The sequence below is a fragment of the Lentzea sp. NPDC092896 genome, assembly GCF_044754905.1.
Taxonomy (GTDB): domain Bacteria; phylum Actinomycetota; class Actinomycetes; order Mycobacteriales; family Pseudonocardiaceae; genus Lentzea.
Map to the genome: position 1 here is coordinate 1 of NZ_JBIVPX010000007.1, position 56349 is coordinate 56349.

The following is a 56349-nucleotide window of genomic DNA, read 5'->3' on the forward strand; positions in this document are numbered from 1 at the left end:
GTTTGACACCCATCCCCAGGTGCAGCAAGAGCTGTGGTGCGACTCGTGACGGGACCCACCGCCCAGCCCGTTTGGAAGGACGGCTCGCCTTCGGCATCGTTTGATCAGGCGGCGGCGGTGTTGTTGGCGGTGGTGGGTGGGAGGACGTTCGTTGTGAAGTGGTTGAGGGTGTTGCCTCGTTCTGCGAAGTTCACCACCACGTAGGTGCCGTTGCGGCCCTGGGTCAGGCCCACGCCTACGCGGGTTGTCGCCTTCCAGACCATCGCGGTGAAGTGGAGGACGCCGTAGTCGATGTTCGACTGCGTCATCTCTTTGCTGTAGTCGTAGCGGCGCGATTCGGCGTACCAGTCTTCCAGGGCTTTCACGATCACTGAATCGATTTCTTTGCGGCCGCCGGTCTCGTAGAGGTTCTCGCCGTAGATGTTGTCCGGGCGGTGTTCGAAACTGTTTGTCGCGTGGAGGTGGTCTGCCCATTCTTGCGCTGTTCTTGACACTTCGGAATCGAGGGAGAGAGGGGGCACGCCGTGCTTTGCGCGGTAGGAGTTCATGAGTTCCACCGCCTTGGAAACAGGGGTGGAGGCCACCGCTGGGGTGGTCGGTAGGAGTAGGGCTGCTGTTGCGGTGATTACGGTGAGCATCCATCGCATGACAGGTTTTGTCCCCCGAATGGGGTATGGAAGGCAATAGTTGTTGGGAAAACTGTTGTCTTGATAGGCGGTGTGTAGTCATGCTGTAGCCTTGGTGTGTGACGCGGGTCACGGGTGGGCTAGGTGTCGGGGGACACCCCTACGACCCCCTTGGGTTACCGCCGACTACCCCGGTTGCGATGCAAATTCACTCCACAGGACGCGGCTGAGGCTCTACGGTTTGTGATGTCGAACACCAACGTTAGGAGCTGGACATGGATGGCTACGAAATTCTCGCCGACGAGGATGGCCACGTTCGCGGGTACGACTAGAGCTCACTCCACTGGCCGCGTGAGGGAGTCACCCCGAAGCGACTCCCTCACGGCCTGAGTGGGGTGGTGGGCTGTTGTTCGTTTATGACGAGGAATGTGCTCTCGCGGTGCTTGCGCGGACTACCAGCGTCGTCGGGAGTTCCCGGTGCTCGGCCTGTCCGCCGTCCAGCAGGGTGGCCAGTAGGTCCACGGCTACCTCGCCTGCGGCCTCGGTCGGCATGTGGACTGTCGTCAGCGCGGGCGAGCACATGGTCGCGTACAGGATGTCGTCGAAGCCGGTCACGCTGATCTGCTCCGGCACCCTGACGTCGTGCTCCGCGAGGTAGGCGAGTGCGCCTAGTGCGATCAGGTCGTTGTAGGCGATGAACGCCGTCGCGCCGGTTTTGAGCGCTTGTTCGGCGGCTGTGTAGCCGCCGTCGAAGTTCGGGTCGAACGAGCCGAGCAGTTGGGCGCGGCCGTCGAGGCCCTGCATCCTGCGGTTGTTCGACCAGGCTGCGGCTGGGCCGCCCAGGTAGACGTAGTGCTTGTGGCCCAGTGATTCCAGGTGTGTCACCACCTGTTCCATGCCGTTGGCGCTGTCCATCAGGACCGACGAGACGCCCGGCACTATGCGGTTGATCAGCACCAGTGGTGTCACCGCGGCCAGGTCGATGATCGTTTCGTCGGACAGCAGAGACGCGCACAGGACGACGCCGTCCACCTGGGATGCCATCGTTCGCACGAGTTCGGCCTCGGTCTCGGGGTCCTCTCTGCTGTCGCAGAAGAACACCGAGGTGCCCGCCTCGCCCGCCTTCGTCTGCACGCCCCGCAGGACGGACGGGAAGAACGGGTTGAGGAGGTCGGGCACCACCACGGCGAGGTTGCCGGTGCGGCCCGTGATCAGGCTTCTCGCCGCCCGGTTCGGCTGGTAGCCGAGCCCGGCGACGACGTCCAGGACCCGTTGCCGGGTCGCGTCCTTGACCAGGCCCGGTGCGCTCAGCGCACGGGAGACGGTCGAGACGGAGACCTGAGCCTGGCGAGCGACATCCCTGATCGTGACGGCCACGCGCAAATCATCGCAGTCAAGGTCAAGAGCGACCGGTCGTCGCCGGTCACAGCTCCAGGCCGGTCAGGACGAGGACGCGCTGTTCGGTGAGGTCGTCCATGGCCGCGCGCAGGCCCTCGCGCCCGATGCCGGACTCCTTCACACCGCCGTACGGCATCTGGTCCGCGCGGTAGCTCGGCACGTCGCCGACGATCACGCCGCCGACCTGGAGCCGTTGCGCGGCACGGAAAGCCAGTCGCACGTCGGTGGTGAACAGGCCCGCCTGCAGGCCGTACCGGGAACTGTTGACGCGGTCGAAGGCCTCCTCGACGCTGTCCACCCGCGTCAGCGTCACGACCGGGCCGAACACCTCCTCGGCGTTGACCTTCGAGTCCTCCGGCACGTCCGTCAGCACGGTCGGCGCGTAGGTGCGGCCGTCGCGGGTGCCGCCGGTCAGGACCGTGGCGCCGGCCTCCTGGACCCACGACTCCACGCGGTCGGCGGCGGCGTCGTTGATCAACGGGCCTACGTCGCCGGCCACGTCGAGCTTGTTCACGTGCTGCACCACGGCTTCCGAGACTGCGTCGTACACGTCGGTGTGCACGTAGACGCGTTGCACCGAGATGCACGACTGGCCCGCCTGGTACATCGCGAACGTGGCGATGCGCTGCGCCGCGAACTCGACGTCCTGCCAGTCCGGCGCGACGATCGCGGCCGCGTTGCCGCCGAGTTCCAGCGTCACGTGCTTGCGCGGCACGCGTTCCTTGATGCCCCAGCCGACCGGGCCCGAACCGGTGAACGAGACGACCGGCAGGCGCGGGTCCTCGACGAGTCGGGCGGTGTCCTCATTGGACAGGTGCAGGATCGCGAAGGCGCCGTCGGGCAGGTCGGTCTCGGCCAGCAACTCGCCGAGCAGGAACGCGACCTTCGGGGTGGCGGGTGCCGGCTTCAGCACGATCGGCGCGCCCACGGCGATCGCGGGAGCGACCTTGTGCGCCACCAGGTTCAGCGGGAAGTTGAACGGCGCGATGCCCAGCACCGGGCCGCGCGGCACCCGGCGGACCAGCGCGAGGCGGCCTTCGGCGGACGGGTCGGTGTCGAGGCGCTGCAGCTCACCGGAGAACCGGCGGGCCTCCTCCGAAGCCCAGCGGAACGTGGAGATCGCGCGGGTCACCTCGACGCGTGCCCACTTCAGCGGCTTGCCGGAGTCGTCGTTGATGGCCTGCGCGAACTCCTCGGCGCGTTCGGCGAGGCGCCGGGACACGTGGTCCAGCGCGGACGCACGGCGGTGCGCGGGCAGTGCGGCCAGTTCGGGGGCGACGGCGGCGGCCTTGGCGACCGCGGTCTCGACGTCGGCGGGAGTGTGAAATTCGATCATGCGAGCAGGGCTCCTTCGAGCACGTCGAGTCCTTCGGCGAGCAGGTCGTCCGGGATGACCAGCGGGGGCAGCAGGCGGATCACGTTGCCGTAAGTGCCGCACGTCAGCACGACGACACCCTGTTCGTGGCACGCCTTCGCGACGCGAGCGGCGACGTCGGGCGTGCGTTCGGTGAACTCGATGGCGAGCATCGCGCCACGGCCGCGGATGTCCGCGATGACGTCGGTCTTCTCCGCGATCGCGCGGAGCCTGGTCAGCACGGTCTCCTCGATGCGGCGGGCGGCCGCGTTCAGGTCGCGCTCGCGCATCGTGCGGATGGCGCCCAGGGCCGCCGCGCACGCCACCGGGTTGCCGCCGTAGGTGCCGCCGAGGCCGCCGACGTGCACGGCGTCCATGATCTCGGCGCGTCCCGTGACGGCGGCGAGCGGCAGGCCGCCCGCGATGCCCTTGGCCGTGGTGATCAGGTCCGGCACCACGCCCTCGTGGTCGAGCGCGAACCACGAACCGGTGCGGCAGAAACCGGTCTGGATCTCGTCGGCGACGAACAGCACGCCGCGCTCGCGGCACCACTCGGCGATCGCGGGCAGGAAGCCTTCCGCGGGGGCGATGAAGCCGCCCTCGCCCTGGATCGGTTCGATCACGAGTGCGGCGGTGTTGTCCGCGCCGACCTGCTTCTCGATGGCGGAGATGGCCCTCTGAGCCGCTTCGGGACCCGTCAGGCCGTCGTGCAGCGGGTAGGACGCCGGCACGCGGTAGACCTCGGGCGCGAACGGGCCGAACCGGTGCTTGTACGGCATGTTCTTGGCGGTCAACGCCATCGTGAGGTTCGTGCGGCCGTGGTAGCCGTGGTCGAACACCACGACGGCCTGCCTGCCGGTGACGTGCCGGGCGATCTTGACCGCGTTCTCGACGGCCTCGGCGCCGGAGTTGAACAGCACCGACCGCTTCTCGTGGTCGCCGGGCGTGAGCTCGTTCAGCGCCTCGCAGACGTCGAGGTAGCTCTCGTACGGCGTGATCATGAAGCAGGTGTGGCTGAACCGGTCGATCTGCGCGTGCACCGCCTCGGCGACGGCGGGCGCCGGGTTGCCGGCGTTCGTGACGGCGATGCCGGAGCCGAGGTCGATGAGCTGGTTGCCGTCGACGTCGATCAGCAGGCCGTCGTCGGCGGAGTCGATGTAGGCGGGCAGCGTCGAGCCCACCCCGGCGGCGACGGCGCCCTTGCGCCGCGCCTGGAGTTCCAGCGATTTGGGGCCTGGGATCGCGGTGCGCAGTCGGGTCATGTTCCCCAGCATGGCCCTGGTCAGCGCCCTGCGCAGTGGCTGAAATGGCGATCTGTGGGCGTTGAGATGTACAAAGTGGCACATGCCCATCACGCTGCGGGAACTGGCGGGGAAGCTGGCGTTGCCGGTGCTGGCCGGGAACGTGTCGAGGCCGGTCGGGTGGGTGCACGGCACGGAACTGGAGGATCCGACGCCGTTCCTGGAGGGCGGCGAGCTGTTGCTGACGACGGGCCTGCACGCGTTGCGGGACGGCTACGTCGAACGGCTCGTGCGCGCGGGGGTCGTCGGGCTCGGCTTCGGCACCGGGCTGAGCCACGACGTCGTGCCGTCCTCGCTGGTGGAAGCCGCGGCGAAGGCGGACCTGGGCTTGGTCGAGGTGCCCCGCGAGGTGCCGTTCATCGCTATCAGCAAGGCGGTGTCGAAGGCGCTCGCCGCCGACGAGTACGCGGCGCTGACCAGGACCAGCGAGGCACAGCGGGCGTTGACGCGTGCGGCCGTGCGGGGTGGTGTCGGGGGAGTGGTGCGCAGGCTCGGCCAGTGGATCGACGGCTGGGCCGTGCTCCTCGACGCGGCCGGCGAGCCCGTGCACGCCCACAACCCGCGTCTCGTCCCGGACCTGACCGCCGAGCTCGCCCGGCTGAAGACCGCGGGCGGCCTGGCCAGCGCCGCGTTCGAGCTCGACGGCGTGCACGTGTTCCTCCAGGTCCTCGGCAGCCGCGCCCGAGGCGTTCTGGCGGTCGGCACCGCCAGACCGGATCCGGGCATCGTCAACACGGCGGCGTCGTTGCTCGTCCTCGCGCTCGCCCAGCACGACTCCGTCGACGCGGCCCGGAGGGAGCTGCGCGCCGGCGAGTTCCGGATGCTGCTGGCCGGGCTGCCGATCGACGGACTGCCCGAACGGTTCCGGGTGTTCCTCGCCGACGAACCTCCGGACGACACCGTGTTCTGGGCCGAAGTGGACGGTGACGTCGTCGTGCTCACCGACGAGTTCGACGGCGTCGCATCGTCCGAAGTGGACGTCACCGAGGTCGCGCGTGGGTATCGCGAGGCCCAGCAGGCACGTCGAGCGGGGGTGCGGACGTTCGAGGACCTCGCCGGGCACCTGAAGGTCCCGGACGGGTTCGCGGACGCGTTGCTCAGGCCGCTCGACGCCGAGACCCGCGAGACGTTGCGGGTCTGGCTGACCCACCACGGCGCCTGGGACCCGGCGGCGGCGGAGCTGGGCGTGCACCGGCACACGTTGCGCAACCGGGTGCGCAGGGCCGAGCAGGCTCTCGGCCGCTCGCTCGACTCTCCCGGCCTGCGCGCGGAGCTGTGGCTAGCCCTCCACCGCGAAGGTCAGTGAGGCCGTGTAGCCGGACCCGGCGTCGCCCGACATGGTCGCCATCTGGTGGTCGACACCGTCGCGGAACACCATGTCCTGCTTCAGGGACGTCCGCGCCATGTTCTGCACGCTCTGCGTGTAGCCGGTCGTGCCGTAGACCTCCTTGCACGTCGTCTCAGGCAACGCGAGCTGTGAGGTCGTGATCTTGTTGCCGGCCTTGGTCGCCTCGGCGAGGCTCGGGTAGACCTCGAAGTGGATGTGCGGCCAGCGCCCCGAGTACGCGCCGGGGAAGACGCTGACGAACTTCAGCTTGCCGGACGCGTCGGCCTCCTGGACGCCACGCAGGAAGTTCTCGTTCTTCACGCGGTCCGAGTACATCGAGTAGTCGCCGTTGATGTCGCAGTGCCACAGGTAGACCGCGGCGCCCGCGAACGGCTTGCCGTCGTCGTTCTGAACGGTCAGGTCGATCGTGAGCTGCACGCCCTCGGCCGTGCGGGTCGAGGAACCGAAGCTGGACCGGATGTCCGACCGCACGATTCCGCTCTGCGTCAACGCGTTGGGGCCGTTGGAGCCGTCGCCGGGGTACGGGCCGGCGGTCTCCTCGGGGATCGGTTCCAGCGGCGAACCGTCCGCCGTCGTGGACGAGCCCGCCGTCGTGGTGGTCGAGGTAGCGGTGGTGGTCGACGGGGCGCAGGCCACGAGCGTGAGGCCTGCGCCGCCGAGCAGCGTCAACGCCCGCCGGCGCCCGATGAGCGTGGCGAGGTCGAACTGGAGGCCGCGGTCGTGGTTGTCCGTCATGCGACCCAGATTGCGGCCGTTTCCTGTGAGCCGCCTGTGGAAGAGCTGTCACGGAGATAGCAGCGGGAACTCCGGCAGGGTCAGCGCGGAGTGCTCCGGCCGGGCGGGTGCGGCGGGGATCGTCGCGCGGGTGCGCAGGGCGGCGTTGCGCGCGGCCAGTGCCTCGGGCGTGCCGGGGAACAGCTCCGCGTTGCCCACGTCGACCAGGTCCTGGTTCGCCTCGACGAACGGCCTGATCGTGCGCTCGTACGCGTCGAAGTTGCTCATGTTGCCCGCCAGCACGTACGCGCCGACGAGCGCGAGGCTCGACCCCTGGCCCGTGAGGAACGACGGGGCGTACGCGGCGTCACCTACGAGAGCGACGCGGCCGGACGACCAGCGCGGCATGCGGATCTGGCTGACCGTGTCGAAGAACAGGTCGTCGGCCTCGCGCATCGCCTTGACCATGCCCGGTACCTCCCAGCCGTCCTCGGCGAACACCGATGCCACGAGGTCGCGCTGGGCCTGCGGGTCGCGGAACGCGCCGAAGGGGGCTTCAGGGCGCGCGAAGCTCAGGAAGCCGTGCACGCTCTCGTTCGACCCCACCGCGTACAGGGTCGCGGCGCGGCCGGGTTCGTTCCACATCACGGCCTCCTGCCGGAGACCCAGGTGGTTGGGCAGCGTGAAGCCCGCGAAGCAGTAGCCGAGGTAGCGGTGGAACTGCTCCTCCGGGCCGAACGTCAGCGCCCGCACCGTCGAGTGGAGCCCATCAGCGCCGATGACGTGGTCGTAGGTGCGCTGCAAGCCGCTGCGGAACGTCACGTCGACGCCGCCCGAGTGCTCGTTCATCGTGACGATGGTGTTGTCGAACAGGAACTCCACGTCGTCGCGCACGGTTTCGTAGAGGATCTCGGCGAGGTCGCCGCGCCGGACCTCCAGATCGGTGCCGTCGCCACCGATGAGCGACTCCGGGTGGAGCGACGCGACGTGGCCGCCGTCGGCGTCGAGGAACGTGATCTGCCGAGTGTCCACGTGGGCCTCGCGCAGGCGGGGGAGCAGGCCCATCCGGTCGACCACTCCCAACGCGGTGCCGCGGATGTCGATCGGGTAGCCGCCGCCGCGCAGGGCGTGGGACTTCTCCACGACGGTGACGTCGAAGCCGTTCCGCCGCAGCCAGAACGCGAGCGCGGGACCGGCGATGCTGGCGCCGGAGATCAGGACTGAGCTCATGGTTCCTCCAGTTACCTAACTTAGGTATCATTTTTCAGGTCGCAATGATCGCTACGGTTGCGAGCGACTGAGGCAAGCATATACCTAAGTTAGGTAAGTAAGGTGTGAGATGAGCGAGGGCCTGGACCTTGCGGCACTGCTGCCGCGCCTGATGCAACTGGGCACCGTGCTCAACCGCAGCCAGCTGGTCGAGCGGGGGATGGAGCACGTCGGCCTCCCGCTGGACCGCCCCGGCCTGACCGTGCTCATCACCCTGCGCATGGCTGGCCAGCCACTGCGGGTGGGGGAGATCGCCGCACGGATGCAGGTCGTTGGCCCGCACGTCACGAGGCACCTGCACGACCTGGAGCGCGCCGACCTGGTGCGCCGCGTCGTCGACCCGGACGACCAGCGTGCGCGGCTCGTCGAGCTGACGGACGCCGGCGCGGCGGCGGCCGGGCGGTACCTGGAGGCCGTCATCGGCTGGTTCACCGGCGCGATCGCCGACTGGTCCGAGGAGGACCAGCGGACGCTCGGGCGGCTGCTCAGCCGGTTCGCGGACGACCTCCAGGCGCACCTCAGCCGAGAGTGAGCAGCACGGTGCTGGAGCCGTGTCGGGGCTGAAGCTTCAGCACCGTGCCACCGAACGTGCCGGGCGTCGAGGAGGCAGCCGCCCAGCCCGCCGCTGTGCCGCGCAGTTCCTCGACGGTCGAGGAACTCACGGGTTTGCCGTCGATCACCACGCGTTTCACGTCCGCGGGCACCATCAGCTGCGACTCGCCCGGCGCGCCGCGCAGGGTCACGAGGACGTGCTTGCCGAACGAGTCGACCTGGAGGTTGCCGAACCGGCCGTTCGCCGTGGGCGACACGAGCCAGCCCGCGCGGTCGCGCCGGTCCAGGTCGTTGACGTCCCACGCCTTCGACCAGATGTCCGGCGTGCGGAAGTTGAACGGCATGGCCGCGGAAGCCCGCAGGTACAGCGGGAACTCGTCCAAAGTGGACTCCCGCGTGATCGTCCTGCCGCCGCTCACCCGTGCTCCGGAGAACAGGTCGATCCACTCACCGCGGGGCAGCCAGACGTCGACCGGCGTCGGTGCGCCCGCCACCCCGTCGGTTTCGGCGCGGTCGGCGGTCACCGGAGCCGCGAGCAGGTCCGGCCCGACCATGAACTGCTGGTCGGCCTTCCACGCGGCCTCCTCGCCGGGGTAGCGGAACGCCATCGGCTGCGTGATCGGCGTGCCGTCCCGGGAAGCGCGAACGGCCTGCGCGTACAGGTACGGGAACAGCTCGTAGTGCAGGACGGCCGCCCGCCTGAAACGCTCGAACGTCGCCGCGTCGTACAGCCACGGCGTCGAGTTGCGGCCGGAGCTGCCGACCTGGAACACCGGCGTCACCGCGGACTGCTGCGCCCATCGCACGAACAACGACTCCGACGGGCCGCCGCCGAGGTTGCGGTAGCCGCCGATGTCCGAGCCGTGCACGGGGTGGCCGGAGATCCACGAGTTGAGGCCGCGCCGGGTCGTGAGCCGCAGGCCGTCGAAGCTCATGTCCGCGTCGGCCTGCCAGAACCCGTGCAGCAGCGTGGGCATCCCGTCGCCACCGGCGCGGAACAACGTCGTGTAGTTGTCGCCGTGCACCTTCCGCAGCATCTTCACCACGGATTCCGCGTACAACAACGGATACTCGTTGTGGATCAACGTGCCGGGCCCGCCGGCGAACGTCGTCTCCTCGAAGTTGTGCTCCTCGCCGCGGTCGCCCTTCACGAAGTTCACGCCCATGCGGAACACGGCTTCCAACCGAGCCTCGTAGTGAGCGCGCGCGACGGGGTTCGTGAGGTCGATGTCCCACACGTTCGTGCGATCCGACTGGGCGAAGGAACCCTTGGGATAGTCGTGCGGGCACGTCTTTCCGTCCGAGGCCTTGCTCAGGAACGGCGCCACCCACACGCCCATGTTCACGCCACGCGACCGCATCCAGTCGATCGTGCCCTGCGCGTCCGGGTACATGGTCCTGTCGAACTTCAGCGCGCCGATGCACGCGTAGGTCGGCCGGGCGCCCTCCGGACCCTGCTCCCACGGGTTGTCGACCCACAGCGTGTCCAGCGGGACGCCGCGCGCCTGGAACTGCGTGACGTCCTCCACCACCTCGTCGGAATGGTTGTACTTGTCCCGCCACTTGGTCAGCGCGAACTGCCGGGCGGGCGGCAGCGTGGGCGTGCCGACGCGCTGGAAGTAGGCGCTGTTGACCTGCTGCGGTGAGCCTGAGTAGACCTCGTAGTCGAGCCGGGAGGTCTTGAAGCACAACTGGATCCGGTCCGGTACGCCGAACGTCACCGGGCACGGCGCCGGCTTGTCCGCGCAGTGGTCGTCGGCCAGGGCGCCGGGGAACGCCGTCCTGCCGATCGCTTTCGTGTCCGCGTAGACGCCGTAACCCGCGCTGGACATGAAGAACGTCGAAGGCGCGCCGTTCTTGTTGCACTTGCCGAACGTCGAGGCGCCGACGAACACGGCCTTGTTCAGCAGCACACGTCGTTGCAGGTCGACGAACATCGTGTGCGCGCCGCCGCCGAGGAAGTGCTCCTCCAGCGAGCCGGTCAGGTTCGCCGACACCTGTGCCACGCCGGTCGCGGGCTCCAGCGTCCAGCCGACTCGCAGTCCCCGCTCGGTTCGCGTGACCACGACATCCGCTGTCCGTGCGGCCTCCGTGGTCGCCACGACGTACCGCACGCCGCCCGGAACCCGTTTCTGGGCAACGACCTTCGTCAAAGAGTGCTGGGTGCCGTCGGCGAGCCGGTAGAACGTCTCGCGCTGGCCGGTCAGCGCGCGCCGGCCGTCCTGGAAGTCCAGTGCGAACGGGCTGTTCACGGCCTTCCACGTCAGTCCGGTGCCGGCCACGGCGATCGGTGCGCCGGCCGAGAGCCCGGCGGCGAGCAGGAGAAGTGCGAGCAGGTGTCTCATGCCGGCACCACCCCGTTGATCGTGGTGTTGCGGAACACCAGGTCGTCCGTGTGCTCGATCAGGTTCGGCTCGGTGATCCCGGTGAAGGTCGAGTTGGTGATCCGGACGTTCCTGATGTGCTGCTGCGGGAAACCGCGGAAGGTCGCCGCGACCCGGCCGCCGTTGATCCGCATCCGGTCGATCGTGAGGTTGTCGATCCGCGGGAAGAAGCCTTTGGTGCCGCCGTTCTGGTAGTACATCGACACGAACAGGATCTCGCGCTCGACGTTCTGCCCGAAGACGTTGCGCAGGTGCACGCCGTCGATCACGCCGCCGCGGTCCTGGTTGGTCTTGACGTAGAGCGCGTGCTTGATCGGGTAACGGCCGGGGAAGTCCGGTGCGTTGATCTCGCAGTCGCGGCAGAAGACCTTGCGCACACCACCGGACATCTCGCTGCCGATCGTGATTCCACCCCAGCGGCCCGAGAACTTGCAGCGTTCGACCACGACGTGGGTGGACGGGATGCCGACCCGCCGTCCGTCGGCATCCCGCCCGCTCTTCACCACGACGCAGTCGTCGTTGGTGTTGAACTTCGAGTCGTGCACGTGCGCGTAGGACGACGAGTCGAGGTCGACGCCGTCACCCTGCGAGTTCGTGGAGTAGATCTCGATCCGGCGCACGGTGATGTTGCGGGAGAACACGAAGTGCAGCGACCACATGGCCGGGTTGCGGATCAGCACGTCCTCGACCAGCAGGTTCCGGCAGCGGAAGAACTGGATCATGTTCGGCCGCATGTTCCTCCCCGGCCCCATGATCCGCTGCTCGACCGGGACGCCGTCCTCGCCCCACTGCCGCAGCAACGGCGTCGAGCCCGCACCCCAGCTCGCCCACCTGCCGTTCACCGCGTCGCCGTCGAGGGTGCCGCGACCGGTGATGGCGATGTTCTTCTGCTCGAACGTGTAGATGAACGGCTGGTAGTTGTGGCACAGCGTGCCCTCCCAGCGGGTGAGCACGAGCGGCAGGTAGTCCTCGGGGTCGGTGGAGAACCTGACGGTGGCGCCCTCGCGGACGTGCAACTCCACATTGGACAGCAGCCGGATGCCGCCGGTGAGGAACGTGCCGGCGGGCACCACGACACGTCCGCCACCGGAGCGGTGGCACGCGGTGATCGCGCGCCGGAACGCCTCGGTGTTCTTGGTGAGGCCGTCCCCCTTCGCGCCGAACGCGGTGACGTCGTAGTCCTTTCTGCGGAAACGCGGCGGGCAGACGCGCGCCAGGATCATCGGCACCTCGCGCCAAGGATCTGCGGCCGCGGCGGCCACACCAGTGGGCAGCAGGAGACCGGCGGCGGTCAGGCCGGAGACACGTGCGAAATCACGACGTGACAGGGACACGGGATCAGACCTTCTTGCCGTTGATGGTCACGTTCGTGAACGTGGTGCCGTCCGCGTTCTTGACGCTGGGCTTCGCGGTGGTCACGTTCGTGAAGGTGCTGTTGGAGATCGCGACGTTCCTGATGTGCGACTCGCCCAGGCCGTCCAGGGTGACGGCGGTCTTATTGACCCCGTTGACGGTGAAGCCGTCGGCGGTGATGTTCTGCACCCTGGGGTTCACGATCGGGCCGTAGCCGGGGCCGGTGAGGCTGTAGTTCAGCGTCACCACGATCGCCTCGCGGTCGACGTCGGTGGCCTTGATCCGCCGGGCGTGGATGTTCTCGACCGTGCCGCCGCGCCGCTTGTTCGTCTTGATGTACAGGACGTGGAAGGGCTTGTACGACGAACCCTTCTTCACCGTGCAGTCCTGGAAGAAGACGTTGCGCACGCCGCCGGACATCTCACTGCCGACCGTCAGTGCGCCCCAGCGGCCCTCGAACGAGCAGTTCTCGATCACGATGTTCTCGCTGGCCACCCCGACCCGGCGGCCGTCGGTGTCGCGACCGGCCTTGATCGCGATGCCGTCGTCGCCGCAGTCGAACCGGCACCCGGTGATGTGGACGTACTGGGAGGCCTCTGGATCGCAGCCGTCGACCATGCCACCGCGGCTGTACACGAAGATGTCGCGGATCGTCACGTTGCTGCACAGCACGGGATGCACGTTCCACATCGCGGAGTTGCGCAGCTGAACGCCCTCGACGAGGACGTTGCGGCACTCGTAGAGCGTGATCATGTTCGGCTTCAGGTAGTGCCCCATGCCGAACTTCCGGTCGGTCACCGGCCGGTTGTCGACGGCCCACTTCTGCAGCTGTTCCCAGTCGGGCTGGCGCTTGCCGTCGTAGTCGAACCACGGACCGGACGGGCCCTGGCCGTCGATCAGGCCCGGTCCGGTGATCGCGATGTTCTCGGCCTTGCGGGCGTAGATGAACGACGAGAAGTTCATGCACTCGATGCCCTGCCACCGCGTGTAGACCAGCGGGAAGTCCTTGGGATCGGTGGAGAAGCGGAGGGTGGCGCCTTCCGAGACGTGCAGGTTCACGTTGCTCAGCAAGGTGATCGCGCCGGTCAGGAAGGTGCCCTTGGGCACGACGACCTGGCCGCCACCCGCCGCGGAACAGGCCTCGACGGCCTTCCTGAACGCCTCGGTGTTCTTCGTCTTGCCGTCACCCTTGGCGCCGTAGGCCGTGACGTCGAACCTCGCGCTGGGGAACGTGGGCGGCACGATCTTCGCGAGGATGGCCGGCACCTGGTCCCACGGCGACTCGGCCATCGGTATCGCGGTGTGCTCCTGTGCCGAAGCGACCGGCGCCGGCAGGAACGAGCCGGACAACATCGTGACACCCGCGGTGGCACCGGCGACTTTGAGGAAGTCGCGGCGATTGGTCTCCATCGGCCGTCCTTTCGCACGCATGCGTTGGCACAACTGCGAGCGGCGGCGATGAGAAGGTCTTGAAAACCTTTTCACCCGATGTCTACACCCGTTTCCGGCCCCGCGTCAACGGCTGCCCGAAGTCGGCATACTGCTTGCGTGCTCGGATTGCGTCCGACGGAACTCGCGGTCTACGAGGCGCTCGTGGACTCGTACCAGCTGGGGCTGGCGGAGCTGTGTCCCGCGGCGGGACTGGCCGAGCGGGTGGTGCGGGCCGCGCTGAGGTCGTTGACCGAGCTCGGTTTCGTCCACCAGGTCGACGGGCTGCACACGGCCGTCGCCCCGGACGTCGCGCTGGCGGCGTACTTCCTGCGCCGCGAGGACGACCTGCGGCGCGAGCGGCTGCTGGCGGGCGCGCTGCAGGTCCGCTACGAACGGGCGGCGGGCATGCGCGCTCCCGCGGACCTCGTCGAGGTGGTGCACGGGGCCGAGGCGATCTCGCAGCGTGCGGACCAGGTGATGCGCACGGCCCGGCACGAGGTGCGGTTCGTGGACAAGCCGCCGTACGCCAAAGCGCCCACGTCGTTGCACCCGGTGGAGGAGGAGCTGCTGCGCCGCGGCGTCCGGTTCCGGGGCATCTACGAACGTCAGGCACTGGAGCTGCACGACCTGCGCGCCGACCTGGAGATGGGGCTCTCGCTGGGGGAGGAGGCGCGGGTCGTCGCGGTCGCGCCGACGAAGATGATCCTCGCGGACGCCCATCTCGGGCTCATTCCGCTGTACAGCACCGAGACGACGCTGGAGAGCGCGGTGATCGTGCACCGGTCGGCGTTGCTCGACTCGCTCGGGGCGTTGTTCGGCAAGCTCTGGGACGACGCGGTGCCGCTGTCGCTACCAGGTCAGCCGGCGAGCTCCGATGTCTCGATCGCGGACGCGCGGCTGCTGGCGTTGCTGGCCACCGGGTTGCCGGACCGCAGCATCGCCAAGCAGCTCGGGCTGAGCTACCGGACCTACCAGCGGCGCCTGCACCGGCTGATGGACGAGCTGGGCGCGCAGACCCGGTTCCAGGCGGGTCTGCGCGCGGCTTCTCGGGGTGCGGGTTCCCTCCTGCCGCCTCAGTGAGTGCGGAACGCCTTCTGCATGGTCTGCGTGACGGTGTTCCCGGCGCCGTCCCTGGCCTCGGTGCGCAGCCACACGTCACCGCCCGGCTTGTCGATCGTGACCTGCCAGCGGCCGCCGTCGGGCTGGACCCGCGCCGGCCGCCAGGTCACGCCGTCCGCGGACCACTGCACCTTCACCGCGGTCACGGGCGCGCTGCTGGACGCCGTGAGGTGGTGGACGAACGGCGTGTTCGCCGGTGCGGAGTTCGTCAGGTCGAGCGGCAGGTCGTAGTGCAGCTGGATCAGCGGCTGGAACTGGCAGCTCGTCGCCTGGGCGTGACAGGAGTAGCCGCGCGGTGGCGGGTTGAGCGACCGGCGTGACTGGAACGTCCACGTCGTCTCGGTGCGCGGGGCGAGGGTGAACAGGACGGGGTTGACCGCGCCCGCGACGGCTCCGGGTGCGTGGCTTTCGACCTTCTCCAGGCGGTAGGTGGCCTGGTCCGGTGACAGCGGGAAGGTCGGGTAGAACGCCAGCGGGTCCTGGTTCTGCCCGATCTCGCGGTCGCCCTGGAAGAGGCGGACCTTGGTCGTCGTGAAGAACTTGCTGTTCTGGTAAGGGTTCGTGTAATGACCGGGGGTGCCGTCCGTCCACTGCAGAGCGGGAACGAACGTGTCGCCGGTGCGGCAGTCCGAGCAGAGCTGGCGCCACGCGTCGCCCGCGGCGGGATAGCGGGCGGGGTGGTCGGACTGGAGATCGATCGCGGTGCTGTGCATCGGTCCGGCGAACCAGCGCTCGACGGCGGGCGCCTGGCCTTCGCGGAACACGTTCTCCTGGTACATCGCCATCGCCGCGCGAGCACCCTTGTCGTCCGTGCCGCTCAACGTGACCGAGCGCTTCCAGACGATCCGGTCGTCGCCGGGACCGATGTACTCGTTCCACGCGGCGGGCGGGGTGAACGTGGTGCCGCGCATGATCTGCGTCTGCCACAGCCCGGTCGGGAACGGGTACCACGTCTTCTGCACGGTGAGTCCGGGTTTGTCGGCGTGGTAGGAGGTCCTGCGCAGCACGAGCTTCGCCGGGTCGACCGTCTGCCGGTGGGCGGCGGGGATGCCGTTGGCGTCGAGGTAGCTGAGGTTGAACACGGACTCCGGACCGGGCTTGACGCTCAGCTTGATCGCCGGCTGCTTCCCGAGGAACTCGCCGTCGGCGTTGCTGACGCTGAGCGAGGGCAGCGCGGCGCTGGCGAGCCCGGTGAGCGGAAGCGCACCCGGCTGGTCCACATAGGACACCAGGGCCTTCCTGCCTTCCTGGGCGGCGGTTGCCGCGGCGGCGTTGGCGGCCCTGACCATGACGGCCGGGGTGTCCGGCTTGATCTTCACGACCTTGACGTCCGTTCGTTCGCCGGACCACTTCGCGGACAGCACGGCGACGTCGCCGTCGGCCTTCAGCGCGCGGCCACCGGAGGTCAGCGTGACCGTGGCGGTCTGCAGGGTCACGTTGTCCTGCAACGAGATCGCGCCCTTGCCCGCGGCGGGGGACGGGGTGGCGCGGATCTCCCACGGCGCGGTGCCGAGCGCGGCCGAGGTCTCGGTGATCAGCGGCAGGTTGCCGCCCTCGGCGGGCAGGACGCGGCGCATCGTGACGGTGCGGTCGCGTTGCTCGGCCGGGCCCGGCGGCACGACCTCGATCGGCACGGTCCGCTGCGCGTCGAGCGAGACGTCCTGAGCGCCGCCGACAGTCAGTTCCGGTGCGGCCAGCGCGGACCAGCGGCGCACTCCCGCCGTGTTCTCGGTCGCCCAGCTCACCGCGGAGTAGCGGCCGCTCGGCACGTTCGCGACGCCCTCGCCGTTCACCACGTCGAAGACGTAGCTGAGGGTGTCGTCGAACGGGTCGTTGACGTCGTCCTGGCCGTTGGAGTCGTCGATGAGCTGGCCGAAGGCGGGCGCGGGCGCCTTGCCCGCGGTGTCGCGGACGTGCACCGACACCGGGAACGTCCGCGGTGCCTCGTAGACGCTCACCGCCGTGCGGAGACTGGTGCCCGCGCCGGTGGCCGTGACGACGCCGCCGTACACGCCCGCCGGACCGGCGTCGGGGTCGAGGGTGAGGATCGCGGTGGCCTGAGCGCGGGCCGGGACGGTGAGACGTGAGGTGCTGAGCCCGAACGCGGTCGTGGACGTGCCGTCCCAGCCCTTCAAGGACGAGGCCAGATCGAGGGTGAGCGGGGAGTCGGAGTCGTTGGTGTAGACGAGTTCCCGGGTGAGCGTGTCGCCGGATCCCTTCTCCTGCCGCCCGAAGCTCACCGACGCCGGTCCCGTCACCTTGCTCGCCACCGCGCGCGCCACGTCCAGCCGGCCCGCGCCCTGCTCGTACCAGGGCATGGCGACGTCGGCCGCGCTGGTCACAAGTGCGTTCTTCAGTTGCCGCGCGGTCCAGCCGGGGTGTTGCTGGGCGAGCAACGCGGCCGCGCCCGAGACGTGCGGGGTGGCCATCGAGGTGCCGGACGACGCGGTGTGCAGGTCCGAGACCGGCGCGCCCATCGACGTGTCCGCGGCGCGCGCGGCGACCACGCCGACACCCGGCGCGGTGATCTCGGGCTTCACGAGCGCGTCGCCGATGCGCGGACCGGTGCTGCTGAACGGTGCGCGCTTGTTCTGCCGGTCGACCGCGCCGACCGTGAGCGCCGAAGCCGCGGCGCCGGGGGAGGTGACCGAACGCCCGGCAGGGCCGTTGTTGCCCGCCGCCACCACGAACAGCACACCGGTCTCGGCGGAGAGCTGGTCGACCAGCGCGCTGAGGTCGTCGGAGCCGTCCGTCACGTCGCCGCCGAGACTGAGGTTGACGATCTTCGCACCGGACCGGGCCGCCCACTCGATGCCCGCCATCACCTGCGAGGTGTCGCCTTCGCCCGCGCCGTTGAACACCTTCGCGATCATCAGCTTCGCCGCCGGGGCGACGCCGGAGTACTTCGCGCCGGTGCCCGCGATGATCGAGGCGACGTGCGTGCCGTGGCCGTGGTGGTCGGTCACGTCGGGCTCGTCGGAGAAGTTCGCCGTCTCGGTGATCTTCGCGGCGACGTCGGGGTGGTGCTGGTCGATGCCGGTGTCCACGACGGCGACCGTCACGCCGGCGCCGTTCAGTCCGGCCGCCCACGCCGCGGGGGCACCGATCTGCTTCGTGGTCTGGTCGAGCGTGACCCGGATCGGCCGGTCGTACTTCACCCGCACGCCGGACTTCACGCTCATGTCCAGGGAACGCCAGAACTCCTGCGCCCTGGCCTTCTCCACGTGCACGCCGGCCGCGTTCAGGGTGGTGATCCTGGTGTGCGCGCTCGCGCTGATGCCGCCGATCGTGAGCACCGGGACGGTGGTCGTGCGGTCGTCGGACTGGCCGGTGCGGACGAGCTCGGTGACGTTGAAGAGGGTGTCGTCGACGGTGCCGGACGTGACCGCGCCGATCGCGTCCGAGGGGTAGACGTGCAGACCTTTGGCCGTCGTCATCGTGTGGAAGACCGGTGGCTCGCCTTCCCGTGGTGCGGCGTGGATCTGGGCGTATTTCCGGCCGTCCGAACGTTCGGTGTAGTCGACGACGTCTCCGGTGATCAGCGTGATCCGGTGGGACGCCTCGGACGTCTGGGCAGGCGGGGGTGCCGGGGCGCCCCCGTGTGCCGGTGGTGCGACGAGCGTGGCCGCGGCGATGGCCAGTGCCAGTACGTGTCGGAACACGGCGCCTCCTCGTGATCAGTTCACAGCAGGATGAGGGGCCGGAATTCCTTGCGGAACACTGGAAAGCGGCGGTTGGTCGCCGTTGGCGACTTCGCGCCACGCGGCGGAGCCCGGACCGTCGGTGACGGCCCGGGCTCCTGGGGTTGCTCGGTCAGAAGGTGCGTTCCTGCAGCGAGAAGTCACGCTGGTTGTTGTTCGTGTCCTGGCTGAGGATGTTGCGGGTGTTCGAGCCGTTCAACGCGGCGGTCTGCGCGGTTTCCGGAGCGGCGTTGACGCTCTCCTTCGGCGTGACCGCGCTCGCCGAGAACGCGACGCCGTCGATCTTGAAAGCGGTCGGCGCGTTGCTGCCGAAGATCGCGACACCGCCGTACACCGGAATGCCCTCGACACCGAGGAAGTTCACCGGGAGCACGTGTTGCGTGCTCGTGGTGCCGGAGAACTCGGCGCCCGTCAGCACCAGCGTGGAGCCGACGTTGTTCTTGGGCGCCAGCACGATCGGCTGGCTGAGGGAGTCCATCAGCGGGATCGTCTGGATGACCTGGTTCTGCTGGTTGTAGATCTTCAGCACCCAGTTGGTGAGGTCGAGCTGCTGGTCCGTGGTGTTGGCGATCTCGATCGCCTCGTCGAGCGGTCCGTTCGGGCCCATCGTCGAGACCTCGTTGACGAGCACAGCCGGCACGGCCATGACCTCGGGAGCACCGGGCTCCTCGGCCGCGGTCGCCATTCCCGCGAACGCGATGGTGCTCGCGAATGCGAGAGCCGTGGCTCCGCTCAGCAGTCGACGCATTGTCTCGGTCCTTTCGAGAAGTGAATTGTGGGCATTTCTCGTGGCGGCCTGCCTGGTCTCGTTAAATGACCTGTCTTGCCGCCGGGACCGACTTTGCTCTGATTTCCGGTAAGTCGTAAGGGGCCATTGAAGGGCGGTTACGGATTGATTTCTCCGGGAGTGGGAATGTGGCAGGTGAAGTCAGTGGAGTTGTGGTCGGTGTCGCGCGAGGTGCTGTCGCGGCCGAGTGAGGAGCCCTCGCCGGAATTCGGGCACGGCGTGGCGGGACCGTCTTCGCGGCACGGCGAGGACGAGGTCAGGCCCACGCTGTCGGTGTGCGCACCGTGCCGGTTTCGAGCGATAACACCCGAGCCGTCCACCGTGCTCACGACGATCCCGTTGGGCACCGTTCCGCTGAACGCGCTGCCGACTATCAGGAAGTATTCACCCGGAGGTAGCACGGTGGCCGGAGGGATGGTGGCGAGGATTCGCGGAGTGCTGCCGGCGCAGGCCTGGACCGACCATCCTCCGATGTCTGCCTCGGTGGAGCCGGTGTTGCGCAGCTCTACGAATCCGCTCGATCCGAGCGCGATCTCGTTCACCTTGACCGGGGAGACCCCCGGTGCGCCGCCGAGCGCGGCACCGGCGAGCAGCAGGTACGTTGCGACGGTGTTTCCTGGGGGTGTCACGATCGCAGTCTGGCCCGGCCCGGTGGTCGTCACAGGGGGCCAAAGACCTGCTCTGCCTGGGACTTGCGGGAAGACGGTGGCCGCGGGGGCCTGGCGGTGCACCGCTTCCCGGACGGGGCAGGCTTCCTCCGGCCTGCCCGCGCTCCGTCAACCGGAGTGGTCTTCGGAAGTTGCCCTGCGTGTCTCGCGTGCGATCGTCGCCGCCTTGTCGACCGCGGCGTGCGGCACGTGCAGCGCCGCGCTGAGGAAGGCACGCCAGTAGGGGCCGGGAATGCGTTTGCCGCGTTCCCATCTCGACACTTCTTCACGGGTGACGCTGTCGTTTTGTGAGATCTCGCACAACAGGTCCGCGAGTTCGCGCTGGGTGAGGCCCTGCTCTCGCCTAGCCTGCGGAATCAGCGCGGTAATGGGCGGCACGTCCTGGTGCTCTGGGGCTGGTAGGGCTGCCTTGAGCACGGTTCTGCTCCGTTTCGGTGTGATGGGTGGGTGTGTCGACCACCATGCCGCAAAGTCTGGATCATGGGGCCCTGCATTGCGGTGATACCGCCGGTCGTTGAAAGTTCGCGTACCTCCGGAATGCGTCGCTCGGATGTTCGGGTGAAAGTGAGCTGGGCCAACGGGGTGCGCGATCTCGCATTGTGGTGCTTTGACTAGTGTGACCGCGCCAGGACCGTTGCTACAGCAATGACCGGGATGAGAAGGTGGAGAAAATGCTCTCGACGGTCGAAGTGGTGCAGGTGTTTCTCGCGCGGCTCGCCGCGCAGGACGCGGCAGGCATCGCGCGGTTGTGCGCACCGACCGTGGAATGGGAGGCGCCCGACCCCGGTGGCGCCCGGTGGACGACCGGCCAGCGCACCCGCCGGGAGGTCGAGTCCCAGTTCCTCACCCTGTTCGCCACGTTCGGCCTGGAGCGGCTCTCGGCCCGCCAGGTGATCGTCGACGGAGGAGACGCGGCCGTGGTCGGTTCGGCACGCTGGCGGGTCCTGACCACGGCCGAGCGGGTGGACGTGCGCTTCGCGGCCGTCGTGTCCGTGCACCTGGGGGAGATCGAGCAGTACTGGCAGATGCCGGACACGCTGGCCGCCGCCGTCGCCACAGGGGCCGCGCGGACCGAGGCATGAGCGTCAACCGCGAGAGATCGGTCCGCACGAGGGCCAAGCTGCTGCACGCCGCCGCGGAGGTGTTCGACCGCGACGGGTTCGCCGGATCCAGCCTCACCGCCGTCTGCGCGCGAGCGGACGTGTCGAAAGGTGCGCTGTATTGCCACTTCCGCTCCAAGGAGGCCCTCGGCGTCGCGATCATCGAGGAGCAGTCGCTGCTGTGGCACCGGTTGCGCGACGAGCAGCTCGCGATCGAGCAGTCGCCGATCCAGGCGCTGATCGCGATGTCGTTCGAGTTCACCCGCAGGCTGGACACCGACCTCACCGTGCGGGTCAGCGCGAAGCTGTTGCGGGAGGCGGTGTTCTTCGACGTCGTGGCCGCCGCGCAGGTCGTCGGCTGGGTCGCCGTCGTGCGGGAGCTGCTCTCGCTCGCGCGGGAACGAGGTGAGCTGCTGCCGGAGGTGAACGTCCGGCACACGGCCGAGCAGATCGTCGCGGAGCTGCTCGGACTTCAGTTCGTGGCCCAGGCCCTGAGCGGCGGCACCGATCTCCGCACGCGGCTCGCACGGGTGTGGCGGGCGTCTTCTGGCTGTCTGGTGACAAGACCTGTCTACGAGACGTTGCGTTTCGAGTGACGGTCGTCTCGACCCAATCGAGACAGGAATGCCCGCTCGCGCCAGGGCCGTTGTGCTCCTCGTTCGTCAGGTGTCCTAACGAAGGAGCAAGGGTGAGCAGCATCGTGGTCGTGGATCCGTATTCGGCGGGCAAGGGCATCGCCCCCGCGTTCGTGGCACGTGGTGTCGACGCGATCGCCGTGCTGACGACGGAGAAGCCGCCGGCGGGGCTGAACTGGTTCCCGGACGACTTCGCGGAGGTCCACCTGCTGCACGACCTCGACGAGCTCGCCGCCAAGCTGGCCGTGCGCGACCCGATCGCCGTCGTACCGGGCACCGAGACCGGCGTCGAGGCCGCGGAGGCGTTGTCGGAGCTCATCGCGCCCGGCCGGTCGAACGTCCTGACGCTGTCCTCCGCCCGCCGCGACAAGTGGCAGATGGCCGTGGCACTGCGCACCGCCGAGGTGCCGCACCTGCGCCAGATCAGCTCCGACTGCGTCGACGAGGTCGCCGCGTGGCTGCGGCGCGAGGGCCTGGAGGACTCGCCGATCGTGTTGAAACCGCAGGAAAGCGGCGGTACGGACGACGTGTTCGTGGCGATGCCCGGCGACGACTGGCGCGCCAAGTTCAACCGGATTCTCGGTTGCGTTAACAAGCTGAACATCCGCAACGACAAGGTGCTCGTGCAGGAACTCGCGGTGGGCACGGAGTACGAGGTCGACACCTACTCGATCGACGGCGAGCACGGCCTTGTCGCGGTCTGGCGCTATGCCAAGCAACGGCGCGGCGACCGGCTCGGCATCTACCTGTCCAACACGCTGGTCGCGGAGGACGAGCCCGTGGTCGACGTGCTGTTCGGCTACGTGTGCCAGGTGCTCGAGGCGACCGGTGTCCGCAACGGGCCGGCGCACGTGGAGGTCATGATCACCCCCGACGGGCCGCGGCTGATCGAGATCGGCGCGCGGCTGGCTGGCGCGGAACAGCAGGAGCTCACCGTGCTCGGCACCGGGGAAAGCCAGATCACCCGGATGGTGCGGCACCGCGTCGACGGTGACACGTCGGTCGGCCGGTACTCGCGGCGGCGGCACGTGAAGTCGGTGTACCTGTCCTCGCCCGCCGCCGGTGAGCTCGGCAACTCGGTGCGATTTGACGAGCTGGCCTCACTTTTGCCCAGTTACCAGAGCGACGCACTGGCCTATCGCGAAGGTTCGATGGTGCCGCGTACCGATGACCTGTGGACGTCGTTGGGTTCGGTAGTGCTGGCGACGACCGACGCCGACCAGCTGGAACGTGATGTGGCGGTCGTCAGGGAGATCGAAGCCGGGCTGATCGTAGTTTGATCGTCAGGTGTGGCCGGGTAGCCGTGATTCCACGCGACCCGTTAGGTTTGCTTTGCGACGGAGCGGAGGCCCATGAGCGAGCGCTGGGACGGTGACCTGACGGGCGCGGTGGTCGACGACCGCTACGTGATCGGGTCGCTGCTCGGCTCGGGTGGCATGGCGGAGGTCTACCGCGCGCTGGACCGCGAGACCACGTCGCCGGTCGCGATCAAGATCTTCACGGGCCCCGGCCTGCCCGACGACGAACTGCGGCTGCAGCGCGAGGCCTCGATGCTGGTCTCGCTGGAGTGCCCCGGCATCATCCCCGTCTACGCGTCGGGTTCGTTGTCGCGCCGCCCGTACTTCGTGATGCGCGAGATCACCGGCGGCACCCTGCGTCAGCGCATGCGCGAGCCGCTGCCGCCCCGGTTCGTGGCGCGGATCGGCAGTCAGATCGCCGTGGTCCTGGACCACGTGCACGGACTCGGCGTCGTGCACCGCGACATCAAGCCGTCCAACATCCTGATCGACGACGAGGAGAAGCAGGCGTACCTCGCGGACTTCGGTCTCGCGCTGGTGGCCGAGGTGACGCGGGTGACGACGTCCGGCGTGCTGGTCGGCACCGCCGGCTACCTGTCGCCGGAACAGGTGCGCGGCTCGGACGTCGGGCCCGCCGCCGACGTCTACGCGCTGGGCCTCGTCCTGCTGGAGTGCCTGACCGGCCGCAGCGAGTACCCCGGTGGCGACGCCGAGGCCGCGCTGGCCAGGCTCGCCCGGTCGCCGCGGATTCCCCTCGACCTGCCGCCCGCCTGGGAGTCGCTGCTGTCCGCGATGACGGACATGGACCCGTCGCGCCGGCCGACCGCCGCCCAGTGCGCACGCTCGCTGACCGCCGCTTTCGAGGCCAGCCGCGGACTGCCGGCGTTGCTGCCCGACGCGGCCGTCGCCCCGGACGCGCCCACGGGTCCGGTCGTGCCCGAGCCCCGGTCTGGGCGGAGCAAGCGCTTGGCGATCTCGGCCGCGGCGGTGGCCGTCACCGCGGTGGCCGTGGTGGTGGCGAACTTCGCCGGTGGCGGGAGCGAGGCCCCGGCGGCGGACAAGCCGGTGGCGCCGGACGCGCGCACCCACGTCGTGACGGTGACGCAGTCCACGGTGACCGTGGTGCAGACGCCGGACGGTTCGGAAGCGCCTGGGGTGCCCGGTGCGCCGCAGCCCGGGGCGAGCGGGGTGGACCCGTCGACCTCGGCCGTCGAGACGACCGAGGACGAACCGGTCGACGAGACGGCGAAGAAGAACAAGGAGAAGAAGAAGGACCGCAAGAAGTCCTCGGAAGTGCCGACTCCGTCGCAGGAGCCGTTGCCCTAGGCGTTCGGCTCGCTCACCACGGCGAACGGCAGGTCGGCCAGTTCCGCCCGCAGCGTGTCGAGGTCCGCGTACACCGCCGAGGCTCCGCGATCGACCAGCTCGTTCTCGCCGAACCCGCCGGTCAGCAGGCCGATCGACGGCAGCCCGACCCGCTTGGCGGCCTCGCAGTCCCACACCGAGTCGCCCACGACGACCGCGCGTTCGCCCTCGACCCCGCGCAGCGCCACCTCGATCAGGTCCGGCGCGGGCTTGCTGTCCTCGACGTCGTCGGAGGTCGTCCACGCGACGTCGCCGGGGTCGAGCAGCTTCAGGTAGTGCTCGACGTGCTTGCGCTTGCCCGAGCTCGCGAGCACGACGGCCAGGCCCAGGTCGGTCGCGGCCCGGATCAGGCGGTGTGCGCCCTCCAGCGGCTGGATCTCGTCGATCATGGAGTCGAAGTGGCGTTCCCAGGCGGCGCGCAGGTCGTCGCCGTGGTCCTGTTCGACCTTGTCGCCGGCTACGGCAGCGACCAGCTTGTCGCCGCCCATGCCGATCGCGCGGTGCACTCGCCAGCCGGGCACGGTGACGTCGATCTCGCGGAACGCGCGCAGCCACGCCACCGTGTGGTGGTAGTTGGTGTCGACCAGGGTGCCGTCCACGTCGAGGACCACGGTGTTGCTCATGAAACCAGGTTTGCCCGTGCTTCTACCTCGGCAAACCCACCAGCTCGCGGGTCTCCTGCAACGCGACGAGCTCTCGGCGCAGCACTCCGTCGAGCCATTGGGCGTCCGACATCCACGACTGGTTCGTGTTCAGGCAGACGTGCACGGAGTTGCGGTACACCGACAGCGCGATGCCGACGGCGTGGCCGGGTGCGACCGGCGCCACCGGGTACATCTCGCACAACGCGGCGCCGTCCAGGGCGAGCGGTACGGACGGCAGCGGCACCGAGGTGACCAGTGTGTCGAACAGCAGGGGAGCGCAGCGGCCCATCACCGGCGCGGCCAGGCGGTGCACCAGCGGCGGCACCTTGTCGGCGAGCAACGGCAGCGCGCCGGCGCCTCGGTCCGGACCGGCGGCCTTCGCCGACTCCATCTGCGCGCGGATGTTCCTGAGGCGTTCCGCCGGGTCCGCCTCGCCGACCGGCAGCGCGACCAGGAAACCGGAGATCTGGTTGCCCGAGGCGCCGTCGCCGGAGCGTGAGCGCTGGTTAACCGGGATCAGGGCGCGCACGACCGAGTCGGGGCCGGCGCTGCCGTGCGCGGAAAGCCAGTGCCGCAACGCACCCGTGACCAGGGCGAGCAGCACGTCGTTCACCGTGCCGCCGTGCGCGCGCCGGATTCGGTGCACGTCCGCGAGATCCAGGCGCGACATCACCACGCGGCGTGGCCGGGTGGACGCGGTGAGCACCGGCGAGTTCAGCGTCGGCGGGCGCGTGTTCATCAGCACCGAGGAGGCGATGTCGAACGTGTCCTTGATCCCGCGCAGCGACGGGATGGACGGGATGATCGACTTCACCACGGGCTCCGGAGCGTCCGGAATGGACAGCCGGGACGGGTCGAAGAGCTGAATTCCCAGGCCAACGGCCTTCATGCCGTCGCACAGCGAGTGGTGCAGCTTCGCGACGACGGCGAACCTGCCGCCCGCGAGGCCGGTGATGACGTGCAGCTCCCACGGCGGGCGCGCGAGGTCGAGCGGCTGCGCCATGAGGTGCGACACCAAGGTGGCGAACCGATCGCGGCCGCGCACGTGGTGCGTGAAGACGTGGTCCTCCGGCGCGAAGCCGGGGTCCTCCACCCAGCGCGCGCCGCCGAACATCGAGGTGCGGGCGCGCTGGCGCAGGCGCGGAATCTCTTGCGCCCGTTCGCACAGCACGGCGGCGATGCGGGCCGGATGCACCGGAGTGGACGGTGCGAAGCTCGCCACCGCGCCGAGGTGCAACGGGTTGCTGTCGCCTTCCATTGCGAGGAAAGCGATGTCAAGGGGGGAGAGGTGGTCTGTCATATCCGTGCAAGGAAAACAGGTCCTCGTGTCGTGCGCATTGCGATGAGATGGCGGTGACTCTCTACCGGCCCAAGTACACTCGAACGGTGGTACCGCTGTGACTCGTGTGGGTGCGAACCAGGTCACACAACAGGTTCACCATCACGATTCCGAAGCCGGACAGGCCGGTGAACGACGGCGGGAAGCCGGCACCTTCGTCGCTCACCTCGCACACCGCGGTGTCGCCCTCGCGCCACATCCGCAGCACCCCGCGCCCGGACGCGTGCAGGATGCTGTTCGTCGCGAGTTCGTTCACCGCCAGCATCAGGTCCTCGACCTGTTCGCGGCGCAGCCAGTGCGCGTAGGCCGACACGACCTTGCGCATGTGCGCGAGCGTGCCGACGGTGAACGGGTGCTGCTCGGCGTCGGCAGGCGGCGGTGGCAGCGGCACGTTGTAGATGTCGGCCAGGCCCGTCGGGTCGGTGTACCACTCACTCGCCATCCGCCGCTCGCCGTCGATCACCACGGGATGGGTGCGCCGCGCGTCCTCCAGCACGCGGCCGGGCAACGCCGCCGCGTCGTACGGGCACAGGATGACGCCCTGCCTGCCCTCGAACGCCGTGTTGATCAGTGCCTCGTGCTGCACGCACGCCGGGTACTCGAGTTCGGTGCGGCCGGGCCACATCGGTTCGCCGACCATCCGGAAGCGGCCCTGCGTGCTCGCGCTGAACGCCATCAGCACGCCGGGGATGATCCGGCCGGGGTTGCGGCCGGCCTCGGTCATGTCGATGAAGTGGACCTGGTCCGCCGCCTCGCCCAGGCGTGCGCGCAGCAGGGCGATGCGCGCCTCCGGCACCGCCACCAGCACCGGTTCGCCCCTGTCGGCACCCTCCGTCACGAATCTGGCCGTACCGGAGAGGAAGGTGTCCTCGTCTCGGTAGAACAGGGCCTCGTGTGCGAACGGAGCAACGGAGTTCATCGGCTTCCCGGTGAGGTCGGTGGCGGCGGCAGGTCACCATTCTGCTCCCCGTAACAGTGTTTCGGCGGGGGCCAGGCCGGTGGTTGTCGGTACGTGTGCCGCCGTCCGCCGGATTCGTCGTGCGGACGGGCAAAAGCCCAGGCAGACTCGCGATGTCGGGGCACAGCGAGGAGGTGACGCCGTGTTGCACCACACGCTGACCGGGCCGCAGGACGCGCCGGTGCTCGTGCTCGGCAACGCGCTCGGCACGACGACCGGACTGTGGCGCGAGTTCTCGCTGCCCTTCCGCCTGCTGCGCTTCGACCACCGCGGCCACGGCGGCAGTGCGCCCGTCGAAGGCCCGTGCACGATCGAAGACCTGGCACACGACGTCGTGGAACTGTTGGACCACTTGGGATTGCGCCAGGTGTACTACTGCGGCGTGTCCCTCGGCGGCATGGTCGGCATGTGGCTGGCCGCGCACACCGACCGGATCTCCCGGCTGGCCCTGGTGTGCACCACCGCGTGGGTGCCGGACAAGGCCAGGCTGGACGAACGCATCGCACTGCTGCGCTCACACGGGATGGAATCCGTCGCGGACTCGGTGGTCTCCCGGTGGTTCACGCCGACCTGCGCTCCCGCCGTCGTCGAGCACTACCGCGCCGAGCTGCTCAGGGCACACCTGCCGTCGTACCTCGCCTGCGTCGAGGCCGTCCGGGACATGGACCTGCGGCCGGACCTGCCGAAGATCGACGTGCCGACCGTCGTGATCGCGGCGGCGCAGGACCACGCGACGCCCACGGAACTCGTCCGGCACATCGCGGACGACCTGCCGGACTCGGAGCTCTACGTCGTCGGGGACGCCGCGCATCTCGCGGTCGTCGAGGCGCCGAGAACGATCTCGGTGATCCTCGACGACCACTTCGGCAACGACTAGACCTTCTCCAGCGGGCGGTGCGGCTGCGCGGGCAGCTCGACGCGGATCTCGTCACCTGGCCGGACGACGCCGCCCACGAGCACGACCGACATGATCCCCGCGCGCCGGATCAGCTCGCCGTCGGGACCCTTGCCCACGACCTCCTTGAGCAGCCCCTTGGAGAACCCGTCGATCTGCAGGCACGGGTTGCGCAGCCCGGTCACCTCGACCACGGCCTCGGAACCCAGGTGCAGCAACGTTCCCGTGGGCAGGCCGAGCAGGTCGATGCCCCGCGTGGTGACGTTCTCGCCGATCTGGCCGGGCTCCACGGCGTGGCCCTTGTCCCGCAGCTCGTCGAAGAGCTCGGCGTGCATCAGGTGCACCTGGCGCAGGTTCGGCTGGGTCGGGTCCTGCGCCATCCGCGACCGGTGTTTGACCGTGACGCCCTGGTGGACGTCGCCCTCGACGCCGAGACCGGCGAGCAGGGTAATGCTCTCCCGTGTCGGCTTTGTGAACGTGTACTCCTCGTTGCGGCTGACCGCTGTCACAACCCCCATGCACCTGATTGTGCACGATCAGCCGAGACGCGACGAATACTCCGTTCGGTGCAACGAAACACGGAACCTGGTATCGATCAAGGTGTCTCATTTCAGGTCGCCCGACAGTGTTCTACCTGCGTCGATGCACCGGGCTGTGGAAACGCTCTCACGAACTTCCGGCAAGAGTCTTGACTAATACTCACGTCAGGCTGTTGACTCCGTCACACCTCGTCGGAACCGGTACCGAAACCGGTTTCAGGAGGCGGCGGAAGGAAGTTCGGCATGCGTGTCACGATCGCAGAGGTCGCCCAACGCGCCCAGGTGTCCAAAGCGACCGTGTCACGTGTGCTGAACGGTAAGCCGGACGTGGACGCCTCTACCGCGCAACGAGTTCGCAAGGTCATCGACGAGATCGGCTACGTGCCGAGCGCCCGTGCCGTGGGTCTGGCGCGGGGTCGCACGAGGACTGTCGCCATGCTCGCGCCGTCGCTCACCTGGCCGTGGATGGGCGAGGTGCTGCAGGGCATCGTCGACACGCTCGAAGCCGACGGCTACGGCCTCCTGCTCTACACGCTGAACCGCGGACCCGAGTCGCTGAACCAGTTCGCGAACCACGTGTCCGCCAACGCTTTCGACGGCCTGCTGGTCGTCGAGCCCCCGGACGCCCTGCACTACATCTCCACGCTCTACCGGGCGGGCCTGCCGGTCGTCATGATCGACGACCGCGGCTCGCACCCGGAGTTCCCTTCGGTGACGACGACGAACCGGCAGGGAGGCGCGGATGTCGCGAGGCATCTCGTCGCGGCAGGCCGCCGCAGGTTCGCCGTCGTCACCGGACCACCGCACTTCGGGTGCACTCAGGCGAGGCTGGACGGGTTCCGGCTCGCTTTGGCGGAAGCGGGCCTGACGCTGCACCCGGACCTCGTGGTCGACGGCGACTTCACCACGGAAGGTGGTGAAGTCGCCGTGGACAAGCTCGTCGCGAGTGGAATCCCGTTCGACGCCGTGTTCGCGCAGAACGACCTCTCGGCGGTCGGTGTGCTGCGAGCACTGCGGGAAGCCGGCCGCGTCGTCCCCGACGACGTGTCCGTGGTCGGCTTCGACGACGTCCCGGTCGCGGGACACACCGAACCCCGGCTGACGACGATCCGCCAGCCGCTGCAGGAGATGGGTGCCGCCGCCGCGCGGATGCTGCTCTCCACGCTCGAGGGACAGCCGATGCCCGACCACCCGCTGGTGCTGCCGACCTCGTTGATCGTGCGCGAATCCGCGCCCTGACTCACCCTGCTCCACCACAACTGAAACGAACACGCCGGGCCTGCCAAAGGTCTGGCGAGTTCGCCGTACGCATGAGAGAGCGCTCTCATGCTCCGTCGTATCGGGAGATTCCCCCATGCGCAGAACAGTCATCGTCGCGCTAGCACTGGCGCTCGCGGCGACCGGTTGCTCCTCTGGTGGCGCCACCAAGGCTGCCGGAGTGCTGACCGTGGGCATGCCCAACGGGCCGCTGACCGAGAACCACAACCCGTTCCTGCCCACGTCGGCGGCGGGGTCGCTCGGCTACCGCTACCAGATCTACGAGCCGCTCGCGTTCGTGAACAACACGCGCCCGGCTCAGGACCCGGTGCCGTGGCTCGCCACCAAGTGGGACTGGACGCCTGACTACAAGAAGGTCACCTTCACGATCCGGGAGAACGTGAAGTGGTCCGACGGCAAGCCGCTCACGGCCGCTGACGTCGCCTTCTCGTACGAGATCCTGAAGAAGTGGCCGGCGCTCAACAACCGCGACTCGCTCAAGGTCGAGACCGCCACGGCGACCTCGGACGGCAAGGTCGAGGTGTCGTTCGCGAGCCCGCAGTTCGTGAACCGCAACAAGGTCATCTCCGCGATGGTGATCCCGCAGCACGTCTGGAGCACCGTCCCCGACCCGACGACCTACACGAACCCGAAGCCCGTCGGCACCGGTCCGTACGAGCTGAAGTCGTTCACCTCGCAGACCGTCACGATCGCGCGGCGCGCCGAGTACTGGCAGGAACTCCCCAAGGTTCCGGAGATCCAGTACACCTCGTACAACGACAACACGGCGCAGACCACCGCGCTGGCGTCGGGCGCGAGCCAGTGGTCGTACGTCTTCATCCCGGACTACCAGAAGCTCTACGTCGACAAGGACCCGGCGAACCACAAGCTCTGGTTCCCGGCCGGTCTCGGCATCCACGGTCTGTGGCTGAACACGACGGTCGCGCCGTTCGACAACGCCGCGCTGCGCTCCGCGATGAGCGACGTGATCGACCGCGAGGCGATCTTCGTCAAGGGTGAGGCCAAGCTCTTCCCGAAGCTCGAGTCGAAGACCGGCATGCCGTTGCCCGCCGGTGACTCGTTCCTCGCGCCGGAGTACAAGGACGCGAAGTTCAAGATCGACGTCGACGGGGCGAAGCAGAAGCTCACCGCCGCCGGCTTCAAGCTCGAGGGCGACGTGCTCAAGGCTCCGGACGGCAAGGCCGTCACCATCGAGCTCACGAACCCGTCCGGCTGGTCCGACTACCTGACGGTGCTCGACATCATCAAGGGCGACCTGAAGAAGATCGGCATCGAGGCGACCGTGCGCACGCAGACCGCGGACGCGTGGACGACCGACTTCGCCAACGGCGCGTTCCAGGGCTCGCTGCGCTGGACCAACACCGGCGCGACGCCGTACGAGATGTACCAGAACATCATGGACGGCGCGGAGATCAAGCCGGCCGGGCAGACCGCGGCGGTGAACTTCGGGCGCTACAACAACCCCGAGGCGACCACCGCGCTGGCCGAGTACGCGAACGCGGCGGACGACGCGGCGCGGGCCAAGGCCCTCGCGGTGCTGCAGAAGATCATGGTCGAACAGGTGCCGATGATCCCGACCTCCGCCGGCCCGATCGGCGCGGAGTACAGCACGAAGAACTGGGTCGGCTGGCCCTCCGAGGAGGACCCGTACGGTCCGCCGCAGGCCACCCTGCCCAACGCCCTGCAGATCGTCATGAAGCTGAAGCCCGCGGGATCTTAAATGAATGAAGTCGCGCTTGAAGCGAAGGGTCTGGTCAAGACCTACAAGCGCGTGCGCGCGGTGCAGGACGTTTCCATCGTCCTGCGCCGCGGGCGCGTGACCGCCCTCGTCGGCGAATCCGGATCGGGCAAGTCGACGGTGGCGAAGCTGCTCGCGCGGCTCGTGGAACCCACCTCCGGCGAGATCCTGCTGGACGGCGAGAAGGTGCGAAGGGTCCGGGAGTACCGGCGCAAGGTCCAGATGGTGTTCCAGGACCCCTTCGCGTCCCTCAACCCCATCCACACGATCCGCTACCACCTGACCCGGCCGCTGAAGATCCACAAGCGGTCGGAGACGGTGGAGGAGCTGCTGGAACGGGTGAACCTGCCCACCGACTTCGCCGCGCGGTACCCGCACGAGCTGTCGGGCGGTCAGCGGCAGCGCGTCGCGATCGCACGGGCGCTCGCGGCCAACCCCGAGGTGCTGCTCGCCGACGAGCCGGTGTCCATGTTGGACGTCTCCATCCGGCTCGGCGTGCTGAACCTGTTGCTGGACCTGAAGGAACGGCTCAAGCTCGCGGTCCTCTACATCACGCACGACATCGCGTCGGCGCGCTACTTCGCGGACGAGACGTTCGTGATGTACGGCGGGCAGATCGTCGAGGGCGGCGAGAGCGAGTCCGTGACGCAGCGGCCCGCCCACCCGTACACGCAGCTGCTGATCGAGTCCGCGCCCGACCCGGAACGGTCGGTGCTCGCGCTGGACGCGCCGCTGGAGGAGGTCGCGCAGATCTCCACCGGCTGCCAGTTCGCCGCGCGCTGCCCGAAGGTGCAGGAGCGGTGCTGGACCCAGGCACCACCGCGCACCGAGGTCGACTCCTACGGGCACTGGGCGGCGTGCTGGTTGTACGCGGAGGCGGCGGCATGACCTTCCTGCTACGTCGTGCGCTGTTCTACTTGGTCACCCTGTGGGCGGCGATCACGGCGAACTTCCTGCTGCCGCGCTTTCTGCCCGGCGACCCGGTGCAGGCGATGATCACCAAGCTCGGCGGGCGGTTGAACAGCGACGCGATGGCGTCGCTGTACATCCTCTTCGGGCTGGACGACGACAAGTCGATCTGGGAGCAGTACGTCGACTACTGGGGTTCCCTGCTGCAGGGCGATCTCGGGCTGTCGTTCACCTTCTTCCCGACCCCGGTCGCCGACGTGCTCTCGCAGTCGATGCCGTGGACGCTCGGGCTGGTCGGTGTCACCACGGTCATCGCGTTCCTGCTCGGCACCCTGCTGGGCGTCTACGCGGGGTGGAAGCGCGGGTCGTGGATGGACAACCTGATCCCGGTCACGACGTTCCTGTCGTCGATCCCGTACTTCTGGCTCGGGCTGATCGCGATCTCGCTGTTCTCCGTGACGTGGCCACTGCTCCCGGCGTCCGGCGGCTACGCGCCGGGGCTGGTGCCGGAGTTCTCCGGCGAGTTCATCGGCAGCATGCTGGAGCACGCGGTGCTGCCCGGCATCACGATCATCGTGAGCTCGGTGGCCGGCTGGATCCTGGGCATGCGCAACATGATGGTGACCGTGACGGCGGAGGACTACGTGCTCGTCGCACGGGCCAAGGGACTCACGCAGAAGCGGATCATGTTCGCCTACGCCGCACGCAACGCCGTGCTGCCGTCGATCTCCGGTTTCGCGCTGTCGCTGGGTTTCATCGTCGGCGGCGCCCTGCTGGTCGAGATGGTGTTCTCCTACCCGGGCCTCGGTTACGTGCTGTTCCAGGGCATCGGCGCGAAGGACTACCCGTTGATGCAGGGAGTGTTCCTGGTGATCACACTGGCGGTGCTGGTGGCGAACCTGCTCGCGGACATCGGCTACCTGCTGCTGGACCCGCGCACGCGGCGGGAGGGCTGAGACTCCGATGAACTTCAAGACCAAGCTGGGCCTCGGCATTCTGGCCTTCTTCACGCTGATCGCGGTGATCGGCGAGTGGATCGCGCCGTACGACCCGTCCGCGATGAGCGACGACCTGCTGTCGCCGCCCTCGGGCGCGCACTGGTTCGGCACGACCATGACCGGGCAGGACATCTTCTCCCAGGTGCTCGTGGGCACCAGGGGAGTGATGGTCGTCGGGCTGGTCTGCGGTGTGCTGGCGACGTTCCTGTCGATCCTGGTCGGGGTGACCGCCGGGTTCCTCGGCGGCGCGGCCGACGAGGCGTTGTCCATGCTGTCCAACGTCTTCCTGGTGATCCCGGCGCTGCCGCTGATCATCATCGTGGCCTCGATGCTGCCGTCGGCGGACACGGTCCTGATCGCCGGGGTGATCAGCCTGACGGCGTGGGCGTGGGGCGCCCGGATCCTGCGGGCTCAGACGATGTCGTTGCGGCGCAGGGACTTCGTGGAGGCCGCGCGGGCGTCCGGTGAACGGACCTGGCGCATCATCGTGTTCGAGGTGCTCCCGAACCTGCTGGCCGTCATCGGCTCCGGCTTCGTCGGCACGGTGATCTTCGCGGTCATGCTGCAGATCACCCTGTCGTTCGTCGGCGTGATCTCGCTGTCGACCTGGAACTGGGGCACGATCCTGTTCTGGGCGCAGAGCAACCAGGCGCTCGGCCTGGGCGCGTGGTGGTGGTTCGTCCCCGCCGGGCTGTGCATCGCGTTGCTGGGCACGGCACTGGCTCTGATCAACTTCGGGATCGACGAGTACGCGAATCCCCGCCTGCGGAAGGTGCGCGCATGAGCCCGGTGCTGGAGATCCGCGATCTCTCGGTGGACTACGGCAACCTGCGAGCCGTGCACAACGTCTCGCTGACGCTGAACGCGGGCGAGGTGCTCGGGCTCGCGGGGGAGAGCGGCAGCGGCAAGTCCACTTTGGCCTACGCCGCCACCCGGCTGCTCCAGGTGCCGGGCAAGGTGCCGTCCGGCGAGGTGCTGTTCAAGGGCCAGGACCTGCTGTCGCTCACCGACAAGCAGTTGCAGGTGCTGCGCTGGAACGAGATCGCGATCGTGTTCCAGGGCGCGATGAACGCCCTGAACCCGGTCATCTCGGTCGGCACGCAGATCGACGACGTGCTGCGTACGCACCGGCCGCAGATGAAGCGCCCGGAACGGACCGCGCGCGGCCGTGAGCTCCTGTCGCTCGTCGGCATCCCGGTCGACCGGCTGGGCTCGTACCCGCACCAGCTCTCCGGCGGCATGCGGCAGCGCGTGATGATCGCGATGGCGCTCGCGCTGGAACCCGAGATCGTGATCATGGACGAGCCGACGACCGCGCTGGACGTGGTGGTGCAGCGGCAGATCCTCGGTCAGATGATGCGGCTGCGCGAGACGCTCGGCTTCTCGGTCATCTTCATCACCCACGACATCTCGCTGCTGGTCGAGTTCTCCGACCGCATCGCGATCATGTACGGCGGGCGCGTCGTCGAGGAGGCGCCGGCGGGCGAGATCTACCGCGCCGCCAAGCACCCGTACAGCCAGGGCCTGCTGGGGTCGTTCCCGGCGTTGCGCGGCCCGCGCCGTGAGCTGAAGGGCATTCCGGGCTCGCCGCCGGACCTGCGGTCGATGCCTTCGGGCTGCCCGTTCCACCCGCGCTGCCCGTCCGCGATGGACGTCTGCGGGGAGCGGATGCCGTCGCTGGAGGTCGTCGAGGAACGCCGTCGCGTGGCGTGCTGGCTGGAGGGCGTTCATGTCTGACATCACCTCAGGCCTGCCCGCGGACTTCTTCTGGGGCGTCGCCACCTCGGCGTACCAGATCGAGGGCGCGTACGACGAGGACGGCCGGACACTGTCCATTTGGGACACCTTCTCCCGCCGCCCCGGTGCTGTCTTCAACGGCGAGAACGGTGACGTCGCCTGCGACCACTACCACCGCATGCCGTCCGACGTGGCGATGATCGCGCGCCTGGGCGTGGACAAGTACCGCTTCTCCGTGTCGTGGCCGCGCATCCAGCCCGGCGGCCGCGGTCCGGTGAACGCCAAGGGCGTCGACTTCTACTCCCGGCTCGTGGACGAGCTGCTGGAGAAGGGCGTCGATCCGTGGCTGACGCTCTACCACTGGGACCTGCCGCAGGAACTGGAGGACGCGGGCGGCTGGCCGCACCGCGACACCGCCTACCGCTTCGCCGAGTTCGCGGGCCTGGTGCACGACGCGCTGGGCGACCGGGTGCCGACGTGGACGACGCTGAACGAGCCGTGGTGCTCGGCGATGCTCGGCTACGACACCGGCAGGCACGCGCCGGGCCGCACGAACTTCGCCGAGGCCATGCGCGCGACCCACCACCTCCTGCTGGCGCACGGCCTGGCCGCGCAGGAGCTGAGGACGCGTGGCGTGGCGTCGTTGGGCATCACGCTGAACATGGGCACCCACACGGCCGCGTCGGACGACCCGCGCGACGTGGACGCGGCCCGTCGTGCGGACGGCCTGGGCACGCGGATCTACATGGATCCGTTGGTGCACGGGCGGTATCCGGAGGACGTGCTGGTCGACATCGCCGCACGCGGTGCCGAGATCCCGGTCCGCCCCGGCGACCTGGAGATCATCTCGACGCCGCTGGACGTCTTCGGCGTGAACTACTACACCTCGCACGTCCACAAGGCGACCGACGACCCGGCCGTGTCCGAGGTGGTGCCCCAGGGCCGTCCGGTCACGGCGATGGACTGGGAGATCGTTCCCGAGGGCTTCACGGCACTGCTGGTCCGCCTGCACCAGGACTACGGCGTGCCGATGGTGATCACCGAGAACGGCGCGGCCTTCGACGACCTCGACGTCGAGGACGGCTACGTCGCCGACACCGACCGCGTCGAGTACCTGAAGTCGCACATCGGCGCCGTGGCGGAGGCCGTGCGCGCAGGTGCGGACGTGCGCGGCTACCTCGCGTGGTCGCTCATGGACAACTTCGAGTGGGGCTACGGCTATGCCAAGCGGTTCGGCATCGTCCGCGTCGACTACGAGACGCAGGAGCGCACTTTGAAGCAGAGCGCGCAGTGGTTCCGCGACCTGATCACCCGATCGCGGACGTAATCCCAGCTCAACCCAGTCTCCGGCCCGGTCGTTGTGGAATCTCTGCGCCCCCACAGCGACCGGGCCGGTTCCATGTCGCGGCTTGAACACCGATCCAGCGGCGTAGATCACGTCCGAATGCACTAGCTAAGGCATGCCTTAGTTAAGTTAGGGTTACTTTACGCCAAGGAGTGCCAGGAGAGGATCGCGATGGAACCGGTGTTAGACCTGGCCGGAATAGGCTTCGGGCCGTCCAACCTCGCTCTCGCGATCGCCGTGGAGGAACACGAGCTGCCTGTCAGGGCTCGCTTCTTCGAGAGGCAGCAGCGGTTCGGCTGGCACCGGGGGATGCTCCTCGAGGACGCCACCATGCAGGTGTCCTTCCTCAAGGATCTGGTCACGCTGCGCAACCCCACCAGCGAGTTCAGCTTCCTGTGCTACCTGCGCGACCGCGGGCGGTTGATCGACTTCGTCAACCACAAGAACCTCTTCCCGCTGCGCAAGGAGTTCCACGACTACTTCGAGTGGGCCGCCGAACGGGTCGGGCACCACGTCTCCTACGGCGCCGAGGTCTCGCAGGTGCGGACCTGTGCCGAGGGCTTCGAGTTCGCCGTCGGCGACCAGCAGGTCAGGGCCCGCAACCTGGTGCTCGCGACCGGTCTCGAGGCCAACCTGCCGGACGGTGTCGAGACGGGCGACCGGATCTGGCACAACAAGGACCTGCTCACCCGCGTCGACACCCTGAAGGACCCGCGCCAGGTCGTCGTGGTCGGCGCCGGCCAGAGCGCGGCCGAGGCGGTGGCGTTCTTCCACGACCGCTTCCCGCAGGCCGAGGTGCACGGCGTCTTCGCGCGGTACGGCTACAGCCCCGCCGACGACAGCTCGTTCGCGAACCGGATCTTCGACCCCGCCGCGGTGGACGACTTCTACTCCGCGCCGGAGGAGGTCAAGCAGAGGCTGATGGGCTACCACGCCAACACGAACTACGGCGTGGTCGACGGCGACCTGATCGAGGAGCTGTACCGGCGGGTGTACCGGGAGAAGGTCGTCGGCCGGCAGAGGTTGCTGCTGCACAACACCTCCAAGCTCACCGACGTGACCGCCGACGGCAAGTGCGTGGTCGAGTCGCTCGCCGACGGCGGGCAGTTGCCGATCGACGCCGACGTGATCGTCTACGCGACGGGCTACCGTCCGGCGAACCCGGTGAGGCTGCTCGGCGACCTCGCCGGCCACTGCGAACGCGACGAGCGCGGCCGGTTGAAGGTGACCCGCGACTACCGCGTCGTCACGGACGACGGCCTGCGCGGCGGCATCTACCTGCAGGGCGGCACCGAACACACGCACGGCATCACGTCGTCGCTGCTGTCGAACACGGCGGTGCGCGTCGGCGAGATCCTTGACTCGGTGCTGCGCCGGGTCGCCCAGCAGCAGGCAGAACCGAAGCTCCAGGCAGTCAAGTAGTTCCATCCAGGAAGGACTCGTCATGACCAACCCGTTCGAGGACCCGGAAGGCCGTTTCTTCGTGCTGGTCAACGAAGAGCAGCAGCACTCGCTGTGGCCGGTGTTCGCGGAGGTGCCCGCCGGGTGGACCAAGGTCTTCGGCGAGGAGAGCCGCGAGGCGTGCCTGGCCTACGTCGAGGAGAACTGGACCGACCTCAGGCCGGCCTCTATCCGTGCTTGACGGCCGCTGCTCCGCAGACGGCGGTGAGTTCGCCTTCAAGTCGGTCGTTCGGCCGACGCGAACTCACGTGAGGTAGTCCTCGAACGTTCGCTCGCCCACCGCGCGGCCGGGAGCCAGGTTCCCGCCCGCGCGGTAGGCGCGATACGTCGCTCCGGGCACCTTCAACGGCACGAGCCTGCGCTGCTTTCCCGTTGCGGCCAGGTACGTCCGCGCGAAGTCGACGGCTTCGCGGATCTCCGGCCCGCCCATCTCGGGTGCCTTGCCTGCCGGTGGCGCCTGGGCCAGCGAGGCCAGTTCCAGGCCGACCTCGGCCTCGTCGACCGGCTGGAAGCGGAACCCCGGCACGACCATCAGCGGCAGCTTCGAGGCGCCGTCGAACATCTTGCGCAGCAACGAGTGGAACTGCGTCGCCCGCAGAATCGTGTGCGGCACACCGGAATCGATGATCACCCGTTCGGCGGCGAGCTTCTGCCTGTAATAGGGGAGCGGCACCTCGTGGCAGCCGACGATCGAGATGTACACCAGGTGCGCGGGCTTCGCGGCCAGCACCGCCCGCGCCATCTGGACCTCGTGCCGGAACGACGTCGCGCAGTGCACCACCACGTCCGCGCGCAGAGCGTTCAACCCCGTGCCGCGCAACAGATCCGTTCCGGTGGACCGGGAAACGGAGTGAGCCCCCGGCAACGCGGCGACGACGTGCCTGCCCAGCGATCCACTGCCACCCGTGACGACGAAGGTCATGCCGTCACTCTGGCACGGTGGTAGTAGGCCAGCACGATGGTGCCGGACACCGCGACGACCGCGCTGATCACCAGGCCGGCCTGCGTCAGCGCGCTCATGCCGGTGCCCTCGCCGAGCAGCTTGATGCCGATCCACGCGGCGACGATCGGGTTCACGACGGTCTGCCCGGCCACGACGAGGTCCGGCGGCCCGGCGGCGTACCCGAGCTGGATGAACCACGCCCCGGTCAGGAAGGCGACGACCAACCCGCCGAGCGAGAACCATTCGATCAGCGGCAGAGCGGTCGTCACGTCTCTGACCAGCACGGCGACCAGTCCGTACGCGATCCCGGCGCCCACGGCGAGCGCCAGCGCCCGTACGGCGTCCGCGGTGAACGTCGCCGCCACGACGCACACCAGCACGCCCGCGACGACCAGTTGTCCTGCCTGCAGCGCCACCTTCGGCGACACCTCGGTCGGCACCGCCGCGCCTGCCGTGATGGACACGAACACCACGATCCCGGCCGTCGTCACCAGCACCGCCACGGCGAGCAGTCCGGTCAGCCGCCGCGCCCGCGTCACCGCGATGATCGGGATGGCCAGCGCGTTCAGCGGCGCGACCACCGACACCGGGGCCAGTGCCAGCGCGACGATCTGCAGAACAGCGCACGCGAAGAGCACCAGGAACCCGTAGACCCAGCGGCGTGACCGCACGAGCTGGAGCGCCGAGGTCAGCTTCAGATCGGTCGTCTCCCGCACCCCGGCGTGCTGCCACATCGCACCGAGCGCGCTGCACCCGGCCGCGAGCACCGCGCACAGAATCGCGACCCCGACCACCTGGTCGATGCTACGCCGTCACTGCTATGGTTCATTACATGAGTAACGAACCAAGGAACTAAGGCCGTGTTCGACGACCGGAGCCCGATCTACCGGCAGATCGCCGACCGGATCAAGGCGGACGTGCTCAGCGGGGCGTTGAAGGCGGACGAGCAGGTCATGTCGACCAACCAGTACGCCGCCTACTACCGGATCAACCCGGCGACGGCCGCGAAGGCCTTTCAGCAGCTCGTGGACGAGCAGGTGCTCTACAAGAAGAGGGGGATCGGGATGTTCGTGAGCACGATGGCTCGCGACATGCTGCGGGCACAGGGGCGGGAGAGCTTCTTCGGCGAGGTCGTGGACCCGATGGTCGCGGAGGCGCGCGCCATCGGCATTCCGCTCGCCGAGGTCATCCGCCGGATCGAACAGCACGAGAACAACGGGGGCGTGTGATGCGGGTCGACGTGCAGGGCCTATCAGTGCGCTACGGCAACATGACGGCCGTCGACGACATGAGCTTCTCGTTGTCCGGCAACAAGATCTACGGACTGCTCGGCCGCAACGGCTCCGGCAAGACCAGCCTGATGTCGGCGCTCGCCGGCTACCGCAAGGCTTCAGGATCCGTTCAGCTCGACGGCCTGCCGGTCTTCGAGAACGCCGCCGCGATGCGTCAGGTGTGCCTGGTCCGGCACTCCGCCGACGCCGCGGACAAGGGCGACAAGGTCTCGCACGTCCTGGAGTACGGCGCGGCCTGGCGTGACACGTGGGACGACGAGTACGCGCTGGAGCTCGCCGAGCTGTTCGGGATCGGCCTGAAGACCAAGGTCGGCGCACTGTCGCTGGGCAAGCGGTCCGCGCTCGGCGTCGTGATCGGGCTCGCCAGCCGCTCACCGCTGACGATGCTGGACGAGTCGCACCTCGGCATGGACACGCCGACCCGCTACGCGTTCTACGACGCGCTGCTCAACGACTTCATGGAGCACCCGCGCACGATCATCATCTCCACCCATCTCATCGAGGAACTCGCCTCGCTGCTGGAGGAGGTCCTGATCATCGACAGCGGCCGGCTGGTGCTGCAGGAGGAGGCCGACGTGCTGCGCTCGCGCGGTACCGAGGTCACCGGGAACGCCTCCGACGTCGACGAGTTCACCGCGGCGTTGACCGTGCTCAGCGAGAAGTCGCTGGGGCGCACCAAGGCCGCGATGGTCTACGGCGCCCTTGACGACGACCAGCTGATCCGCGCCCGCGGGCTCGGCCTGGAGCTCGGCCCGATCGCGTTGCAGGACATGTTCGTCCACCTCACCGACCCGGTCGGAGGCAAGCGGTGAAGATCTTCCGGCACCTGACGACCTCGGTCGGCGTGTTCTGCCTGCTGATCGCGGCCGGGGCCTTCGCGCTGGCCGTCGTGACGCCGTTCGCGGTCGACGCCTTCACCCGCGTCGAGCTCAGCGCGTGGAACGTGGTGATGTCGCAGATCGCGCGCTGGTTCCTGTTCTGGGTGGGCATCTACCTGATCCACAACCTGCTGCCGATCGCCGTCGCGCACGGCCGCACGCGCCGGGAGTTCCTGGCCGCAGCTTCCGCGTTCGCCTTCGCGCTCGCGCTCGGGATGGCGGTGTTCGGCTGGCTCGGGTTCCTCGTCGAGAGTGGGATCTACTCGCTGATGGACTGGCGGTCCGACGAGCACGCCGCACCGGTCGCGTACTTCCTGATGTTCCTGGTGTGGTCTGCGGCCGGCATGTTCTGCGCGGCGGCGTTCGACCGGTTCGGCGCGGGCGGGGTCTTCTCGATCCCGATCGTCCTGCCGCTGGTGGCCGTCACGACCGCGGGGATCCCCGGATCGGGCAACCTGCCGTTCATCCCGAACCTGCCGGTGTTGCTGGGCTCCGGGTGGCACCTGGTGTCCGTGGCGGCGTTCCTGGTCGCGCTGGCCGGGACGTGGGCGATCGCCAGGACCATGCCGGTGCGCGTGCGCACCACGTGATCAGCCGCTGTCCCGCACCACCAGGGACGGTTCGAAGACCACCGACGTGACGGGGGTGCGCGGCTCGCTGATCTGGCGCAGCAGCTGACGTGCCATCTCCGCGGCCATCTCGCTGATCGGCTGGCGCACGGTCGTGAGCTCGGGTTCGGACGTCAGCGCGGCGCTGCTGTCGTCGAACCCGACGATCGCCACGTCGCCGGGAACCTTGCGGCCGCTGCGGTGCAGCACGGGGATCGCGCCGTTCGCCATCAGGTCCGAGGCGATGAACACGCCGTCGACGTCGGGGCAGCACGCGATCAGCCTTTCCATCGCGGCCACGCCGGACTGCCGGGTGAAGTCGCCGTGCACCACCACGGCGTCCGGCACCTCGGCGAGGAACCCGGCGAGCCGGTCCTGGCCCGCCGGGGTGTCCTGCGGGCCGGTGATCGTCGCGATCCTGTTGCACTGCAACGACCTGAGCCTTCGGCCGGCCAGTGCGGCGCCGGCCGTCTGGTTCACGTCGACGTAGGTGATCGGCATCGGCTTGAGCGGGCGGCCTGCCAGCACGACGGGCAATCCGGCCGCGATCAGCTGACCGGGCACCGGATCCGCCGGATCGGTGTGCACGAGGATCACGCCGTCCAGCCGTCCGCACCGCAGGTCGCTCATCGCCTGCTCGCGGGTGCCCGGCCCGGTCATCATCAGCACGAGGTGGACGCCGAGCGGCCGCACGACCCTGGTGACGCCGCTGACGACGCTCGCGAGGTGCGGGTCGCCGTCCATCCGGCGTTCGTCGGGCAGCAGCAGCCCGATCGCGTCCGCCCGGCGCGTGACGAGCGACCGCGCGGCGATGTTCGGCAGATAACCGGTGCTGGAGATGGCTTTCTGCACGGCGTGCCGGAGCGACTCGTCGACGCTGGAGGCGCCGTTGACCACTCTCGACGCGGTCGCGCGCGACACTCCGGCCACGCGGGCCACCTCCTCCAGCGTCACGCGCTTCACCCGGCCGCCAGTTCCGCGGTGCGGTGGCGTTCCATCAGCTTGACCACCTCGGCGGTCGGCGGGTGGGTGATCGCGGAACCGGCCGAGCGCACGACCTCCAGCGACTCGGTGAGGTGCGTGCGGACGAACTGCTTCAAGGCGTCCGGACTGGTCGAGGCGAGCTGGATCTCGGCATCCGTCGGCATGCCGGGCATGTCGTGCCCGGCATGGTTGTTCACGTACGGCGCGTCGAGCAGCTTCCTCAGCTCGGTGAGCTCGATGTTCCGGTTCTCCTTGAGCGAGGCGTTCTCCGTCAGGTCGAGCAGCTTGAGCGCCTGCTCGTCGGTGGCGATGGCGAGCTCGACGAACGCCCGTTCCGTTGCGCCGTAACCGTTCTGGGGAGTCGAGGGTGGTGGTGGCTGCGGTGGTGGAGCCTGCTGGCAGGCCGCGAGAAGGCCTGCCAGCAGGAGAACCGTCAACCGTGGTTGCCGGCGTGGTCGCACTTGATCACCACGTTGATGCAGTTGCGGACGCGGCGCTCCATCTCGGCGCGCGGCCACACGTTGAAGAAGTCACCGTGCATCGTTTGCCCTGTACCGGAAGCGAGTCGCAGTCCGGCGGTGCTGCCGCTGACCGGATACCTGAGCACCATCCGGAGCTTGGGCACGGACACGGGGTGGCTCGACGGGCAGCCGCCCGCGACCGGGTAGGACATGTGGGACTTGTGGTCGGCCGAGTCGAGGTTGCGGCCGTCCCAGCACTGCGGGAAGTCCAGGTAGGTCTCGAGCATCGTGCCCGCCGGGCAGGTCACGAAGTTCTTGGACGGGTTGACGTGTCCGGCGTGCAGGCAGGACCAGCGCGCGATGCTGTCGGCATCGCCCGTGGCCTTCGCGTTGCCCGCGACGATCTTCAACCCGTACGGCGTCGGCTGGATCGCCGCCGGGTTGTTCACGCCTTCGCCGAGGTAGTAGAAGGTGACCCCGGTCGGTGCGATCGCCGTGTTGTCGCGGTACAGCGTCGGCACCCAGTAGGACGAGATGTCCGCGGCCGGGTTGCAGTTGCCCGTCTGGCCCTCCAGTGACTGTTGGGTGGACCGGGCGTTCGTCGAGTGGTTGCCGAAGAAGTCGTGGAAGTGCGAGGCACCGGCCAGGTTCGGCAGCACGATCGGGTCGTCCGCCAGCCGGTGGCTGATCGGGCACTCCGCGAGGAACTCGGCCACGCGGACAGGTTCTCCTTGTGCCGCAACGGGAATGCTGAGAGCCGTGGCTATCAGCCCGATGACGGCGGCGATGTGGAACAAAGGCTTCCTCATTGAAGCTTTCCTCTCCGCAGCAGGATTGGGAGAGCGCTCTCACGCCCATCGAGCATGGCGCAGCCCGTAATCAGGCGTCAATCCGCAAGTAATGTTCAGAAGTACCGGTTTTCTTGACACGGCACGCCCGCTGCCCTGACTCTCGGCTCTGAACTCCTGTCCCAGAGAGCGCTCTCTCGCGCCGCCGTCCCGTTCTCCGGCCTCAGGAGCATTCATGTCAGGAAGGCTTCAACGCGGAAGACTCCCTCTGTTCGTCGCGGCGATGGTCGCGACCGCTCTGCTCGTCCCGGTACCGGCCTCCGCCGCCGGTCCGCTGATCTCGCAGAACCGTCCCGTCACCGCGTCCAGCAGCGAGAACGTCGCGTTCGCCGCGACGGCCGCGGTCGACGGTGACGCCGGAACCCGCTGGTCCAGCACGTTCAGCGACCCGCAGTGGATCCAGATCGACCTCGGCTCGTCCGCGAGGGTCGACCAGGTCGTGCTGGCCTGGGAGGCCGCGAGCGCGCGGGCGTACACGCTCAGCATCTCCGCCGACGGCACCAGCTGGCAGGAACTTCGTCGAACGACGACCGGACCGGGTGGGACTGAAACGCTTCCGGTCACCGGTACCGGCCGGTACGTGCGACTCGACCTCACCCAACGGGCCACGCAATGGGGTTACTCGTTGTGGGAGTTCCAGGTGTTCGGCACCAGGGACGGTGGCAACGGCGGGGAAACCCTGCTGTCCTACGGGAAGACCGGTGCCGCGTCGACGTTCCAGGACGACGGGAACTGCTGGCAGTGCTCGCCGGCCAGGGCGTTCGACCGCGATCCCGCCTCGCGCTGGGCGACGAGCCCGGTGAACGGCTGGGTCGACCCCGGCTGGATCTCCGTCGACCTCGGTGCCACCGCCCAGATCTCGAAGGTCGTGCTGCAGTGGGATCCGGCGTTCGCCACCGCCTACCGACTCGAGGTGTCCGACGACAACACGAACTGGCGCCAGATCTACTCGACCACCGCGAGTCGCGGGTTCAAGGAGACGCTGACGGTCAGCGGCACCGGCCGGTACGTGCGGATGTACGGCACGGCCAGGTCGAACGGCTACGGCTACTCGCTGTGGGAGTTCCAGGTCTACGGCACGGGCGGCGCGCCGATCACGCCACCGCCGTTGCCGCCGAACCCGTCGTTCCCCGGCCGTCTGGTGTGGGCGGACGAGTTCAACGCGCCCGCGGGCACCGGACCGGACGCCTCGAAGTGGACGCCGGAGGTCGGTCCGGGCGTGAACAACGAGCTGCAGTACTACACGAACAACAACAACGCCCGGCACGACGGCAACGGCAACCTGGTGTTGCAGGCCCGTCGTGAGGTGACGCCGGGCAGCGCGTGCCCCGTCGATCCGGTGAGCGGCAGCGGGACCTGCCAGTACACGTCCGCGCGGCTCAACACCTACGGCAAGTTCAAGTTCACCTACGGCCGCGTCGAAGCGCGGATCAAGGTGTCGTCGACGCAGGGGCTGTGGCCGGCGTTCTGGATGCTGGGCGCGGACTTCTTCGACCAGGGCAGGCCGTGGCCCTACACCGGCGAGATCGACATCATGGAACACGTCGGCAAGGAACCGAACACCGTCTACTCGACCCTGCACGCTCCCGCCTACTTCGGCGCGGGCGGCTACGGGTCACCGCTCGCGCTCGGCCAGCCGGCGTCGTCGGCGTTCCGGACCTTCGCGGTGGAGTGGGACTCCAGCCACATGACGTTCTCCGTGGACGGCAACAGGTTCTTCACGGTCGACCGGAACGTGCTGGAAACCACGCGCGGCCCGTGGGTCTACGACCACCCGTTCTTCATCATCATCAACAACGCGGTGGGCGGCGACTGGCCCGGCCCGCCGGGGGCCGGGACGCAGCTGCCGCAGGACATGGTGCTGGACTACGTCAGGGTGTACCAGTGATCGAGATCGTGGCCGGTGAGGAGACGTCGAACGCCTCGCTGACCGCTTCGACCTCGATCTGCGCGGTCTCGCCCGAGTTGAGCGGGATCGCCGGCACGAAGTACGCGTCGTTCGTCGTGCCGCCGAGGAAGATCCGTTCGGAACCGGTCCACTTGTAGACCCGGTACTGCCTGATCGTGCCGGGCGAACGAGTCCAGGTGAGCCGTGCCGATGCCGTCGTGGCGTTGGTGCGGCTCACCTGCTCGACCTGGACGTTGGTCGGCGCGACCGGTGGCGTCATGACCGGGTTCGTCACGCCGATCCGGCCGATCAGCGCGGTGATGGCCGCGCCGGGCAGGACCCGCAGCGAGATCTCCGTGAGCGTCGCGCCGGAGTGCTCGCCGAGCGGGAAGACGCTGCGCCGCCACGCCCCGCTGACCCCGCCGAGGTCGAGGACCTGTTCCGTGGTGCCGAACCGGAGGACCGCCTGCAGTCGCGACGGGCCGGTGCCGGTGCGGTGGACGATCTCGAACTGGCTGTTGCCGGTCACCTGCAACGACGTCGCGAACAACCGGACGTCGTTGGCGGACTGCGGGGTCCCGGTGATCTTCAGCGCGGTGCCGCCGTCGTACGGGTCGTCCCAGTCGAGCGACGGCGTGACCTTCGTGCCGGTGCCGGTGACGCTCCACCGCCACGTCGGCAGGACGTCCTGCAGCGACAGGTTGTTCCAGGCCTGGGTCGACCGGACCGTGCCGCCGACCGCGAACTTCCTGCCGTGGCCGGTGTTGAAGTTCGTGACGAACGGCAGGCTCGTGATCGGCGTCAGTTCGGTGATGTAGTGGGCGATGCCCTTCCAGTTCGACGTCGTCGTGGTGTTCGCCGGGTCGCCGTTCTGGCCGACCCAGAACCTGTTGTCCCGGCTGTAGAAGTCGGCGGGGCCGCTCGCCGACTTGAACGTCCACTCCGGACGGTAGAAGCCGAGCGACGTGACGTGCGGCTTGTTCTCGGGGAAGACCGAAGCCCAGCCGACGCTGGTGTTGTAGCCGTTGGCCTCGACGTCCACACCGGACGCCAGGTCGTACGGGCTGCGGCCCATCTGCTGGGCCAGCGCGGCCGAACTCGCGAGACCCTGCGTGCTCCACCAGAAGTTCATGAACATCTCGTCGGACGGCTCGAAGAACATCCGGTTGCGCGCGGTCAGGGCGTTCTGCCAGCTGACGCTGCCGCTGTCGGTCATCGCGTCGTACCAGATGATCCGCAGCCCGGACTTCTTCAAGTAGACGATGAAGTCGCGCATGTCGGTGGCGAGCTGGGTGTTGCCGCCGGCGGTCTCCTGGTTGAGGAACCAGCCGTCGAACCCGTAGTGGCGTGCGACCTGGATCATCTTGTCCGCCACCGGGAACCGGTCGCCGTCGCGTTTGACGAAGTCGCGGACCCACTGGATCTGGCCGCCGTATGCGGTCGGCGGGAGGAACACGTTGCCGATCACCCTGACCCCGTTGCGGTGCGCGGCGTCGGTGACGGTCGGGTTCGGAGCGAGGATCAGGCCCTCGGACGCGGATCCACCCCAGAACACCAGTTCGTCGATGTACTGCCAGTAGTTCGTGGCGTAGTAGTTCATGTCGAGCGCGCCCTGTGCGGGGTTGTTGCTCGTCGGCGCGTACGCCACGAGCGCCTGCACCCGAGCCTCGCCTGGACGGGCGTGCGCGTTGGCCGGTCTGGCCGGAGCGACGCGTCTCGCGAGCGGCACCGTGCTGCGGTTGTACTTCGCGTCCCGGTCGGTCGACGGATCCCAGTTCAGGATCGTCGCCGGGTGCCAGTAGGACGCATAGGGCTGCGCGGTTTCGGCTGCGGACGCGGGAGTCTCGGACAGCAGACTGGTGAGTGCTGCTGTGGAGCTCAGAACGAGGAACTGTCTCCGAGTGGGCACGTGATCACCCTTGTGCGCCATCTGATTCGCCGCATACCGCTTCTACGGTGACTGGACCGGACGACAATGTCCCGGTCCGCTGCGCTGGGTGACGAACCCCGTTCGACGACAAGTTGTCGAACATAGTCGAAACGTCCCCGTAACCATCCATGTGGCCGAATCCGTCCGGTGCTACCGGGCGGTAGCGTGAGCCTCGCCGTCGGTTTTTGGTTCCCCTGCAACCAATCGAGGTGTCATCGTCGTGCGCATCAAAGTCGTGCTTGCGGCACTCACCCTGGCGCTGATCCCGGTCGCCACCCCCGCCGTCGCCACAGCGGCGGCCAACCCCTACGAACGCGGCCCCGCACCCACGGCCGCAACGGTCGAGGCGGCTCGCGGCACCTTCGCCGTGACGTCCGTCGCCGTCGCCCGCCAGTCGAACTTCGGCGGCGGCACCGTCTACACCCCGACCAGTGATCTCACGTTCGGCGCCGTCGCCGTCTCACCCGGCTTCACCGCCACCCAGTCGTCCGTCGCGCACTTCGGCCCGCGGCTGGCGTCCTACGGGTTCGTCGTGATCACCATCAACACCCTGTCCGGCTTCGACGACCCCGACAGCCGGGGCCGCCAGTTGCTGGCAGCGCTGGACTACGTGGTCCGCACCAACCCGCGCGTCGACGCCTCGCGGCTCGCCGTGATGGGCCACTCCATGGGCGGCGGCGGAGCGTTGCGCGCCGCGGCCACCCGCCCCGCCCTGCAGGCCTCGATCCCGATGGCCGGCTGGCACACCACCAAGAGCTGGCCGACGATCGCGGTGCCGACCATGGTGCTCGGCGGCCAGAACGACCCCACCGCCCCGAACTCGCAGCACTCCACGCCGTTCTACAACTCGATGACCGCCGCCCCCGACAAGGCGTTCCTCGAACTGCGCGGCGGCGACCACTCGGCACCTCGCAGCGACAACGTGACGGTGCGCAAGTTCACGCTGTCCTGGCTCAAGCGGTTCGTCGACGACGACCTGCGCTACGACCAGTTCCTGTGCCCGGCACCGGCCGCGAACACGCTCATCTCGGCGTACCGCGACACCTGTCCTCACGCATGAACAGCGTTGTGAACGAGTAACCAGTACAGGCAGGGAGTCGCCCAAGCGACCGCGAGGGCGGCTTCACGGGCTGATCGAAGCGCTGTGCCAGTGTGCGACGGCCTGGCGCCGCGCTTCGATCACGTCTCTCTCACCATCAGCCCGGCGCCCTCCGGGATCTCCAGCGGCACCGTGTAGAAGCGGACGTCGTACCCGTCCGGGTCGGTGACGCCGGACAGCAGCCAGCCGACCTGCGTCCGCATCACGCCCGCGTGCGCGACACCCTGTGCGGCGAGGTGCGCCGCGAGCGCGTTGATCGCCTCCTCGCCCGGCACACCGATGGCGAAGTAGTCGAACCCGGCCGCCGCGACGGCCTTCTCCGGGTAGAGCCGGATCGCGAAGCCCGGCCCGCCGTTGGGATGTGCCAGGGCGACACCCATCAGGACGCCCTCCTCGACGAAGTGCATGACGGGCAGGTAGCCGAGGTGGTCCTGGTACCAGGCCAGTGACTTCTCCAGGTCGGAGACCGGCAGTTTGACGTGGTGGATGCCCTCCAGCAGTGGCGCGGTGCTCATCTCGTGACCTCCTGGTTGCAGTGAGACTGCACTTATGCAGTTAGACTGCAACACGTGGCAGAGGACGTCAACAGGGATTTGCGAGCGGCGCGCCGGGCGGACACCGAGGTCCGGATCATCGAGGCGGCGACCGAGCTGTTCACCGGACGCGGCTACGTCGCCACGACGCTCGCCGACGTGGCCAAGCACGCCGGCGTGGGCGCTCGCACGGTGTACGTGCGGTTCGAGGGCAAGGCCGCGTTGTTGCAGCGCTGCATGGACGTGGCGATCGCGGGGGACTACCACCGCGTGGCCGTGCCGGACCGCGACTGGTTCCAGCAGGCGATGAACGCGCCGACGGCGGGGGAGCGGATCGCGCGGATGGCCAGGATCGGCGCGCGGCTCATGGAGCGCACCGGGGCGTTGCTGAACGTGGCGCAGCAGGCCGAGGCGATCGAGCCCGAGATCGCCGAACGCGCGCAGGCGGCCCGGACGCAGACACATCAGGCCATCGGCGGCTTCTTCCGGAAGCTGGCCGCCGATGGCCTGATGTCGGACGAGAACGTGGACCGGGTCGCGGAGACGGGTGCGGTGCTCGGCCAGGCCGAGACCTACCTGCTGCTCACCAGAACCACGGACATGTCAGTTGAGCGGTACGAGTCTTGGCTGGTCGAGACCTGGACAGAACTCGTACGACCTCACTCGTAGGCGATGGCGTCCAGCACGTTCAGCCGAGCCGCGCGGATCGCCGGCAGGATCGCCGCGACCACGCCGACGAACGCCGCCACCACCAGGTACTGGACCATGGTGGCCCAGGGGAGCCCGATCTCCGAGATGCCCTGGTCCTTCAACGCCTGCACGGTCGCGATGCCCAGGGCGAGACCGACCGCGAGGCCGAGCACCGCGCCGAACACCGAGATCACCACCGACTCGACGGTGATCATCCGCATCACCTGCGACCGCCGCATGCCGATGGCGCGCAGCAGACCCAGTTCGCGGGTCCGTTCGATCACCGACAGCGCCAGGGTGTTGATGACGCCGAGCACGGCGATCAGGATCGCCAGCGCCAGCAGGATCTGGATCATCAGCAGGACCGTGTCGAACTGCGAGGTCGTCTGTTTCACGAACGCGCTGCGGTCCTGGACGGTGATCTCCGGGTTGTCCGCGAACAGCGGTTCGACGCGCTTCTGCACGTCCGCCGCGGACACACCGGGCCCTACCTGGACGAACGCCTGGGCGATCTGGTCAGACCGGAACTGCGCGGAGGCCGACTCCGGCAGCACCAGCGCGCCCTGCAGCACCTGCGACTTGGCCCAGATGAAGGCGACCGTGTAGTTCTGCGGCGCCGCGGCCTTGGCCAGTTGCAGCGAGACCGTGCTGCCGACCGTCCAGCCCTTCTCGGCCGCCATCTCCTCCGGCAGCGCGACCTGGCCGTCCTTCAACGGCGTGATGTCACCGGACTTCGGCTTCAGCGCGAACATCGTCGCCATCGCGGGCATGTCGGTGACGCCGACCGCGAACATCTGGCTCTCGCCCTGCAGCACGCCGTCCTGCGACCAGCCGACCGCCGACTTGACGCCGTCGGTCTTCTCGATCTTCGTGAGGACGTCCCGCTTGAACGTCGCGGGCTGGCCCTCCATCTGGCCCTCGCCGGAGATGATCAGGTCGGTCTGCAGCTGACCGGAGGCCAGCTTCTCGATCGACTTGGTCGCCGACGTCAGCACGACGCTCACGCCGGTGATCAGCGAGATGCCGACCATCAGCGCGGCCGCGGTGATCGCGGTGCGGCGCGGGTTGCGCGCGGAGTTGCGGCGCCCCAGCAGGCCTGGCATCGACCACGACAGCAGGCGGCTGATCAGCGACACCATCGGCTTGGACAGGATCGGCGTCAGCAGTGCGACGCCGACGAACGCCACCAGGATGCCGCCGAAGATCAACGGCAGCGAGGCCTGGTTGAAGCCGAACGCCAGCGACGTGCCACCCGCGGCGGCCACCAGAGCACCGGTGATCGTGATCTTCGTCAGCGGACGGTCCGGCGTGGCCGCCTCGCGCATCGCCGCGACCGGCGCGATCCGCGACGCCCGCAGCGCCGGCATGACCGCCGCGATCACGGTGACGATCATGCCCACCGCGAACGACGAGATGATCGCCGACATCGGCACGCCGATGCCCGCGAGGTGGAGGTTGCCGCCGCCGACCGTGCTGAAGATGGTGGCCAGCAACGCCCCGACGCCGACCCCTGCCCCGAGACCGACGATCGACGCGATCAGGCCGATCACCAACGCCTCCAGCACCACGGACCCGATGACCTGGCCGCGCGAGGCGCCCATCGACCGCAGCAGCGCCAGTTCCCGCGTGCGCTGGGCGACGATGATGGAGAACGTGTTGAGGATGATGAAGATGCCGACGAACAACGCGATGCCGGCGAACCCGAGCAGCACGTAGTTGAAGAACTTCAGGCCCTCGTTGATCTGGTCGGCCTGCTCCTTCGCGAGCGTCGCACCGGTCTTGACGTCGTAGCCGGAGCCCATCTTCGCCGCGACGGCGTCCCGCAGCGCGTCGTCCGACGTGCCCTGGGCCGCGGTGACGGTGACGCCGGAGAACACGTCCTTCTTGCCCAGCAACAACTGCTGCGCGACCGGCTCCGTGAACGCCACCGACAGCTCGCCGCCCAGCGAGTCGCGGCCACCCGCGTACTCGAACACACCGGAGATCCTGAAGACCTTCTTGGGCTCCTGGGTGAGCAGCGAGATCTCGTCGCCCACCTTGAACTGCCCGGTCGTCGCCAGGTACGCGCCGACCGCGACCTCGTTCTCCGACTGCGGCGCGCGACCGTCGCGGATCTTCTCCTGGCCGGTGCCCGTCCAGTTGAAACCGAGCCGGGGCGCGCCCGACGTGGTCATGACCTTGCCGTTCTTGCCGATCGGCCGCGCGGACCCCTGCACGTCACCGACGGCCGACGCCACGCCCGGCACCGACTTCACGTCGGAGATCGCCTGCGGCGTCAGCGGTTCCGGCTGCTTGCCCTTCTCCGCCTTCGGCGACACCGACACGTCCACATTGGCGAAGGCCGACGAGAACAGGTCGGTGAACGAACGCTGAAGCGTGTCGGTCAGAACGAACGAACCGGACACGAACATCACACCCAGCACCACCGCGAGCGCGGACAGCACCAGGCGGAGCTTGCGCGACAGCAAGCTCTTGATAGTCGCCTTAAACATGCGGCACCGCGACAACGGAGTCGAGGTGCTTCATCGTGTCGAGAACCTCTTCCGCCGACGGCGACAGCAGCTCGCGGACGATGTGGCCGTCCTTGAGGAAGATGACGCGGTCGGCGTACGAAGCGGCGTTCGGGTCGTGCGTGACCATCACGATCGTCTGCCCGAACTCACGGGCGGAGCGCTGCAGGAACCCGAGGACCTCGGCGCCGGACTGCGAGTCCAGGTTGCCGGTCGGCTCGTCCGCGAACACGACGTCAGGGCGCGACACCAGGGCACGCGCGCACGCCACGCGCTGCTGCTGACCACCTGAAAGCTGTGTCGGCCGGTGCGTGAGCCGGTCGCGCAGGCCGACCGTGTCGACGACGACGTCGAACCACGCCTTGTCGACCTTCTTGCCGCCGATCGCGAGCGGCAGCGTGATGTTCTCCTCCGCCGTCAGCGTCGGCAGGAGGTTGAACTGCTGGAAGATGAAACCGACCTTGTCCCGCCGGAGCTCCGTGAGCCCGCGGTCCTTCAGCCCGGTGACCTTGGTGCCACCGACCCACACCTCACCGCTCGTGACGTCGTCCAGCCCCGCGAGGCAGTGCATCAACGTCGACTTGCCCGACCCGGACGGACCCATGATCGCGGTGAACCTGGACTTGTCCAGGTCGACGCTCACCCCCGCGAGCGCGGTCACGGCGGCGTCGCCGGACCCGTAAGACTTCCACACGTCGACGGCTCTCGCCGCGACTCCATCGGACGCGCTCACTTCTTGTCCCCTCCTATGGGCTTTCGTGCGCACCATCTTCGGCGACACGGGCACACCGAAGGGTCAGGTCTTCCACTGAGATCGACCCTGAGATTAACCCCGGTGCCCCCGCCCGAGTCACCACGCTGAGAGAACTCTCAGCTGCGCCGCGTAGCCACGCGGTCGCCTGGAGGAAACGCTAATTCACTGTTGCGGCAATGTCTTCAGCCTTCAGATGACTACGCCGTCAACTTCCGTCGCAAGGGGACGGTCGGTTCCATCAGCCATGAAACCAATTCCACGCGGAGGCCTTCCCTCAACGCGTTCTCCGCGAGCCAGTGGTCCACGTCGCCGTGGTAGGCGCGCGCCGGCCTCGGCCAGCGGTCCATCCACTCGAGGAACGCCGCGTTGGTCGCGATCGGGCCGCCAGGGGGCCGGACTCCGAGCACCAGCACGGGATCCTCTCCGGTGGCGAAAGAGGCGGCGGTGTCGTGCACACCACCGAAGAGGATCCGATCCGCACCCAACTCACGGGCTTTGTCCGCCACCCCGAAGAACGCCGACCCACGCCCGTGAGCGCGCACCACCAGCTGATGCGCGCCGAAGTCGGTGTCGAGGAACTCGTCGGCGTACGTGCCGTCGTCGGCCAGCACCAGCACGTTCGTGCCGCCGGGGAGAGCCCCGACCTGCCCAGGATGCGTGATGCCGATGACGGTGATGCCCACGCCCGCAATCCTGCCGAACTCGTGTTAACCCTTGGCACCGCTCGCGTTAAACAAGTTTCGGAAGCACTTCGGCGCCGAACAGCCGGATCGTCTCGATGACCGACTCGTGCGGCATGCCGCCGATGTCCACCATCACCAGGTGCGTGTCGATGGACAGGTGCTCCGCCAACGCGTTCAGCCGCGCCGCCACCTCGTCCGGCGTGCCGCAGACCGCCGCGCCGTCCATGATCGCGTCGACGTCGATGTCGCCGTCCCCGCGCCACGGATCCGCGAACCGCGCGTACTCGGCCAGGTGCGGGCGCCACCGTTCCCGCGCGTCCTCCCGCGACACGAACACGTGACTGGGCACGCCGACGCGTCCGGCGGGGAAGTGCTCCCGGTACCGCTGCACGACCTCGAGGTAGATCGACGGATCCCGCAACGTCGACGGCAGCATCAACGGCATCTCCAGCGAGGCGCCCAGATCCGCCGACACCGCCGACCCCGACCCGATCCACACCGTCGGCCGCGGCGTCTGCACCGGCCGGGGCGTCGTCGTCACGTCGCTCAGCTGCCCCCGGAACCGCCCGTCCCAGCTCACCGACGGCTCCTCCAGCAGCTTGAGCAGCAACCGCAGGTGCTCCTCGAACCGCGCCCGCAGCTCACCCGGCTGTACGCCGAACGCCGCGTCCGTCTCCTTGTCGACCCCGCGCGCCACGATCAGCTCGGCGCGGCCGTCCGACAGCACGTCGAGCGTCGCCAGCGACTCGGCGACCAGCACCGGGTCGCGGTGGGCCAGCAGCGTCACGCCGGTCGAGAGCCGCAACGTCGACGTGCGCGCCGCCACCGCCGCCAGCAGCAGCTCTGGTGCGGACACGATGTAGCGGGTGAAGTGGTGCTCGCCGATCGCGACGCCCGCGAAGCCGGCCTCCTCGGCCACCACCGCCTGCTCGACCATGGCCCGCAGCCGCTCGGCCTGGGACACCTCCTCACCCGTGCACGGGTTGGGCAGGTGGTCACCCAGGATGAGCAGGTAGACGTCCATGCGGGCCATTTTCCATCGTCCGGGGCAAGATGGTTGATGTGGTCACCAACAACGAGGCCGAGAGCCGCTACGAGGTCCATGTCGACGGCGCGCTGGCCGGGTTCCTGGAGTACCGGATCATCGGCGAGGTCATCGCCCTCGTGCACACCGAGGTCGACGAGGCGTACGCCGGTCAGGGCCTCGGCGCCCAGCTCGCGAAGTACGCGCTCGACGACGCGCTCGCCCGTGATGTCAAGATTTCCCCGTTGTGCCCGTTCGTGGCGAAGTACATCGACAAGCATCCGGAATACCGGGTTACTATCCGGTAGGAATAGTTGCTGTCGCTAACAATGAGGTGGGCGAGCGTGTGGAGTGAGCCGGGCGCGTTCGAGGTCGCACCAGGTGTGCACCGGATTCCGCTGCCGCTGCCGAACGACGGGCTGCGCGCGGTCAACGTCTACGCGATCGAGGACGGCGACGGACTCGTCCTGGTCGACTCCGGCTGGGCGCTGGACGAGGCGCGCGACCAGCTCGAAGCCGCCCTGGGCACGCTGAACAAGGGCTTCGAGGACATTAAGAGGTTCCTCATCACGCACGTGCACCGCGACCACTTCACGATGGCCGTGTCGCTGCGCCGGACGTTCGGCAACAAGATCGCCCTGGGCCTCGGCGAGCAGCCCTCGCTGCTGCACATGCTGCACGGCCAGGACGACCAGCACGTCGGCGACCTGCGCAAATGGGGTGCCGCGGAGCTGGCCGAGACGTGGATCAAGATCATGCACCACGTCGACCGCGGCGAGGCCCTGCGCGACTACGAGGAGCCGGACGAGTGGCTCGTCCGCAGCACGGTCGGCCTCGAACACCGCGAACTCGAAGTCATCCCGACGCCCGGCCACACCCGCGGCCACGTCGTGTTCGTCGACCACACCGCGAAGGTGCTGTTCTCCGGCGACCACGTGCTGCCGCACATCACGCCGTCGATCGGCTTCGAACCGCTCCGG

The 56349-nt window shown here is 68.6% G+C and carries 53 protein-coding genes (1 of these 53 only partly in view); 25 read left to right on the forward strand and 28 right to left on the reverse strand.

Features of this window, described 5'->3' with window-relative positions; all coding sequences use genetic code 11:
* Positions 1-104: 104 nt before the first annotated feature.
* The 4 genes from ACIQF0_RS30350 to gabT form a co-directional block, all read right to left on the reverse strand.
* Entirely contained in the window at positions 105-548 is a 444-nt protein-coding gene (locus ACIQF0_RS30350) for a CAP family protein (protein ID WP_401034941.1), read from the reverse strand.
* 492 nt (positions 549-1040) lie between these two features.
* On the reverse strand, positions 1041-2003 hold the full coding sequence (locus ACIQF0_RS30355) for a LacI family DNA-binding transcriptional regulator (protein WP_401034944.1): 963 nt from the start codon (positions 2001-2003) through the stop codon (positions 1041-1043).
* Positions 2004-2049: 46 nt separating this feature from the next.
* Entirely contained in the window at positions 2050-3462 is a 1413-nt protein-coding gene (locus ACIQF0_RS30360) for an aldehyde dehydrogenase family protein (protein WP_401034946.1), read from the reverse strand.
* Positions 3357-4640 (reverse strand): 4-aminobutyrate--2-oxoglutarate transaminase, encoded by a 1284-nt coding sequence (gene gabT, locus ACIQF0_RS30365; RefSeq protein ID WP_401034949.1) that lies wholly within the window; start codon positions 4638-4640, stop codon positions 3357-3359. The genes ACIQF0_RS30360 and gabT overlap by 106 nt, the downstream gene beginning before the upstream one ends.
* A gap of 82 nt (positions 4641-4722) precedes the next feature.
* On the opposite strand from gabT, the gene ACIQF0_RS30370 reads away from it, so the two are divergent.
* Positions 4723-5985: a PucR family transcriptional regulator gene (locus ACIQF0_RS30370; RefSeq protein ID WP_401034952.1), complete on the forward strand. Its 1263-nt coding sequence runs from the start codon at positions 4723-4725 to the stop codon at positions 5983-5985.
* Here the strand turns inward: ACIQF0_RS30370 and ACIQF0_RS30375 are convergent.
* Positions 5959-6762 (reverse strand): intradiol ring-cleavage dioxygenase, encoded by an 804-nt coding sequence (locus ACIQF0_RS30375; RefSeq protein ID WP_401034955.1) that lies wholly within the window; start codon positions 6760-6762, stop codon positions 5959-5961. The two genes, ACIQF0_RS30370 and ACIQF0_RS30375, sit on opposite strands and share 27 nt — an antisense overlap.
* A gap of 48 nt (positions 6763-6810) precedes the next feature.
* Positions 6811-7971, reverse strand: a complete 1161-nt coding sequence (locus ACIQF0_RS30380; RefSeq protein WP_401034957.1) for an FAD-dependent monooxygenase — start codon at positions 7969-7971, stop codon at positions 6811-6813.
* A gap of 109 nt (positions 7972-8080) precedes the next feature.
* Between ACIQF0_RS30380 and ACIQF0_RS30385 the strand changes: the two genes are divergently transcribed.
* Positions 8081-8542, forward strand: coding sequence for a MarR family winged helix-turn-helix transcriptional regulator (locus ACIQF0_RS30385; protein WP_401034959.1), 462 nt, complete (start codon positions 8081-8083; stop codon positions 8540-8542).
* Here ACIQF0_RS30385 and ACIQF0_RS30390 read toward each other — a convergent pair.
* From ACIQF0_RS30390 to ACIQF0_RS30400, 3 genes are read right to left on the reverse strand one after another with little or no spacing between them, the layout of a single operon-like run.
* The gene (locus ACIQF0_RS30390) at positions 8529-10907 is read right to left on the reverse strand and encodes a TIM-barrel domain-containing protein (protein WP_401034961.1); all 2379 of its coding nucleotides are present in this window, start codon (positions 10905-10907) and stop codon (positions 8529-8531) included. The two genes, ACIQF0_RS30385 and ACIQF0_RS30390, sit on opposite strands and share 14 nt — an antisense overlap.
* Positions 10904-12280, reverse strand: coding sequence for a glycoside hydrolase family 28 protein (locus tag ACIQF0_RS30395; RefSeq protein ID WP_401034964.1), 1377 nt, complete (start codon positions 12278-12280; stop codon positions 10904-10906). The genes ACIQF0_RS30390 and ACIQF0_RS30395 overlap by 4 nt, the downstream gene beginning before the upstream one ends.
* 4 nt (positions 12281-12284) lie before the next feature.
* Positions 12285-13709: a glycosyl hydrolase family 28 protein gene (locus ACIQF0_RS30400; RefSeq protein WP_401034966.1), complete on the reverse strand. Its 1425-nt coding sequence runs from the start codon at positions 13707-13709 to the stop codon at positions 12285-12287.
* Positions 13710-13847: 138 nt separating this feature from the next.
* Between ACIQF0_RS30400 and ACIQF0_RS30405 the strand changes: the two genes are divergently transcribed.
* Positions 13848-14810, forward strand: coding sequence for a helix-turn-helix domain-containing protein (locus ACIQF0_RS30405; protein ID WP_401034969.1), 963 nt, complete (start codon positions 13848-13850; stop codon positions 14808-14810).
* Here the strand turns inward: ACIQF0_RS30405 and ACIQF0_RS30410 are convergent.
* The 4 genes from ACIQF0_RS30410 to ACIQF0_RS30425 form a co-directional block, all read right to left on the reverse strand.
* Complete coding sequence (locus ACIQF0_RS30410; protein WP_401034971.1) at positions 14804-18511, reverse strand: S8 family peptidase; 3708 nt, start codon at positions 18509-18511, stop codon at positions 14804-14806. The genes ACIQF0_RS30405 and ACIQF0_RS30410 overlap by 7 nt on opposite strands.
* Positions 18512-18662: 151 nt before the next feature.
* A complete protein-coding gene (locus tag ACIQF0_RS30415; RefSeq protein ID WP_401034974.1) occupies positions 18663-19298 on the reverse strand; it encodes a lamin tail domain-containing protein in 636 nt (211 codons plus the stop codon).
* Between the two features lie 137 nt (positions 19299-19435).
* Entirely contained in the window at positions 19436-19966 is a 531-nt protein-coding gene (locus ACIQF0_RS30420) for a lamin tail domain-containing protein (RefSeq protein ID WP_401034977.1), read from the reverse strand.
* A 147-nt stretch (positions 19967-20113) separates the two neighbouring features.
* Positions 20114-20422: a helix-turn-helix transcriptional regulator gene (locus tag ACIQF0_RS30425; RefSeq protein ID WP_360035069.1), complete on the reverse strand. Its 309-nt coding sequence runs from the start codon at positions 20420-20422 to the stop codon at positions 20114-20116.
* Positions 20423-20676: 254 nt separating this feature from the next.
* On the opposite strand from ACIQF0_RS30425, the gene ACIQF0_RS30430 reads away from it, so the two are divergent.
* The 4 genes from ACIQF0_RS30430 to ACIQF0_RS30445 all read left to right on the forward strand — a co-directional run bounded on the left by ACIQF0_RS30430 (position 20677) and on the right by ACIQF0_RS30445 (position 24364).
* Positions 20677-21087 (forward strand): nuclear transport factor 2 family protein, encoded by a 411-nt coding sequence (locus tag ACIQF0_RS30430; protein ID WP_093604291.1) that lies wholly within the window; start codon positions 20677-20679, stop codon positions 21085-21087.
* The gene (locus tag ACIQF0_RS30435) at positions 21084-21701 is read left to right on the forward strand and encodes a ScbR family autoregulator-binding transcription factor (protein ID WP_360035066.1); all 618 of its coding nucleotides are present in this window, start codon (positions 21084-21086) and stop codon (positions 21699-21701) included. The genes ACIQF0_RS30430 and ACIQF0_RS30435 overlap by 4 nt, the downstream gene beginning before the upstream one ends.
* Positions 21702-21793: 92 nt before the next feature.
* Entirely contained in the window at positions 21794-23020 is a 1227-nt protein-coding gene (locus ACIQF0_RS30440) for an ATP-grasp domain-containing protein (protein ID WP_401034982.1), read from the forward strand.
* 72 nt (positions 23021-23092) lie between these two features.
* Positions 23093-24364, forward strand: a complete 1272-nt coding sequence (locus ACIQF0_RS30445) for a serine/threonine-protein kinase (RefSeq protein ID WP_401034984.1) — start codon at positions 23093-23095, stop codon at positions 24362-24364.
* Here ACIQF0_RS30445 and ACIQF0_RS30450 read toward each other — a convergent pair.
* The 3 genes from ACIQF0_RS30450 to ACIQF0_RS30460 all read right to left on the reverse strand — a co-directional run bounded on the left by ACIQF0_RS30450 (position 24361) and on the right by ACIQF0_RS30460 (position 27305).
* A complete protein-coding gene (locus ACIQF0_RS30450; protein WP_401034986.1) occupies positions 24361-25026 on the reverse strand; it encodes an HAD family hydrolase in 666 nt (221 codons plus the stop codon). The two genes, ACIQF0_RS30445 and ACIQF0_RS30450, sit on opposite strands and share 4 nt — an antisense overlap.
* 22 nt (positions 25027-25048) lie before the next feature.
* Positions 25049-26347, reverse strand: a complete 1299-nt coding sequence (locus ACIQF0_RS30455) for a wax ester/triacylglycerol synthase family O-acyltransferase (RefSeq protein ID WP_401034988.1) — start codon at positions 26345-26347, stop codon at positions 25049-25051.
* Between the two features lie 61 nt (positions 26348-26408).
* The gene (locus tag ACIQF0_RS30460) at positions 26409-27305 is read right to left on the reverse strand and encodes an anti-sigma factor RsbA family regulatory protein (protein ID WP_401034991.1); all 897 of its coding nucleotides are present in this window, start codon (positions 27303-27305) and stop codon (positions 26409-26411) included.
* Between the two features lie 181 nt (positions 27306-27486).
* On the opposite strand from ACIQF0_RS30460, the gene ACIQF0_RS30465 reads away from it, so the two are divergent.
* The gene (locus ACIQF0_RS30465) at positions 27487-28221 is read left to right on the forward strand and encodes an alpha/beta fold hydrolase (RefSeq protein WP_360035049.1); all 735 of its coding nucleotides are present in this window, start codon (positions 27487-27489) and stop codon (positions 28219-28221) included.
* Here ACIQF0_RS30465 and ACIQF0_RS30470 read toward each other — a convergent pair.
* Entirely contained in the window at positions 28218-28757 is a 540-nt protein-coding gene (locus ACIQF0_RS30470) for an MOSC domain-containing protein (protein WP_360035046.1), read from the reverse strand. The two genes, ACIQF0_RS30465 and ACIQF0_RS30470, sit on opposite strands and share 4 nt — an antisense overlap.
* Positions 28758-29021: 264 nt before the next feature.
* Here ACIQF0_RS30470 and ACIQF0_RS30475 point away from each other — a divergent pair, with 264 nt between their 5' ends.
* The 9 genes from ACIQF0_RS30475 (at position 29022) to ACIQF0_RS30515 (ending at position 38425) form a co-directional block, all read left to right on the forward strand.
* Positions 29022-30017 carry a LacI family DNA-binding transcriptional regulator gene (locus ACIQF0_RS30475; protein WP_093604271.1) on the forward strand — a complete coding sequence of 332 codons (996 nt, stop codon included), beginning with the start codon at positions 29022-29024 and terminating at the stop codon, positions 30015-30017.
* Between the two features lie 115 nt (positions 30018-30132).
* Complete coding sequence (locus ACIQF0_RS30480) at positions 30133-31776, forward strand: ABC transporter substrate-binding protein (protein WP_360035043.1); 1644 nt, start codon at positions 30133-30135, stop codon at positions 31774-31776.
* Complete coding sequence (locus tag ACIQF0_RS30485; protein WP_401034995.1) at positions 31777-32682, forward strand: ABC transporter ATP-binding protein; 906 nt, start codon at positions 31777-31779, stop codon at positions 32680-32682.
* A complete protein-coding gene (locus ACIQF0_RS30490) occupies positions 32679-33659 on the forward strand; it encodes an ABC transporter permease (RefSeq protein WP_401034997.1) in 981 nt (326 codons plus the stop codon). The genes ACIQF0_RS30485 and ACIQF0_RS30490 overlap by 4 nt, the downstream gene beginning before the upstream one ends.
* Positions 33660-33666: 7 nt before the next feature.
* Positions 33667-34485, forward strand: a complete 819-nt coding sequence (locus tag ACIQF0_RS30495) for an ABC transporter permease (RefSeq protein WP_093604263.1) — start codon at positions 33667-33669, stop codon at positions 34483-34485.
* Positions 34482-35438 (forward strand): ABC transporter ATP-binding protein, encoded by a 957-nt coding sequence (locus tag ACIQF0_RS30500; protein WP_401034999.1) that lies wholly within the window; start codon positions 34482-34484, stop codon positions 35436-35438. Before ACIQF0_RS30495 ends, ACIQF0_RS30500 begins: the two co-directional genes overlap by 4 nt.
* Positions 35431-36765: a GH1 family beta-glucosidase gene (locus tag ACIQF0_RS30505; RefSeq protein ID WP_401035002.1), complete on the forward strand. Its 1335-nt coding sequence runs from the start codon at positions 35431-35433 to the stop codon at positions 36763-36765. The genes ACIQF0_RS30500 and ACIQF0_RS30505 overlap by 8 nt, the downstream gene beginning before the upstream one ends.
* A 189-nt stretch (positions 36766-36954) precedes the next feature.
* Positions 36955-38205 (forward strand): lysine N(6)-hydroxylase/L-ornithine N(5)-oxygenase family protein, encoded by a 1251-nt coding sequence (locus ACIQF0_RS30510; RefSeq protein ID WP_401035004.1) that lies wholly within the window; start codon positions 36955-36957, stop codon positions 38203-38205.
* A 22-nt stretch (positions 38206-38227) separates the two neighbouring features.
* Positions 38228-38425, forward strand: a complete 198-nt coding sequence (locus ACIQF0_RS30515; RefSeq protein WP_401035006.1) for an MbtH family protein — start codon at positions 38228-38230, stop codon at positions 38423-38425.
* A 63-nt stretch (positions 38426-38488) separates the two neighbouring features.
* Here ACIQF0_RS30515 and ACIQF0_RS30520 read toward each other — a convergent pair whose 3' ends face one another.
* Positions 38489-39166, reverse strand: a complete 678-nt coding sequence (locus ACIQF0_RS30520; protein WP_401035009.1) for an SDR family oxidoreductase — start codon at positions 39164-39166, stop codon at positions 38489-38491.
* Complete coding sequence (locus ACIQF0_RS30525; protein WP_401035012.1) at positions 39163-39981, reverse strand: hypothetical protein; 819 nt, start codon at positions 39979-39981, stop codon at positions 39163-39165. Before ACIQF0_RS30525 ends, ACIQF0_RS30520 begins: the two co-directional genes overlap by 4 nt.
* 66 nt (positions 39982-40047) lie before the next feature.
* Here ACIQF0_RS30525 and ACIQF0_RS30530 point away from each other — a divergent pair, with 66 nt between their 5' ends.
* From ACIQF0_RS30530 to ACIQF0_RS30540, 3 genes are read left to right on the forward strand one after another with little or no spacing between them, the layout of a single operon-like run.
* The gene (locus tag ACIQF0_RS30530) at positions 40048-40416 is read left to right on the forward strand and encodes a GntR family transcriptional regulator (RefSeq protein WP_360035017.1); all 369 of its coding nucleotides are present in this window, start codon (positions 40048-40050) and stop codon (positions 40414-40416) included.
* Complete coding sequence (locus ACIQF0_RS30535) at positions 40416-41291, forward strand: ATP-binding cassette domain-containing protein (protein ID WP_401035015.1); 876 nt, start codon at positions 40416-40418, stop codon at positions 41289-41291. Before ACIQF0_RS30530 ends, ACIQF0_RS30535 begins: the two co-directional genes overlap by 1 nt.
* A complete protein-coding gene (locus tag ACIQF0_RS30540; protein ID WP_401035018.1) occupies positions 41288-41947 on the forward strand; it encodes a hypothetical protein in 660 nt (219 codons plus the stop codon). Before ACIQF0_RS30535 ends, ACIQF0_RS30540 begins: the two co-directional genes overlap by 4 nt.
* On the opposite strand, the gene ACIQF0_RS30545 is transcribed toward ACIQF0_RS30540, so the two are convergent.
* From ACIQF0_RS30545 to ACIQF0_RS30555, 3 genes are read right to left on the reverse strand one after another with little or no spacing between them, the layout of a single operon-like run.
* On the reverse strand, positions 41948-42919 hold the full coding sequence (locus tag ACIQF0_RS30545; protein WP_401035020.1) for a LacI family DNA-binding transcriptional regulator: 972 nt from the start codon (positions 42917-42919) through the stop codon (positions 41948-41950).
* A 5-nt stretch (positions 42920-42924) separates the two neighbouring features.
* Positions 42925-43386: a hypothetical protein gene (locus tag ACIQF0_RS30550; protein ID WP_401035022.1), complete on the reverse strand. Its 462-nt coding sequence runs from the start codon at positions 43384-43386 to the stop codon at positions 42925-42927.
* On the reverse strand, positions 43383-44219 hold the full coding sequence (locus tag ACIQF0_RS30555; protein ID WP_360035004.1) for a DUF1996 domain-containing protein: 837 nt from the start codon (positions 44217-44219) through the stop codon (positions 43383-43385). The genes ACIQF0_RS30550 and ACIQF0_RS30555 overlap by 4 nt, the downstream gene beginning before the upstream one ends.
* Before the next feature lie 214 nt (positions 44220-44433).
* Here ACIQF0_RS30555 and ACIQF0_RS30560 point away from each other — a divergent pair, with 214 nt between their 5' ends.
* The gene (locus tag ACIQF0_RS30560; protein ID WP_401035024.1) at positions 44434-46146 is read left to right on the forward strand and encodes a discoidin domain-containing protein; all 1713 of its coding nucleotides are present in this window, start codon (positions 44434-44436) and stop codon (positions 46144-46146) included.
* Here the strand turns inward: ACIQF0_RS30560 and ACIQF0_RS30565 are convergent.
* Positions 46130-48055: a hypothetical protein gene (locus ACIQF0_RS30565; RefSeq protein ID WP_401035026.1), complete on the reverse strand. Its 1926-nt coding sequence runs from the start codon at positions 48053-48055 to the stop codon at positions 46130-46132. The two genes, ACIQF0_RS30560 and ACIQF0_RS30565, sit on opposite strands and share 17 nt — an antisense overlap.
* A 241-nt stretch (positions 48056-48296) precedes the next feature.
* Between ACIQF0_RS30565 and ACIQF0_RS30570 the strand changes: the two genes are divergently transcribed.
* Complete coding sequence (locus ACIQF0_RS30570) at positions 48297-49136, forward strand: dienelactone hydrolase family protein (protein ID WP_360034995.1); 840 nt, start codon at positions 48297-48299, stop codon at positions 49134-49136.
* Between the two features lie 119 nt (positions 49137-49255).
* Here ACIQF0_RS30570 and ACIQF0_RS30575 read toward each other — a convergent pair whose 3' ends face one another.
* Positions 49256-49690: a VOC family protein gene (locus ACIQF0_RS30575; protein ID WP_401035030.1), complete on the reverse strand. Its 435-nt coding sequence runs from the start codon at positions 49688-49690 to the stop codon at positions 49256-49258.
* Positions 49691-49744: 54 nt separating this feature from the next.
* Between ACIQF0_RS30575 and ACIQF0_RS30580 the strand changes: the two genes are divergently transcribed.
* Positions 49745-50377 carry a TetR/AcrR family transcriptional regulator gene (locus ACIQF0_RS30580; protein ID WP_401035032.1) on the forward strand — a complete coding sequence of 211 codons (633 nt, stop codon included), beginning with the start codon at positions 49745-49747 and terminating at the stop codon, positions 50375-50377.
* Here ACIQF0_RS30580 and ACIQF0_RS30585 read toward each other — a convergent pair.
* The 4 genes from ACIQF0_RS30585 to ACIQF0_RS30600 all read right to left on the reverse strand — a co-directional run bounded on the left by ACIQF0_RS30585 (position 50368) and on the right by ACIQF0_RS30600 (position 55369).
* Positions 50368-52890, reverse strand: a complete 2523-nt coding sequence (locus tag ACIQF0_RS30585; RefSeq protein ID WP_401035035.1) for an ABC transporter permease — start codon at positions 52888-52890, stop codon at positions 50368-50370. The two genes, ACIQF0_RS30580 and ACIQF0_RS30585, sit on opposite strands and share 10 nt — an antisense overlap.
* Positions 52883-53677 (reverse strand): ABC transporter ATP-binding protein, encoded by a 795-nt coding sequence (locus tag ACIQF0_RS30590; protein WP_360035143.1) that lies wholly within the window; start codon positions 53675-53677, stop codon positions 52883-52885. The genes ACIQF0_RS30585 and ACIQF0_RS30590 overlap by 8 nt, the downstream gene beginning before the upstream one ends.
* A gap of 182 nt (positions 53678-53859) precedes the next feature.
* Positions 53860-54345: a hypothetical protein gene (locus tag ACIQF0_RS30595; protein ID WP_401035038.1), complete on the reverse strand. Its 486-nt coding sequence runs from the start codon at positions 54343-54345 to the stop codon at positions 53860-53862.
* Positions 54346-54391: 46 nt separating this feature from the next.
* A complete protein-coding gene (locus ACIQF0_RS30600; protein ID WP_401035041.1) occupies positions 54392-55369 on the reverse strand; it encodes an LLM class flavin-dependent oxidoreductase in 978 nt (325 codons plus the stop codon).
* 29 nt (positions 55370-55398) lie between these two features.
* Here ACIQF0_RS30600 and ACIQF0_RS30605 point away from each other — a divergent pair, with 29 nt between their 5' ends.
* On the forward strand, positions 55399-55677 hold the full coding sequence (locus tag ACIQF0_RS30605; RefSeq protein WP_401035044.1) for a GNAT family N-acetyltransferase: 279 nt from the start codon (positions 55399-55401) through the stop codon (positions 55675-55677).
* 21 nt (positions 55678-55698) lie between these two features.
* Positions 55699-56349 carry the 5' portion of an MBL fold metallo-hydrolase gene (locus tag ACIQF0_RS30610; RefSeq protein WP_401035045.1) on the forward strand. Its footprint extends 354 nt past the window's final position, so 651 of the gene's 1005 nt are visible here — the first part of the coding sequence; the start codon lies at positions 55699-55701; the stop codon falls past the right edge of the window.

Bases quoted from the DNA above. Each gene is read 5' to 3' on its own strand.
- ACIQF0_RS30350 (WP_401034941.1), bottom strand. From the start codon at position 548: ATGAACTCCTACCGCGCAAAGCACGGCGTGCCCCCTCTCTCCCTCGAT.
- gabT (WP_401034949.1), bottom strand. From the start codon at position 4,640: ATGACCCGACTGCGCACCGCGATCCCAGGCCCCAAATCGCTGGAACTC.
- ACIQF0_RS30370 (WP_401034952.1), top strand. From the start codon at position 4,723: ATGCCCATCACGCTGCGGGAACTGGCGGGGAAGCTGGCGTTGCCGGTG.
- ACIQF0_RS30375 (WP_401034955.1), bottom strand. From the start codon at position 6,762: ATGACGGACAACCACGACCGCGGCCTCCAGTTCGACCTCGCCACGCTC.
- ACIQF0_RS30380 (WP_401034957.1), bottom strand. From the start codon at position 7,971: ATGAGCTCAGTCCTGATCTCCGGCGCCAGCATCGCCGGTCCCGCGCTC.
- ACIQF0_RS30385 (WP_401034959.1), top strand. From the start codon at position 8,081: ATGAGCGAGGGCCTGGACCTTGCGGCACTGCTGCCGCGCCTGATGCAA.
- ACIQF0_RS30390 (WP_401034961.1), bottom strand. From the start codon at position 10,907: ATGAGACACCTGCTCGCACTTCTCCTGCTCGCCGCCGGGCTCTCGGCC.
- ACIQF0_RS30400 (WP_401034966.1), bottom strand. From the start codon at position 13,709: ATGGAGACCAATCGCCGCGACTTCCTCAAAGTCGCCGGTGCCACCGCG.
- ACIQF0_RS30415 (WP_401034974.1), bottom strand. From the start codon at position 19,298: ATGCGTCGACTGCTGAGCGGAGCCACGGCTCTCGCATTCGCGAGCACC.
- ACIQF0_RS30430 (WP_093604291.1), top strand. From the start codon at position 20,677: ATGCTCTCGACGGTCGAAGTGGTGCAGGTGTTTCTCGCGCGGCTCGCC.
- ACIQF0_RS30435 (WP_360035066.1), top strand. From the start codon at position 21,084: ATGAGCGTCAACCGCGAGAGATCGGTCCGCACGAGGGCCAAGCTGCTG.
- ACIQF0_RS30445 (WP_401034984.1), top strand. From the start codon at position 23,093: ATGAGCGAGCGCTGGGACGGTGACCTGACGGGCGCGGTGGTCGACGAC.
- ACIQF0_RS30450 (WP_401034986.1), bottom strand. From the start codon at position 25,026: ATGAGCAACACCGTGGTCCTCGACGTGGACGGCACCCTGGTCGACACC.
- ACIQF0_RS30455 (WP_401034988.1), bottom strand. From the start codon at position 26,347: ATGACAGACCACCTCTCCCCCCTTGACATCGCTTTCCTCGCAATGGAA.
- ACIQF0_RS30460 (WP_401034991.1), bottom strand. From the start codon at position 27,305: ATGAACTCCGTTGCTCCGTTCGCACACGAGGCCCTGTTCTACCGAGAC.
- ACIQF0_RS30470 (WP_360035046.1), bottom strand. From the start codon at position 28,757: ATGGGGGTTGTGACAGCGGTCAGCCGCAACGAGGAGTACACGTTCACA.
- ACIQF0_RS30475 (WP_093604271.1), top strand. From the start codon at position 29,022: ATGCGTGTCACGATCGCAGAGGTCGCCCAACGCGCCCAGGTGTCCAAA.
- ACIQF0_RS30480 (WP_360035043.1), top strand. From the start codon at position 30,133: ATGCGCAGAACAGTCATCGTCGCGCTAGCACTGGCGCTCGCGGCGACC.
- ACIQF0_RS30485 (WP_401034995.1), top strand. From the start codon at position 31,777: ATGAATGAAGTCGCGCTTGAAGCGAAGGGTCTGGTCAAGACCTACAAG.
- ACIQF0_RS30490 (WP_401034997.1), top strand. From the start codon at position 32,679: ATGACCTTCCTGCTACGTCGTGCGCTGTTCTACTTGGTCACCCTGTGG.
- ACIQF0_RS30495 (WP_093604263.1), top strand. From the start codon at position 33,667: ATGAACTTCAAGACCAAGCTGGGCCTCGGCATTCTGGCCTTCTTCACG.
- ACIQF0_RS30500 (WP_401034999.1), top strand. From the start codon at position 34,482: ATGAGCCCGGTGCTGGAGATCCGCGATCTCTCGGTGGACTACGGCAAC.
- ACIQF0_RS30505 (WP_401035002.1), top strand. From the start codon at position 35,431: ATGTCTGACATCACCTCAGGCCTGCCCGCGGACTTCTTCTGGGGCGTC.
- ACIQF0_RS30510 (WP_401035004.1), top strand. From the start codon at position 36,955: ATGGAACCGGTGTTAGACCTGGCCGGAATAGGCTTCGGGCCGTCCAAC.
- ACIQF0_RS30515 (WP_401035006.1), top strand. From the start codon at position 38,228: ATGACCAACCCGTTCGAGGACCCGGAAGGCCGTTTCTTCGTGCTGGTC.
- ACIQF0_RS30520 (WP_401035009.1), bottom strand. From the start codon at position 39,166: ATGACCTTCGTCGTCACGGGTGGCAGTGGATCGCTGGGCAGGCACGTC.
- ACIQF0_RS30535 (WP_401035015.1), top strand. From the start codon at position 40,416: ATGCGGGTCGACGTGCAGGGCCTATCAGTGCGCTACGGCAACATGACG.
- ACIQF0_RS30555 (WP_360035004.1), bottom strand. From the start codon at position 44,219: ATGAGGAAGCCTTTGTTCCACATCGCCGCCGTCATCGGGCTGATAGCC.
- ACIQF0_RS30560 (WP_401035024.1), top strand. From the start codon at position 44,434: ATGTCAGGAAGGCTTCAACGCGGAAGACTCCCTCTGTTCGTCGCGGCG.
- ACIQF0_RS30575 (WP_401035030.1), bottom strand. From the start codon at position 49,690: ATGAGCACCGCGCCACTGCTGGAGGGCATCCACCACGTCAAACTGCCG.
- ACIQF0_RS30585 (WP_401035035.1), bottom strand. From the start codon at position 52,890: ATGTTTAAGGCGACTATCAAGAGCTTGCTGTCGCGCAAGCTCCGCCTG.
- ACIQF0_RS30590 (WP_360035143.1), bottom strand. From the start codon at position 53,677: ATGGTGCGCACGAAAGCCCATAGGAGGGGACAAGAAGTGAGCGCGTCC.
- ACIQF0_RS30600 (WP_401035041.1), bottom strand. From the start codon at position 55,369: ATGGACGTCTACCTGCTCATCCTGGGTGACCACCTGCCCAACCCGTGC.
- ACIQF0_RS30605 (WP_401035044.1), top strand. From the start codon at position 55,399: ATGGTTGATGTGGTCACCAACAACGAGGCCGAGAGCCGCTACGAGGTC.